Genomic DNA, 57,671 nt, shown 5'->3' on the forward strand with positions numbered 1-57,671 from the left:
ACTGATAGTAAGAGAATTCTTCGCCTTAAAGATGTACAAACTTTAACTGGTTTATCTAGGAAGTGATCGCTCTTTAAACGATCACCTTTGATGCGTAATTTAGTCAATTCACTGATTTTAAAGAGCCTAGGCATGGCTGTTTGCTTTGATAAACGGGTCAGTTTTATATAATATCTTTTACTTAATAATGGATTATAGCTACTTCACTAGTAAAGGAATTGTATGCCACTCCCTGACTACCAATCTTTCATGACCCCATTACTTGCATGCTTAGCCAATGGTAAAACCGTTAAACTGCGTGATATTGATGCCGATGTTTACTGTAAGCTTGGGCTTAGTGCCGAACAATTAAAGCTCCGCATACCGAGCGGCAAGCAAACCTATGCCTATCATCGTTTGGGGTGGGCTAAAACTTACTTAGTTCAAGCGGGTTTAATAGAGCAGCCTAAAAGGGCTTTTTGTAAAATCACTCAAAAAGGGTTAGCTGCAATAGAGTCAGGCGAGCCAATTAATAACCAATACTTAAGTAAGTTCGATGCTTTTCTCGATTTTAAAACACGCTCTAAAGACGCAAACGAGCCCGCACAAGTAAACACCACCAGTATAGTAAGTAATAACTCAGATAAAACCCCTGAAGAGCTTATAGAAGCTGCAGTCGATACCCTCAATACCAATCTAAGTGACGAAATACTTAAAGCAATATTAGTAGCATCCCCCGTGTTTTTTGAAAACCTAGTGGTCGATTTAATGCTCGCTATGGGTTACGGCGGTTCACGTAAAGATGCAGGCCAAGCTACTCAATACACGCAAGATGGTGGCATCGATGGGGTAATCAAAGAAGATAAACTTGGTCTTGAAATGATATACTTGCAAGCCAAACGTTATACCAATAAAACAGTTGGTCGGCCAGATATACAAGCCTTTGCAGGTGCGCTTGATATGCACCGTGCTAAAAAGGGCGTTTTCATTACCACCAGCAGCTTTAGTAAAGATGCCCTCGAATATGTAGGCATGATAGAAAAACGCATAGTGCTGGTGGATGGCGCGCAATTAACCGAACTCATGCTTACTCATAATTTAGGTGTAAGCACCAAACACGTATTTGAAGTAAAAGCGCTCGATAGCGATTACTTTATGGAAGATTAAAATGACAACTAATAACAACTTTTCTCAAACCGCTGCTTTTATCTGGTCAGTAGCTGATCTGCTTCGAGGTGACTTTAAACAGTCTCAATATGGCCGTGTTATTTTACCTTTTACTTTATTACGCCGCCTTGAGTGTGTGCTTGCACCAAGTAAAGATGCTGTAGTAGCCGAGTTTGAGCGGATTAAAGCGTTAAACCTGCCAGAAGATGCACAAGAAAAGCTGTTGATCAGAGCTACAAATGGCTTAACCTTTTTTAATACCTCGCCTATGGATTTAGGCAAAATGGGTCAGGGTGATATTAAAATCAACCTTGAAAGTTATATTCAATGCTTTTCAGCAGATGCCCGCGAGATATTTGAGCACTTTAAGTTTGATGAGTTTATAGGGTTATTAGATGACGCTAACTTACTTTTTAAAGTCGTTAAAAAATTCGCCACGACCGATTTAAGCCCACAAGCTATATCAAACCACGATATGGGTTTAGTGTTTGAAGAGCTAATACGTCGCTTTGCTGAAAGCTCTAACGAAACCGCAGGTGAGCACTTTACCCCACGTGATATTGTACGTTTAACTACCTCACTGGTATTTATGGAAGACGACGACGCCCTAACCAAAGAAGGGATTATTCGCACCATTTACGACCCAACAGCAGGCACAGGTGGCTTTTTATCATCAGGTATGGAGTACGCACATGAGCTTAACCCTAATGCGGTTATGCGAGCATTTGGCCAAGAGCTAAACCCAGAGTCTTACGCTATTTGTAAAGCCGATATGCTTATTAAAGGGCAAGACGTAAGCCGCATCAAACTAGGTAATACCTTATCGAATGATCAGCTAGCAGTAGATAAGTTTGATTACATGCTGTCTAACCCGCCATTCGGTGTAGATTGGAAAAAGATTGAAGGCGATATTAAAGACGAGCATACAATTAAGGGGTTTGATGGTCGCTTTGGTGCAGGCTTACCAAGAGTGTCAGATGGTTCACTGTTATTTTTAATGCACCTTATTAGTAAAATGCGTGATGCCTCTGCAGATGTTACTAACAGCGGCGGGCGTATTGGTATTATTTTAAATGGTTCACCTTTATTTACGGGCGGTGCAGGCAGTGGCGAAAGCGAAATTCGTCGTTATATTTTAGAGTCTGACTTACTTGAGGCAATTATAGCCTTACCTACTGATATGTTTTACAACACAGGTATTGCTACCTATGTATGGGTGCTATCTAATAAAAAAGCACAGCAGCAAAGCGCTGAGCGTAAAAACTCAGAACGTAAAAATAAAGTTCAGCTAATTAATGGCGCTAACCTATGCGGTAAAATGCGTAAATCTCTTGGTTCTAAACGAAACATTATGAGCGAAGACGATATTAAAGTAATCACTCGCAGCTTTGGTAACTTTGAACAAGTAGAAACAACAACACTTGAAGAGTTAGGCTTAACTAAACCAACCGAAGCTAAAAGTAGCCGAGGTCGCCAAGCGGCTAACCCTAAAGCCGATGTAGCAAAAACCTTTGCCAGTAAAATATTTAATACCTATGAGTTTGGTTATCGCCGTATCACCATAGAGCGCCCACTTAGGTTGTCAGCGCAAGTAACTGATGAAGCTATTGCATCCCTGCGTTTTGCACCTAAGCCTTACAATGCAGCCATGATGGCACTATATGAAAAGTTTGGCGCACAGTGGACTACTGACGACAAGTATGGTGATTTAAGCACTGTCGAAATTGAAGCCAGAGCCATTATTAAAGCCGACTTCCCCGAGCTTAAAGAAAAGCAAATTAAAGACGTGCTAGAGCCTAAGCTTTGGTTATTCCAAAAATCCCTCATGGAAAAAGCGCAGCAACTACAAACACAATTAGGCGACGAGGCTGGTGGCAAGCAGTTACAATCAGAGGACTTTAACCAGTTTGATATTACCTATACACAAGCGCTTAAAACGTCAGATATTAAGCTCGACACCAAAGAGAAAAAACAGCTGCTCGATGCCATTACTTTTAAAAACCCAGCGGCAGAATGCGTTGTTGATAAATTATTTAAAGATGAAGCAAACCCAATGTATGGAGCATTTGAATATCAAGGTAATGTTACAAAGTGGCAAGGTAAAGTAGTTACCTTTAAGCAAGATGGCGACCTACGCGACAACGAAAACGTACCGTTAAAAGAGGCCTATTTAAACGGCTCAGCTCAGCCAAGTATCAGCACAACCCAAATGGTTGAAAACTACTTTAACCGCGAGGTAGCACCCCATGTAAGTGATGCATGGATAAACGACACTAAGCGCGACGATAAAGACGGTGAACTAGGCATAGTTGGCTACGAAATCCCGTTTAACCGCCATTTTTATGAATACCAACCACCACGTGATTTAGCCGAGATTGACGAAGAACTTGATGCTGTGAGCCGTGACATAATGAAGTTGTTGCAAGAGGTACACTCGTAATGAGCGACAAACACCCAGCATTACTGCAAAGTGCAGAATACAAACAATGGCTAACAGAGCTTAAACAAAAAGTGGCATCAAGCCAGCAAAAAGCCGTTGTTAAAGTGAATACCGAGCTTTTAACTTTGTATTGGCAATTGGGCGAAGAAATAGTTACCCGCCAACAGCAAGCCGCGTGGGGCGATAAGTTATTAGCCCAACTCAGCCAAGATTTAATGGCCGAATTTCCACAAATGAAAGGCTTTTCACAGCGCAATCTAAAATACATTCGCCAGTGGTATCAATTTTTCTCCAGCGATGCAATTGGGCAACAGCTTGTTGCCCAATTAGTGCAAATCCCTTGGGGTCACAATATTCAAATTATCAGTAAGTGCAAAACCACTGACGAGGCGGCCTATTATGTTAGCAACACATTAGCGCATGGCTGGAGCCGTAATGTTTTGGTGCACCAAATTGAAAGTGGCTTGTGGCAACGCGACGGCCAAGCCTTGCACAACTTTGAGCAGCGTTTACCTGCCGCGCAATCTGAGCTGGCAATTCAAACCTTAAAAGACCCGTACATTTTTGACTTTTTAAGCCTCGCCAAAAATCATTCTGAGCGCGAATTAGAGCAAGGGCTGGTAAAACATATTACCCAATTTTTGCTCGAACTAGGCGCAGGCTTTGCCTATATCGGCAAGCAATATCCGTTGCAAGTGGGCGAGCGTGACTTTTATATCGACCTACTGTTTTATCATGTGCATTTACATTGCTATATAGTGATTGAATTAAAATTAGGCGACTTTGAGCCAGAGCACGCAGGCAAGCTTAATTTTTATATTAAAGCGGTTGATGAGCAGCTCGCCAAAGCAGGCGATGCGCCCACCATTGGCCTGTTACTGTGCAAAACGAAAGATAAGTTAGTGGCCGAATACGCCCTTAGCGGCATGGATAAACCTATGGGTATTGCCGAGTATCGCTTAACTCAACAACTCCCAGATTCATTGAAATACGAATTGCCCAGTGTCGAAGTGTTAGCACAATTAGGGAGCGATCATGAGTGAGTTAAAGGTTGGCAAATATCAGGCTTATCCTGAATATAAGGATTCAGGTATAGAATGGATAGGGGATGTTCCAATCCATTGGAAATCTGCATCATTATCTAAAATTTTTAGTATTAAAGCTGGTGGAGATGTTAAGAACGAATTTTTTTCTGAAGAAAAAACTGCAGAACACCCTTACCCAATCTATACCAATGCAAATGATGAAAAATCTATATATGGGTATACGAGTAAATGTAACTATCCCCCAAATACAATAACTGTTAGCGGTCGTGGAGAAGTGGGATTCGCCGTATATAGAGATCACGCTTATGATGCAATTATACGCTTACTTGTTTTGTCTCCAACAGGTGAAAGTCATGGTAAGTTTTTCGCATATTTTATCAATAAAGTTATAGATTTTAGAGTTGAAAGCTCTGCAATAGGCCAGCTTTCAACACAGCAGATAGCTCCTTATCAGGTAACATTCCCTTCTTTCGATGAACAACAAAACATCGCCAATTTCCTCGATCACGAAACCGCTAAAATCGACACCTTGATTGAAAAGCAGCAACAACTGATTAAGTTATTAAAAGAAAAGCGCCAAGCGGTGATCAGCCATGCAGTGACTAAAGGCATTCCTAATAAAGAGCACCCAAATACCCCGATGAAAGATTCGGGTGTCGAGTGGCTGGGTGAAGTGCCAGCGCATTGGATAGTGAGTAAAATAAAAAATTACGCGAAGATAGAAAGTGGGCATACGCCAAGCAAAACCAAAGAAGAATATTGGGTTGATTGCACCGTTCCTTGGGTTTCTCTCAATGATTCCAGACAACTAAAGGTCGTTGACTATATTGATAATACTGCATATCAAATAAGTGAATTAGGTATGGCCAATTCGTCTGCTCATTTGTTGCCAGCAAGAGCTGTCGTATTTACTCGGGATGCTTCAATTGGTCTTAGTGCGATAACAACTAAACCAATGGCAGTCTCTCAGCATTTGATTGCCTGGTTGTGTAATGAAAAGTATTTAATTCCTGAATATTTACTTTTGGTGTTTTATGCAATGGAGTCTGAGTTCAATAGATACACTTCTGGCGCAACCTTAAAAACTATCGGAATGGATAATGTGCGTAGCTTAACGGCTGCGTTTCCATCAGTTGAGGAGCAAAGCAAAATAATTAAATGGGTGTTCGGCTGCGTTCATAAAATTAAGAGTTCGACGGAGAAAGCTGAAGATGTAATTACTTTATTGAAAGAACGCCGTACCGCCCTTATTTCAGCTGCAGTCACAGGGAAAATCGACGTGCGTAATTGGGAGCAACCTAATGACTAATGATGTCACACCACCGCTTGGACAGTTTATTTTATTTGAAACAGATGAAGGGAAAACCAAGGTTGAATGTCGTTTTGAAACAGAAACGCTATGGTTAACCCAAGCTGATTTATGCCTGTTGTATGGCAAGTCCAAAGCAACGATAAGTGAACATATAACTAATATATTTAACGAGCAAGAACTGGATGAAAATACAGCTGTTCGGTTATTCCGAACAACTGCAGAAGATGGAAAAAACTACAATACTAAGCACTATAATTTGCCGTTAATTATTGCAGTAGGTTACCGTGTACGCTCTAAGCAAGGCATCAAGTTTCGCCAATGGGCAACAAGCACATTACAAGAGTACCTAATTAAAGGCTTTGTAATGGATGACGAGCGCCTTAAAAATCCAGATAACATGCAGTACTTTGATGAACTGTTAAATCGTATACGTGATATACGCTCATCAGAGAAAATATTCTGGCGCAAGGTATGCGACATATACGCCACCAGCATAGATTACGATGGCAAAGCACAAACCAGTGTCGATTTTTTTGCTAAAGTTCAAAACAAAATGCATTGGGCAGCTCATGGTAATACTGCGGCAGAGCTTGTTTTTAAACGTATTGATGCCGACAAACCTCATTTAGGCTTAACCAGCTTTGCAGGCACGGAGCCAACCCGCAAAGAGGTGGTTACAGGCAAAAACTATTTAAATGAGCAAGAGCTCGATACTTTAAACAGGCTGGTTAACTCCTACTTAGAATTTGCAGAGCTACAAGCTCGTAATGGCAAGTTAATGAAGATGGCAGATTGGGCAAGCAAGCTTGATGACTTTTTACGCTTAAGTGACTATGAAGTACTTAACCACGCTGGCAATATTTCACAAGCGCAGGCCACTGAAAAAGCAAAACAAGAATACGATAAGTACCGCAGAGTAATTGATGCACAGCCATCAAAGGTTGATTTAGATTTAGCTAATGCACTCAAGCAGCTGCAGGATAAACCGAATAGTTAACGTTAATTGATTTTAGGTTAAAAACCCAACACGTTAAATAAGTCACGTATAAGGAATAATAAAAGTGATAGATACAACGCAAGAGCGTATTTTTCAAGACGACATAATTAGCCAAATGGTAGCCAATGGTTGGGCTGAAGGCAAAGGTGCTAGCTACAATTGCGAAACCGCGTTGTATGAACAAGACGCACTGGCCTTTGTTAAAAACACCCAACCTAAAGAGTGGCAAAAGCTGTGTAAAGTGTTCCCAAATGACCCTGAACGCCACTTTTTAGAAGCGCTGGTAGTACAACTTAAAAAAGCCGATATAAACGCCACAGATAAAGCCTCACGCACGTATGGTGTATTAGGTGTACTGCGCCACGGTTTAAAAATTCGTAATGCGCGTTTTGATCTATGCCAATTTAAACCAGAGCACAACCTAAACCCCGAAACCTTAGCACGTTACGAGCAAAACACCTGCCGTATAGTGCAAGAATTGGTGTATAGCCCGTATGCCAATGCTGAGCACTTAGCAGCAACAGGCAGCAAAGCCAAGAGCTGGCGCATAGATTTAGTATTGTTTGTAAATGGCTTACCCGTATCAACCCTTGAGCTTAAATCAGAATTTAAGCAAGCGGTTGAAAATGCAATTAAGCAATACAAACAAACCCGCTTACCTAAAGACCCTACGACTAAAAAGCCAGAGCCACTACTTACGTTTAAGCGTGGTGCATTAGTACACTTTGCTGTAAGCCAGTATGAAGTATATATGACCACGAAGCTTGCAGGCGGCGACACCTTCTTTTTACCCTTTAACAAAGGCACAAGTGAAGGTGGTGCAGGTAATGATGTACCTGAAGATACTAGCCGTTATGCAACTGATTACTTGTGGAATGAAGTATTAGTGCCTAAAAATCTGCTTAATATTTTAGGCAGCTTTGTACACTTGCAAATAGAAGAGTTTGAAAATTGGGAAGGGCTAAAAGATAAAAAAGAAACGCTTATTTTCCCGCGCTATCACCAGTGGGATGTAGTAAGTAAGCTTATTAATGCGGCAATAGAAGAGGGCACAGGTAACAAGTACTTGGTTCAACATAGTGCGGGCTCAGGTAAATCAAACTCTATTGCTTGGACAGCCCACCAGCTTTCTACTCTGTATGACGAGCAAGGTAATAAGCAATTTCATTCAGTGATTGTTGTAACAGATAGAACAGTACTTGATGATCAGCTGCAAGATACTATTTATCAGTTTGAGCATGCAGATGGTGTGGTAGGGCGTATTAATAATAAAGAGGGTGACGGTTCTAAATCAGAAAAGCTCGCCAGTGCACTTGAAAACGCTCAGCCTATTATTATTGTAACCATTCAAACCTTCCCGTTTGTTTTACGCGCTATAGAGAACAGTACCAGCTTAAAAGAGCGCAGTTATGCAGTTATTGCCGATGAAGCCCATTCATCACAAAGCGGCTCTACAGCTCGCCAGTTAAAAGAAGTACTAATGACTGAAGAGACTGACGATGACATTGAGTTATCGTCAGAGGATATACTCGATGCAACCGTTGCAGCCCGCCGTGGTAGTGCAAACCTTAACTACTATGCATTTACTGCCACACCTAAAGCAAAAACAATAGAGCTGTTTGGTCGATTACCTGACCCAGAACTACCTCCATCAAAACAAAATAAGCCAGTGGCGTATCACATATATTCAATGCGCCAAGCAATAGAGGAAGGTTTTATATTAGATGTACTTAAAAATTACACTAACTATAAGGTGATGTACCAACTTGCTCAAAAAATAGAAGCGGCAGATGAAGAGGTTGATAGCAAAAAGGCAGCGGTAAAGCTTAACCAATGGGTGCGTCTACACGACCATAATATATCGCAAAAAGTTAAAGTGATTATTGAACACTTTAAAGATAACGTAATGGGTTTATTAGGCGGACAAGCTAAAGCAATGGTAGTAACTGGCTCACGTAAAGAGGCTGTACGTTATAAGCTAGCATTTGATAAATACGTGGCAGAGGCGCTTGCAGAGCAAAAAACAGGTTACTCGACAATACGCGCTATGGTGGCATTTTCAGGCGAAGTTGAGTTTACTAAAAGCGACCCTGACAGCGCTGCATTTTTAGATAAAAAGTTTACTGAAAAAAATATGAACCCTGATCTTAAAGGCCGCGATATGCGCAAAGCCTTTGATAGTGACGATTATCAAGTAATGCTGGTGGCTAATAAGTTTCAAACGGGGTTCGACCAACCAAAGCTATGCGCTATGTATGTAGATAAAAAGCTAGGTGGCGTTGAGTGTGTACAAACCCTGTCGCGATTAAATCGTACTTACCCAAGTAAAGCTGAAACTGGCACGTTTGTATTGGACTTCTTTAATGCCCCTGAAGACATACTAGAGGCATTTCAGCCTTACTACCAAACCGCAGAGCTTGCTGATGTTACTGACCCTCAGATTGTTTTTGATTTGTTTGAGAAGCTGCGTGCTAGCGGTATATTTTTGTGGTCTGAGGTTGAGCAATTTTGTGCAGCCTTCTTTACCAAGAACAAGTCAAACGTGGCTATCAGTAATATTATTCACCCCGCTAAAGAGCGTTGGCAAAAGCGTTATGCATCTGCAATTGAGGCGTATATAAAAGCGAAAGAAATGTTTGAACGCACCAAAAAGACTGAAGACGCTGTATTAATAGCTAACGCAGAAACAAGCTTTAAAGAGTGCAAACAAGAAAAAGACCGCCTAGAGATATTCAAAAAGGATTTAGGCAGCTTTACCCGCTTTTACGAGTTTATGTCACAGCTGGTGGAGTACGATGATAAAGAGCTTGAAAAGCTAAGCTTATTTGCTCGCCACTTGCGCCCACTGTTACGTGAAAAAGTAGTGACTGAAGATGAGCTTGATTTAGACAACGTAGTAATGAGCCATTACCGTCTATCAAAAATACGCCAGCAAGATATACAGCTAAAAGAAGACGAGCCTGATTACAAGCTAGAGCCAAGTAATGATGTGGGTAGTGCTAAAGCGAAGGATAAAAAAGAAGCGTTTTTATCACAAATAATCGACAAGCTTAATGAGGTTTTCATCACTGATAACCTAACTAATAAAGACATGCTTAACTATGCCTTTACAGTACGCGATAAACTAAGCGAAAACGCCTCTGTAATGAGCCAGATTGCAAACAACAGCCCAGAGCAAGCTATGCTAGGTGATTTCCCTCAAGCAATGGACGACGCCATTTTAGGAAGCAGTGACGCACATCAAGAACAAATGATGCAGCTACTGTCAGACCCCGCAAGAAACCAACACTTTCAGCGAGTGATATTTGACATGTTGAGTGGGTTAAATAGTAGAAAGTGATTTTCTGTATTTAGCTAAGAAAGCTGAATTATTTAAAGAAAGGTTTAATGCTAAAAATATTTTAGAACACTTCATTATCAAAGTACTTAACTGGATAAACCAATAGTGGGCTTTAGTCTAGAAATAAACTATACAACACAAACCCCGTATTGTATAAATGCTGTGCAACTAGATCAAACATGACTATTCAGAATAAGGGAATTAATTATGATTACATTGGAGCAAGTTATAATCAGTCGGGGCGATATTGAAAAAATTTATCGCGCAGAAAAAAAACTGACGCTTTGGCGAGGGCTTCATAACTCTGAGGTCGACAATAAGCTTAATCCTTTATACCCCGATTTTTACAGTAAGCAGCTGCCTAATGGCGATATTAGAGCACCTGATGTTACTATTATTAAAGAGGGAGTGAAGGAAGTAGTACTTTCAGAGGAAGGGGTAGGCACATCTCTGGTAGACAAAGAAGGTATTTTTGGCTACAAAAACTGGGAGTACTTTGTAATCCCTAAAGGAACCCATATTCCCTCAGAATTAATCATTACCAAAGATCATTATATGGCAAGGAAAAAGTGTTGGCATTACTCAATATCTCCGAACTTTGAAATGCCGTTAGATAGATTCATCGAAGCTCTTGATAAGTTGGCATATAACGCCGGAATTAAAATAAAAGGAGCAAAGCATGCCTAGCATTGAGACAAGAACTCTATCTGTCTGCATCCAAGCTTTACAGGCTGCAATTAAGCATAATGATTTTTTATCTCAATCTGAGACCGTAGATAAAGATGACTATGAAGAAAGTTCGTACATGTATGAATTGGAGTTAGTGAAATTAATAAAATTGTATAAAAAAGCAGAAGAAAATGGAGTTCCAATTCTACTAAAAGATCTGCTCAAACCTCCTTTCGAAGAACTTGGCTAAAAATGATAGGGTAAGCTCAGCATATTTTGTGGCTTACTCGCTCTTTCTAAATATGCTACCAATGATATAAATTGGCAACAGTAGCCATAATCGAGTGATAACTTGGTATTTAGTAGCAATAAAGCTATTTGTGGCAAAGTTAAAAACTTTTCTCTAACAATGCTTGGAAATGAGCGAGAAGCATTTTGCTACGGGGAATGGGACGCTTTAAGTGTAAAAAATGCACTTATTCAAACAACAATGCATGCAGAGTAAGATCATGAGATTTTAATAGTCATGAAAGTATACAGAATAAACAATAAGAATGACCAAGGGGACATATTAGATTTTGACCCTTATTCAATGTATCAATCATTAAAAGGCTATACAGACATTGCTGAGGCAGAGTTTATGGTTAAAATTTTTGATTTACATGCAAATAATGATTCTATTCTTAATATATGGCCAGATGTTATGCCTATTAAGCCGTTATCTATTGATTATGATAAAGTTGATATTTATATCCAAGGTGGCTTTTTATTATTATCTAAGGAAGCTTATGATTACCTATATCACTTTTTAGATGCATATGGCGAGTTCCTTAAAATAGACGTAAACGGCTCAGAAATGGTACTTTTTAACTTGCGTGTTTTTGCGCAAGAAGATCTTGATAAATGTATAGAGGACTACTCTAAAGGGTTGAGAAGTGGCTTTAAAAGCTTTGCATTTATTGATTCAGATATAGATAGTAAATTGCTATTTAAATCTAAGTTGTTAGATGGGATAGGGCTATTTTGTGGTGAAGAATTTAAGCAATTAGTTGAAGTGAAAAGTTTAAATGGTATTGAGTTTAATGAAATTAATTAGCTTAGTATTTCACTTAATTGTTTGAGCTCGATTTTGAGCATAATAATTATGATTGGCAGTAGTTTTATATTCTAAGTATGAGCTAGTTAGTTTTTCATATTTGAATACTTAGCTAAAAGAGCCGAAGTGTTCAGAGGACAATTTAAATCGAGAGTATTAATGAAAAGCATCAATTGGTTTACTGATGAACCTTCAGAGATAGGTCTTTATTTTGTGGCTGTAAAATATGGTGAAGGGGCTGGGACATTCGATTTTATAGAGTGGGATGGCAATAAATGGCTAACTAAATATGAAGGTAACGTTATTGCATACACTACACTGGAAGGTTTAATAAGAGATAGTAATATAGAATGGCCAGAAGAAACTAAAAAAGTAGAGCTGAAAAAAGACCCAAATATAGATGCTGATAATCTATGGGAAGACATGTAGGACAAAAAGTTATAAAAGTTTTATTAAACGAATTTAGCGTAAAGATTCGAATGTGATATTAGCTTTTAGTACCACAGTTAGTACCTGCCGTTGCAGTTGTCGATATTAAAGCTCTTTTAAAACAGCGCTTTACACTTCCTGTTAAGACTCCCCCAGTTCCACCAATAAAGGTTTTTAGACTCGTTATCTTAAAACCATAATAAACCCGTTTATTTGATAACTCAGATAAACGGGTTTTTTTATGAAAACGGTTTAAACTGTCGTTTTACTATACAAAACACACTTTTAGATGCTAGCTTAGAGTTGTTATAAAATATCAACTTCAGGTGAATAAGTATAAATAATGCCTAAATACACCCGCCTTTTACTCTTACCAATAAAATACTAACTTTAGTTGCCAAAATCACTGTACCACTACAGACTACTTTTACACGTGGCTCTAATAAGCCATTCCATTCTTATATTTAGTTATATGAAATTCTTCGCAATTTACCTTTTAATAAAATAATTAGCAGCGTTAAAAACGACATTAAAGTAATTAATAATACTAAGTTGAGTGTAAGGGTACTGTTGTTCTGTAAAGCAACAGGCAAAGGTTCTGCTTGTTGTGTGAGGTTTTGGCTTTTATCTTGATTTTGTCTTATGTAGCCCTGGCTTATCCAGTCAATCGCATTTATCCACTGGATTTGAGCGGGATCTGTTTTTTCAAATTGGCTCATGTACGGTGCATCATCATTTAAGTTTTTTGCTAAGCGTGTTAACTGCTGCCAAAACATAAACTGTGGGCCTAAATCGTCTATTTCTTGTAAATGCTGTTTTAGTTTGTCGCCACCCATTGCTTCAATATTTAATTGCCCAACGGTGTCTGCGTAGTTATTTATTGAATGTGAAAATAAAATAAAGTAATCGTTTATTTGCTGCTGATCTGTTTTTATTTTCTCGTCACTGTTGTTATTAACGGGTGCAATGCTTTGGTAGTTTAAGTATTGCTTATAACGGGTATAGCTAAAATTTTCGATTGTTTCATTTGAACTGTTTTTTGTAGCTAAGTTACTGGTAATAAGTTTTGAAGCGATGACTATAGAACTTATTACTAAAATAAAAAGTATGATGTAGTTAATATAAAGCGACGTTTTTAGTGTACGAGTAAGCCATTTGTTTTTAGTATTTGTTGCTGCAACCGTATTTGATATTGGCTCTTTAATTACTGAATTTGTTTGTTGATTATGTTGTTCACTATCTGTTTTTTCACGATTTAAATTGTCACTATCAACAGATGCTTTATGAAGAATGATTTGTTTACTGTCAGTGTTTTTTTCAGTTGGGATCACACTTGGGAATTGCGGTTCTACTTTAGTTATTAAACCGAAGGCTTTAAGTTTTGATTCTGTTTTTACAGCATCAATACTCGTTAAGTTTTTTACTAAAGCATAGGCTTTTCCATCAAATAACTTTATGACAATATAATGAGGAATACTCAAAAACTCACTGAGTTTGCTTTGAACATTTGATATGTCGGCATCATCATTTAGTTGCCCACTAAAAACTATTTTGAACGTTGTGCTCACGTTATTTCCCTGACGTGCCGGTCCCGTTTTACGGGATCTCGTTATTATTATTTAACTAAATAATTTAACAGATAAATAAAGGGGTTTCTACTACTCCCGCTAATCATTTTAGATAAAAAGCCTTAACATACTATAGTTAAGGCTTTTAACGTGTAGCTAATACTATTTTACTTATTGTTTGATAGGCAAAATTGATTCACTTTTATTTTTACTTGGCTTTTGTGTCGCTTTTTCTATTATATTTTCAAGAGGTTGATTACGTACACACATAAGTACTTCATTCATGGCCTGGCAAGTGCCTGTTGCTTTTTGATGATGTATTGAATATGTACAATCGTCGTTAAGTTTTTTGTCTGCACATGCTTCCCATGGGGCATTACTGCCGTGTCCTGCATGGCTTAATGCAAAAAATGAAGTGCTAATAAATATCCCAGCAAGAAGTGACTTTATAAAGTTAATTTTTTTCATTGTTATCGTGGTCCTGTTTCATCTTCGGTAAGTGCAATTTCACCTCTAAAGCAGCCAATAAACATGTTTTCTGATACGCTCGCTGCATGATAGTGATAACCACGTGTTTCATCTGTATGTCCACGGCACGAGTCTAAATCTGTAGGCTCTGTATTTGTATCATCTAGCATTCCAAATATGCCATATCCATCAAGTGCGTAGCCCATCATTGCAGAATGACCATCTGATTGAATTTGAGTTTGACTGCATCCGGCTTCGCCGTGATAGTGATAACCTTCATTTAAGTTTATATGACCCGCGCAATCGTCAAATGCTGCAATGGTATAAGCACTTAAAATAGCGTCAACGGGTGCTGGTGCTGCTAGTTCTACACCATTAAGTGCTAAACCAATATTAACTCGACCTACATTAATTGTTTGCGCTGCGGCAATCGGCGTTATAGGAATTAAAAATGATGCAGATATACCACCATTAACATAGTCTATTGAGCATTCAACACAGTGGTTTTGGTATTGCTCTTCTACGTCTGGTCTGGCGGCGCCTTCACATGATTCCTCTGTGTCGGTTATATTAACCAAACCAGTACTTTCGTCATATAACTTCCAATTACTGTCATTATATAGCGTAGGCAGGCTTAAAATAAAGTCACCAGTAATATCATAAACTTCACCGCTTCCGTCAAACCAAATACCAGCTTCATCAGCGGTTGAGGTAATATTTTTAGGGCAAAACGAACTAATTTCATAATTTGAAGGTGCTCCAGCAATATCAATTCGATAACAAGATGCTTCATCGCCATTACTTAATGTACATGTTTCGGTTGTGATTGATGAAACGAGTGCGCCTCTTTCAAAGTTAAATGGATCTACCTCTACAATGGTTTCGGTTGTTGTGTCTGAATCGCTTGAACTGTCATCAACAACAATGCTGTCTTCTTCTATTATTGTTTCTTCGCTGTCGCTATTACAGGCAACTAAACCTATTGTAATAAAGCATACTGTTAATGCTTTTAATAAGTGTGGTATTGGTTTAAGCATGGGGTAAATCCAAATAAATTAAGTTGAATGTATAATATTTGTTAAATGTGCAAACAAAGTGCAAGAATTAAGAAACATTACGCAGTGCAAAAGCGGTCGTTACCAATAAAAACAATAAGCTTAAAAAAATAGCGGTAGAGCGAGTTATTATTAATCTTCATTATTGTGGTTCTATTAAATTAGGGTTTAAACATGGATTTATTTACTAGTGATTTAATTTCGCCACTATTTGCCTTGCTCCTTATTATTCTCTCTGGCGTTACTTCTTTTATATCGGCTGCGTTTGGGGCTGGTGGTGGTTTGATGTTGTTGGTCGTTATGGCATCAGTAATGCCTATGTCGGTTGTTGTGCCTGTGCACGGTTTGGTGCAGTTAGGTTCAAATACAAACCGTTTATTATTGAGCTTTAAGCATATAGATAAAAGTATGTTTGTTTATTTTACATTTGGAGGTATAGCAGGTGCTTTATTATCAAGCCTTGTAATGACCGATATAAAGCTTGATGTAATGAAGTTGATTGTTGGTGTTTTTGTTATTTATTTACTCTGGGGTAAAAAACCTGTAATTAAAACCGACTCAATAATCTGGCGTTTTGGTGCAGGGTTAGTGACTACTTTTATTTGTATGTTTGCAGGAGCGAGTGGTCCGTTAGTTGGCAGTTGTTTGTATGTTAGTGACTATAGTAAGTTAAAATATACAGCAACATTTTCTAGTATTATGTCTGTTCAACATCTACTTAAAGCGATTATATATGGGGCGGTTGGTTTTAGTTTTTGGCAATGGTTACCTTTAATTAGTGCAATGGTTTTGAGTGGTGCAGTGGGGACGTGGTTAGGAATTAAGTTATTACACAGCATGCCTGCAGATAAATTTAAGCGTGTTTTTAAATTTATTTTGACACTACTCGCATTACAGTTAGCTTGGCAGGGTATTGGTGTAGTACTAAGTTAATGCAAAGCATTCCTTTGCATTAACTAGCAGTTTTATTTAGCTTCCATCAGCTTATTTAACGGCAGCTTTAACAGGCTTGTCGCCATCAAATAGTTCAAATATACGGCTGCTGTTTGGGCTGTTGGTTGCTATGTGCAGCAATCCATTTGCTACGTTTTCACGGCTTATTTTAGCTTTATCTCGATCTTTAGGGCGCTCTGTTGTTACTTCTAATGAAGCTTTGTCGTTAGTAAGTGTGCCTGGTCGAACAATTGTATAATTTAATCCACTATTAATTAAATGCTGATCAGCCATATGCTTGGCAACTAAGTAAGGCTTTAAATCGCCGGTAATTGAATCTGGATCGTCTGCACCAATAGAGCTCACCATAATAAAATGTTGAATGTTGTGCTCTTTTGCATAATTAGCGGCTTTTGTGGCAGCCCATAAATCAATTAAAACAGTTTTATCATCACCTGTGTTTCCACCAGAACCCGCTGCAAAAATAACTTGGTCACAGCCACTTAGCGCATTACTAAAATCACCTTCAAGGTCTTGCTCTACAATATTTAAAAAGGGGCTTTCTAAGTCACTTAACTTACTTTTATCACGTACAAGAGCAACTACATTCTGCTCGTTTTTAAGCAATAGTTCTGTTGTCATTTTACCAATTTGACCGCTTGCACCAATAATTAGAGTCTTGTTCATAATTAATTCCTTCTTAAAAGAGATTGAATATTAATGTTTCGTATAACAAGACTTTGGGGTGCTAATTTATTTTTAAAGGGTAAAAAATCTGTTTAGATAGATTAATTTAAAAAACACCTTATATAAAAATAGATACTTAACAGGGCATTAAAATAATTTTTTATTTACTATTTTTTAGAACTTTTTATTCAATCATAATACTAACTTCAGTCACATAATTGTGGTGGTACAAACTAATTTTTACTTTATGCTCTTTGTAGTTATAAAAAAGAGTGTGATGAGTGCTGTTACCTGTATTTTTTAAAGGCTCTCCTAACTTTTCTTTATAAAAGCCAGTAATAGTGTCAATTGAATCAGTTAAGTAACCAGTGCGGATCATTGGGTACTCATTGGTAACATCCATTGTTATTACAAATTCTTCAGGAAGCGGAATTTCGGTTACGTTTTGGCTTAGTGCATTGAACGATACAGTGGATAGTAATGTGATTAAAACAATTAAAATTTTCATGAGAGTCCTTTTTATAATAATTTCCTTTATTGATGCCTATTTTACTGGAATAAGCATTTATGTCATTTAAATTTTATTTCGCATTAAATCTCGTACTATAAAGCGTGCAGGGTGTATAGCTTGGCTTACCCGTTCGCTAAATGGGCGAGGCTCGTTATTCAAACTACTTATTAAGTGCTCACAGCTAAGTGGCGCGCTACATAATGCGCGTGCTCCAAAACCGGTAAAAATGTGTAGCCCTTGCTGTGGTTTATTTAGCGGTTGATATTGATAACGTTTACCTAAACGTAAATTAGCAAAAGCAGTTATATAATCACTCTGTTGCGCCCATTCTCCAGCCATTGGCAAGTGGTCAATAAAGCTGCAGCGTACAGCGGCCTTTGCCGACGTTATGTTACCTAAGCTGGTGGCAAACTCGCTTTGATCATAAAAGCTCAGAAGTTGTTCTTTGTTGGTGATGTTGTCTTGTTCGGTAACTTGTCGGCTTTTACTGTTTTTTTCAAATGTGGCACCCATACAGTGATGGTCTAAATAAGCTGGGGTAAAATAACCTTTATGGCAAAGCACTGTTTTTAGTTTGCGAGATTGCTCACTTGCTTGAACATGCGACACTTGACCTCGTACGCCTACAATGGGTAGTGATTTTGTTTGCTCAAATGCGTCACTGTGCTCGCCTGCACAAATAATTACATCACTAAAAGGACCTAGCCGTTCACCATTAGTTGATAAAAACCAGCCGTCATCGGTTTTTTCTAGCTGTTCAATATTACAATTAAACGAGCTTTTAAATGGCGTTAAGTTGTTTGCCGCATTTAGCATCGCATTTACTAATTGCGGTGGGTTTACCCAGCCACCTTGTTCAAAATAAACACCAGAGTAACCCGTATTTATACCTGCAATTTCGTCACCTTGTTGCGCGGTTACGTTTCGCATAAGCGATTTTGGCCATAATTGCTTTTGTGCTAAATTTTGATGTTTATCGGCTAGGGGTTGCTTAACTGCATGCTGCAATACGCCGCACCAATCGTAATCAAAGCTAAAACCAGTATTGAGTAAGTGGTTATAGAGCCTTTTAGCATATAAAAAACTGTGAGCAAATAATTCGCTGTGTGGCGAGTTTTTAGCTTGTAAATGTGGATATATAGCACCTTGTACGTTATGCGATGCGCCCATTGCTGGTTTTGAGTCTTGACAAAATAATTGGCTTTCGATCCCACGCTTTGCCAAGCTATATAAAATACAACTACTAGCAATGCCGCCGCCAATAACCGCTACACTTTTAAGTGAACTGTTGCCGTGGCTAAAGTAATCTGGAGCCGATTGTATATTATTGGCTTTATTAAGCGTACCTACTAATATTTCATTTTTTGTAGAAGCAAAATCTTTTACTTTTTGTATTGTAAAACCGGCTTTAACTAGTTCATTGTTAAGGCATTCAGTTGTTTCGTATGTGGCTATTGTTGCGCCCGTTTTTGTTATATCGGTAATGGCGTTAAATAAGCTCTGCTGATAGTGCTTTGGTATGGTGTTTGTAGATGAATTATTTAAAAACCAAGCATCAACAATACCTATTTTTGGATAACTCATTACTTTGATTAAATTGGTTATTTCTCCAAAGTATAAATCGAGTACAACAAGGCCATTATTAAATTCTAGGCGATGGCAGCCTTCTAAGTTAATAGGGTATTGCTCAATTAGTTGCTTACTTAAACTATTAATTGCTGGATGCATTTTTAATATTTTTGATAAGTCAGCTACAGTTAGCGCACAGGTGTCAAAAGAGATGAAATGTAGTCGCTTAACACCTTTATCTAATTGATTTTGAACTTGTTGCCGTGCAAGGTGGTCAGTAAAGCGTTGCCATACATTTAAAAAATTTAAACCGTTATTAAAACAGGTTTCGGCAACGACAAAATATGGTTGGTCATGATTTTGTAATCGTGTGTCTATATTGTTTTGCTCATACAATACATTATGAGATTTGACTAAGACGTCACTATCATAAAAAGAAGCAGAATCAAGATCATTAGTAACAGGTTTACTAAAGTGATTAGTGTGTGTTTGAGCGTTTTTGATCATGATTAATTAAATTTTACAAATAATATTTTTTAATTATTTTACGCGTTTTCTTTGAAATAGTCCGGCATTATTTATAAGCTAGCAGTTCAGAGTACAAGTGTACGCTAGAAAGCGGACCACTTAGGTGATTAAATTCGCGTAAAATAGAACACAATTTAGTATTAAGCTAAGGGAATTACCCATGAGAAGAGCTGTAATTACAGGTATTGGTGTTGTATCAAGCATTGGTAACAACAAAGAAGAAGTATTAGAATCGTTAAAAACTGGCAAAAGTGGTATCGCTTTTAACCAAGAATTTGCTGATTATAAGTTACGCAGTAACGTATCAGGAAAAATTGATATTGATGTTAAAGCGCATGTTGACCGTAAAGCAATGCGCTTTATGGGTGATGCTGCTGCCTATTCTTATATTTCAATGACGCAAGCAATTGAAGACTCAGGTTTGTCTGACGACCAAGTATCAAATGAGCGCACTGGTATTATTGTTGGTTCTGGCGGTGGTTCGTCTAAATGGCAAGTAGAAGCTGCAGATATTTTACGTGAAAAAGGCGTTAAACGCGTAGGTCCTTATATGGTACCGCGTACTATGGCAAGCACCACGTCTGCATGTTTAGCAACACCATTTAAAATTAAAGGCGTTAACTACTCAATTAGCTCTGCATGTGCTACATCGGCGCATTGTATTGGTAACGCGGTAGAGCAAATTCAACTTGGTAAACAAGACGTTGTATTTGCTGGTGGCGGTGAAGAACTACACTGGACACTTGCAATGGAATTTGACGCTATGGGCGCACTTTCTACTAAGTATAACGAAACACCAGAAAAAGCATCTCGTACGTATGATGCAAATCGCGACGGTTTTGTAATTTCTGGCGGTGGCGGTATTGTTGTGGTTGAAGAGCTTGAGCATGCACTTGCTCGTGGCGCTCACATCTACGGCGAAATTGTTGGTTACGGTGCAACATCTGATGGCTACGATATGGTTGCTCCATCAGGCGAAGGTGCAGCACGTTGTATGCGCCAAGCTATGAAAGATGTAGACAGCATTGATTACTTAAATACGCATGGCACATCAACACCTGTAGGCGATGTTAAAGAGTTAGGCGCGATTCAAGAAGTATTTGGTGGTAAGTCACCAATGATCAGTGCAACTAAAGCAATGACAGGGCATGCACTTGGTGCTGCTGGTGTTCACGAAGCTATTTTCTCATTATTGATGCTAGAGCACAGCTTTGTAGCACCTTCAATTAATATTGATGAGTTAGATGAACAAGCTGCTGGTCTTGATATTGTGACTGAACGTCGTGATGTTGAAATAAATACAGTTATGTCAAATAGCTTTGGCTTTGGTGGCACAAACGCCACTTTAGTTATGAGTAAATACAAAGCGTAATAAGTTTTTATAAACTAATTACTAAAATACCGCTCACTTGCTAAGTAAGCGGTATTTTTTTGCTTGGAATTTGTAAAGCCTCGTTGTTATGGTGTTTCAGGTTATTTAAGTTTTCTGGAAGGTAAAGGGTATATGCAGTTATTTACAGAACGATTAAGTATGCGTCAAATCAATGAAGTCGATTGGGCTATTTTTTTACAGCTCCATCGAGAGCCTAAAGTACTTTTACATTGTTTTGATGAGCCAAAGGAAGTATTTGTTAGGCAGCGGTTTGAGCAGCGTTTACCAGCATGGTATCCGAGTGAACAGCACCCGTTATGTTTAGCTGTTATAAATAATGAAACCGAGCAAGTAATTGGTGTTAGCGGTTTTACGTATGATGGAATTACAGCTGAGTTAGGGTATTTATTTTTACCCTCATATTTTGGTAAAGGTTATGCGACTGAGTCATTAAGAGCGGTTATAGAGTGGGCGTGGAAGCAATGCGGTATTACACAGTTTAAAGGGGTAGTTACTCGCGGTAATAAGGGCTCCGAAAATGTACTTAGCAAGTGCGGATTAACACTTACCGACACGCTATTTCAGGTGCATACAATTAATAATGAATTATATGACGACCTTATTTATACACTCAAGGTGTAATTTAATTGGGCTAGCGTACTAGCCCAAATAGTAATAGGCGTTTACAAGTGCTGTTCTATTGTTTTACGGTCTTTTTCTGGCATGTTTTCTACTACTAAATTGAACGAATTATCAATCATACGTTCAATTTCGCCTTGAGGAATTGAGCCATCTAAAATGACTGTGTTCCATAAACGTTTATTCATATGGTAGCCTGGAATCACCGCAGGAAAAGTATCGCGTAATGAAAGTGCTTCATCGGGATCGCACTTTAAATTAAGCCACCAAATAGTCTCTCCATCATCATTTGTTTCGCCATCATTGCCAATAGCAAGGGTAGCAAACATTTTATGATTCACTTTATAAACATCAACCTCTTGAGCAAACGGTTTAGTAACCTGAACAAGTGGTTTTTTAATTAAATACTCATGTACATTTATTTGGTCCATGATCCATTCCTTGAAGTCATACTCGGTTAAGCTACAATAGCAGTTTTTTACACATTTGATTATATGTATTTTAGTCTAAATTATAATTTTACAAGTTAATACAATGTATAACGAGGTTTGAAGTAACTTTTTTGTTGAACAAAGTCCAGTTCGTGGTATGTTTCTGGCAATCAAAAAAATAATAGGAATTTCCACATGCCAAAGGCGAGTGATGTTAAAAAGGGTACTGCCATTGATTTTAATGGTCGCGTGTTAGTTGTAAAGGATATCGTACGATCAGTACCGCAAGGTCGTGCTGGTGGTAGCTTGTACCGCATGCGTTTATACGATGTAGTAACAGGTGGTAAAGTAGACGAAACCTTTAAAGACAGTGACATGTTAACGCTTGCTGATTTAACGCGACGTGAAGTAATGCTTTCTTATGTTGATGGTGATGAATATGTGTTCATGGATAATGAAGATTACACACCATACAATCTAAATAAAGAAGCCATTAGCGAAGAAATTCAATTCGTTAATGAAGAAACGCAAGGTGTTCACGTTATTGTAATTGACGGCGCACCAGTTGGTCTTGACTTACCGTCAAGTGTTGAGCTTGTTGTTGAAGAAACAGACCCATCTATTAAAGGCGCGTCTGCAAGTGCTCGCTCAAAACCAGCACGTATGTCGACTGGTTTGAATATTTCGGTACCTGAGCATATTTCAACAGGCGATCGTATTCGTATTAATACGGTTGAGCATAAATTTATGGGTCGAGCTGAAAAGTAAACTAGTAAGCTATAAGGCCCCAATTTAAAAAGCCGAACTTATATAAATTCGGCTTTTTTGTATGTAAAAGTTTATTGTTTTAACTTATAAACTTGAGTTAAAAGGTCGTCTTAATTTATTGATGCTGCATTGTTAGTAATTCTAATTAAGCTTGGCGCTGCTTTACTTTGTTGCTGTTTTAAAAACTCAGTAAATTCTTTTTTAGATAACGGCTTGGAATAGTAATAGCCTTGCACGGTTTCGCAGTTAAGCTTTTTAAGTATTTCAATTTGGCTTGCTTGCTCAACGCCTTCAGCTACTACATGTAAATCAAGGTTATGTGCAATCGTGACAATTGAGTCAACCATATTACGACCGCGTTCATTTTTCATATCATCAATAAACGCTTTATCCACTTTTAGTGTGTTCAGTGGAAATTGTTTTAGATACGCCAAAGAGGAATAGCCAGTACCAAAATCGTCCATAGCAAGATGAATTCCTCGGGCACTTAACGAGCGCATAATTGCAATGGCTTCTTTAGGGTCATCCATTACAGTGCCTTCGGTTATTTCAAGTTCTAAAAAGTACGAAGGTAACTCATTTTTTTGTAAAATAACGTCAATACGAGAAGTTAAATCCGGTAGGCTAAATTGTTTTGCGGATAAATTAACGGCTACTCTGCCACTAAATAAACCGCTATCAAGCCACTCTTTAACGTCTCTACATGCTTTATTTAATACCACTTCACCTATCTCGATTATTTGTCCGGTTTCCTCTGCTATGGGAATAAATACACCTGGACTTATAATGTCTTTTTTAGGGGTGATAAAGCGTACTAATGCCTCCATACCCGTTAATTTACCGGTTCGAATATTCATTTTAGGTTGATAATAAACTTCAAAATGATCTCGTTTTAAACCAAAGCGCATTAAGTTTTCTATTTGTAGGCGCTTAACCGCTTGGCGATTCATTGTATCGTTAAAGAATAAGTAGCTATTACCTTTCTTTTTAGCATGATACATAGCAGTGTCAGCGTTTTTTAAAAGTAGCTCTGGGGTATTACCATCTTCGGGGAACAGTACAATACCAACACTTGAGGTAATTGCGAGTTCGTGACCAGCCATTTTAAACGGTGTAGCAATAGCCGCTAAAAATTGTTTCGCCATACGTGTTATCACGTGTATGTCGTTGGTGTCAGACATCACCAAAGCAAACTCATCGCCCCCTAAACGATAAAACATATCATTCTCACGGGTTAGCTTATTTAAGCGCATAGCGAGCTTGGCAAGTAAGCTATCGCCTAACTGGTGCCCTAAAGAATCGTTTATTTTTTTAAAATTATCTAGGTCGAACACTAACAACGCATGGTGGGAGTTAAGCTTAACGAGTTTATGTAAATCAGTAAAAAATAAATTACGATTAGGTAAGCTAGTTGTACGATCGCGGTTAGACAGATTGTGTAATTGCGACTCTGCTTTTTTACGCTCGGTTAAATCTGAGTAAACAATAACGTAGTTAGTAATTTGGTTTTGATCGTTTTTAATTTCATCAATAGATATTTCAATAGGTAACAACACTCGTTCGCTATTACGCAGTTTAACTTCTTGTTGAATATGGTCGGTTTGTTTAACTATTTCTATAATATTATTTACGTAACTCTGATCGTAACCAGGAAGGTTAAAATCTTTATTAAGGTATTGCTCACGCACGCCGCCAAACAATGTTAAAAAGCTTGGGTTTATATCTATTAATTTAAAGTTTTTATCATAAATGGCTAAGGCATCAGTAAGGGATTCGACACATTTAGCAAATAAATTTAGGCGCTCTTCTGTCGACTTTAATTGTGATATATCGCGTACAGTGCCAGTCATTCGAAGTGGTGATAAGTTGGCATCTTTTTCAATTATTTTTCCGCGGTCGAGTACCCAATGCCAACGCCCAAATGTGTCTTTAATTCGATAAGTTGCTTCAAAAAAAACGGTTTGCTCGGCAAAATGCTTTTTAAGTAAGTGCTCAACATTCATTAAATCATGAGGGTGAATAAGGCTTTTATTAGGTGGAAAACCAATTAGAGTAGTAGAATTCATCATGTATTTATCATTAATACGAATGACTTCACCTGTTTTTATATTCCAATCCCAAAGGGTATCGCCGCTGCCTTCAACGGTGCTTTTTAAGCGTTTTTCAGACAAGCTTAACTGACGACGAGAGCGCCTCAGTTTATGGATCACAAATAGCAGGTAGGGCAAAGCAAGTGCAATTACTGCACTTGCTAGTATTAGTATTGTATCGGAGTCGTAATTAAATGATAACTCAAAAGCATAAAGCTTAAATGAGCAAGCAAGTAATATAAGTGACAAGCTTATTTTTATTATTATTTTTATCATTTTTTATTACTTCAAATTTACAAATGATAATTTAAAACAAGGCTGATCAAGAGTCAAAGAGAATGCGAATAAATCTGCGTGTTTTGTTGTTTATTAACCTTAACTGAACTTAATAGCTCATATCTTGACCGGTTCTCATCAAAAAGGTTGAGTGCATACTTTTTTAGATCTTGGAGCGTTAACTCATTTAATGCATTAAGTAACCTTTGCTGCATATTAAATTCATGATCTCTATTACCTATAGCAAGCCATAAACGTTGAGAGCGCAGACGTAAGTTTTTATCTTTTTCGGCTATATGTGTAGTTAACCCATGTTTTTGTTGTTGCCAATTTTCTTCATCAAGCTTATCTATATTATTTAAATATTGATTAATAAAGCTGTTATGCCTGTGTATTAGTGTTTTAGCATCAAACTTAGGTGATTGTATGTAAAAGGCAATACCCGCTCGAGTATTAAAAGGGGCATATCCGGCACCCACTAAATAGCCTAGCTGCTGAGTTGTTCGCAGTTCGTTAAAGTAGTCTTGGTTCATTAAATGATTAAGCGCCATCATTTTTACTTTTTCGGTTACGTCTCCTGTTTTTGCTTGGTAATAAATAACCATGGCATGATCGCTACAAGGAAGCTCTAACTCATAACGTGTTACTTTATTTATTTCAAAGAGGGGGCGTCTTAAATCATCAATTGTTGTCGCATTTTTTAAATGGCTCGCTACTTTTTTCTGAAACTCAAGCGCGTCATTTTGTTGCCAATTACCATGTAAAAACGATTCGACATGCAGCGCTTTAAAAAAGTCGCGTCTAAATTCGTTAAATTGCTGAAAGCTTGTATTTTTTAATGCAGATGCAAGTTCCCCTGGTTGCGGGTTCCAAGGCATAACTTTGGCACTTAAAATACTAAAGAGCTCACTAACAGGTTTATTTTGATTACTGTTACGCCAATGCCTTACTAGTTGCTTTTTATATTCTGCAAAACGTTTGGCACAAATTTCGACATTGAAAAGCGCATCGATGAGTTGATCTACTAACTCAAGCTGGCTAGAAGATAGCCCAGCAGTATGCAGCGTTAATCCGCCTTGGTGTGAGGTTAAGTGATAACTTAAGCCAGCAAGCTCTGCAGGATAAAATTGCTCACCAACACTATCCATAAATAAATCTGTAAATAAACGTGTTAATGCCATGTGCTTTACATCTTTTACTGCAAAGTCTGAGTCCATTGCTAAGTAAAAATGACCTTTTGCTACTCTAAATGTGTTGTCTTGTTTAAACCAAAACTCAAAGCCAGGTTCATTTACTAATAGCTCAGGTTTTGTTTGTGGTTTTTCAACATCGAATAACACCACTTTTTTTGTTAAATAAGGGTTTGCTGTAGGCAGTAGCATTTCATTAAGCGGTTTATTTATATCACTTAGTGCATCAAGCCAGTGAGGCGACACTTTTTCTACTTTATAGGGCGTGTTGTACCATGCTGTTTTATGCTCTGGTTCTACATCTGGGTGTATTAACACAATGCGCATATTGTTTGGTGTTAACCATTGCATCGCCATTTCGTGGGTCGCTTTTTTAAAGCCTTCCATTAAATAGTCGCCTTGCACGTAGTTAATTTCATCGTAATGCTGCATGTTTACACTTAAATTACTAACCCAATCAATAAGGCGTGACTTTTCTTGATTGTCGAAAGCAATTTGTAATAGATTTTTTTTATCTTGATACAGGCGTGGTAATTGCTCGGTGTTATCGTTAATTAAACAAATATACTCAAATACCATTTCAATAATATCTTCAAAGTACTCAATACCTTCGTCGGTAAGCGCCATACTTATATTAAAGTCTTTAAAGTTACTGCCATTAATACCGCCACCGGCAGAAAGCGCGTTTATCCAACCTTGCTCTTTTAAAATAGAATAAAGTGAACCAGCACCTTCATAACCTAATAAATGAGCAATAAAACTTACTGTTTTATGGCGATAAAAATCATCAATATTTGGCATTGCAAAGCTAACGATAAGCTTTTGCATATGTTTATGTGGCTCAATATGGAGTATTTTTCCAATATCTTGTTTGCGATATAGTGGCTCATTAATTTCTGGTTTTTTAAGGTTTTTACTGCCATTAATCTCGTTAAAGTATGTGTTAGTCCAGCTTTGTAATGTATCAAGCTCTTCGTTTGCACAAATAACTAGGGTCATCCATTGGGCTTGATAAAAAGTATTAAAAAAATCACGTAACTCATCACTTATGCAGCGCTCTCTATCTGCGAGAGTTTGTAAGTTACCCACCGAAAATTTAGCAAAAGGGTGAGCTGGATTAACGGTTTCTTTGTGAGCTTGGTAGATGCGGCGACCGTCGTCTTTAATTTTGAGCTTAAATTCAGCTTCAATCGCATTGCGTTCTTTTTCTGTTTCGGCTGGATTTAAAAGTGGTGCTATAAAAAAACGGCTAAATTGCGTTAGCGCTTCTTCAAACTCTTGATTATTTATATCAAAAAAGTAGCAGGTATGCTCTGTACCAGTCCACGCATTTGTATTACCGCCGGCTTGAGATACAAAATTATTAAAGCTACCAGAGTCTGGAAATTGGTCAGTGCCTAAAAAAAGCATATGCTCTAAAAAATGAGCTAAGCCTTGTCTATCAATAGGGTCGTCAAAATGACCAGCATTAACAGCCATAGATGCAGCTGCTTTTGTTGAATCTTTATCTTGCACTAATAGTACTTTTAGACCATTGTCCAGTGTGAGGGCGCGGTATGCTCTGTTATCGTTACGACTGATATTCAAATGATGCTCCTGAAACTAAACGTTTACTTGTTAACAACAAATGATAGCTTCAGGATAGCGAAAGAGTGCTAAAAGATTACCTGAATATCATGAAAGAACTATTTAGAAATAAATAGGTTTATGTTGTTAATATAGCGGACAAATGGGCAGACTGGCTACTGTTTTATATTCTTTAATCGGTTGATTTTTTATGAAAACAATCCTAATAATGCGCCACGGCGAAGCAACACCTATGCAGGCTGACGATGCAGCTAGAAATTTAACTCAAGTAGGGCATGTAGAAGCTGAAAAAATGGGCATATGGCTTAGCAAAAATCATTCACCCGATGCTTTGTTAGTTAGTCCTTACATTCGTGCACAACAAACTGCACAGGGTGTAGCAAAAAATAATATCTTCAAATTTAGTGAAACCACCAACGATATAGTACCCGAAGGCAAACCACACATTGCTGCCGACTATCTAGAAACTTTAATAGCTTTACACCCAGAATGTGATTCTTGGCTTGTAGTAGCGCATATGCCTATTGTTAGCTATTTGGTTGATCAGTTAAGTCCGGGAAATATGCCTATTTTTAACACTGGTGCAATCGCAGTAATTAATTACGATGAGAAAACTCAGCGTAGTCAATATATGAGCATAAACGCTCCTGAAAATGTATAACCCTAAATAATATAGAGTAAAGAGCATGACAATCGAACGGCTTCAAACCGGTGCGCGCATGAGTCGCATTGTAAAACACAATGGTACAGTTTATCTATGCGGACAAGTATGTGCTGATGCTGAGCAAAACATTAAAGAGCAAACCCAAACTATGCTCGACAAGGTAGAAGTACTACTTAATGAAGCCGGCAGTTCAAAAGAGCATATGCTAAGTGCTACTATTTACGTTAAAAGTATGGATTATTTTGCTGATATGAACGCAGTATGGGATGCGTGGGTACCCGAAGGGTATGCTCCTGCTCGTGCTTGCGTAGAAGCAAAAATGGCTCGAGATGCTTTACTTGTTGAAATTTCAGTAGTCGCAGCTTTAAAAGCACAATAGAGCTTTAATGACTCGTCCTCCCGTTGTACTTATTACTGGCTCTAGCCGAGGTATTGGCGCGGCTACGGCACTATATTTTGCTAAGCAGGGTTATGACGTTTGCATTAACTATAAGTCTGATTTAGCAAGTGCGCAGTTAGTTGCAAGTAAAGTAAAAAGCCTTGGTGTTAGAGCTCAAGTTATAAAAGCAGATGTATCGAAAGAGGCGGATGTTTTAGCTTTATTTTCTCAGATAGATAAAGAGTTTGGTCAACTTGATGTATTAGTAAATAACGCCGGTATTTTAAAACCACAAATGCCTTTGTTAGATATGAATGCTGAGCGAATAAACGAAGTTTTGACAACAAACATTACCAGTGCTTTTTTGTGTAGCCGTGAGGCGGTAAAGCGCATGGGAAATGGCGGCAGTATTGTTAATGTATCCTCTGCGGCTGCTAAAACGGGATCTCCTAATGAATACATAGACTATGCTGCTTCAAAGGGGGCTATAGATACGTTGACTGTTGGTTTAGCAAAAGAAGTTGCAAGTAAAGGTATTCGTGTTAATTCAGTCAGACCAGGGCTTATTTACACTGATATGCATAGCGATGGTGGCGATAAAAATCGTGTAGATCGGCTTAAAAACAAACTACCACTTGGCAGAGGGGATAAGCCTGAAGAAGTTGCTGCTGCAATTTACTTTTTAGCTTCCAGTGATGCTGCTTTTACAACGGGTAGTTTTATTGATGTAGCTGGTGGTTTGTAAGTGTCGCCTATTTTGCTGAGTAAGTAAGAGGCACTGCATATGACTGTTAAGCTTTTAGGATAAATACCCTTAGTCTCAGCTATGGATTACAAGTTGTCAGTGTTCTTAATTCACTGTTTTTTTGGTTAAAAACGTGGCATGTTCTAAAGCCATCTTCAATAGTTATATGCAATGTAGAACCATTCCCCTTATCTGGGGCTTTCCCACCATCGTGAGGACCTTTTGATATAGAGCAATTGCCCTGATCCCAAAAAATAGCAAGTGAGTTATCATCTGAATTTCGGATTAACTGTTGCCAAAAATTAATACTACCTTGTTCTTGAGGGAAAATGGCATGTTCACTGACTATACATTCCGCGTAGCTACTAAGTGATAATAAGCTTAATGAGCATACAATGACTTTAATTAATTTTATATTCGTCGTTTTCATATTTTCACCTTTTTTGTTGTACCAAGTTACTTATTGATAATAGCAGCAAAATAATTTTAGGTATGAAAATGGTCATATGATTCTTTTTACAATAAGTTATGTAGTGCATTGCAGAGATGTTGAATAGAAATATTAAAAGTCGATTTCACTCCAGAGATCAACTTTAAGATTGGATTGTATATAAATGAAAAGGGTTAAAAAACCATATAATAATGAAGATACTATTAACTAAACTTAGCATAATCACTATTACAGTTTCCTATGGCGGAGCTAGACTGTAACTTTTCACTGGCAGACTTTACTTGCATTCTATCTTCTGCCGCTAAGCTAATGACAGTATTACATAATTGACAACAAAACTTATCTCCAGCACATAAGGCTTCAATACTAATAATAATTTTGATTTTTGCTTTCCTAAGTAAATTTTTTCCACCATGTTTTTCTATAAAGTAGTAGAACTCATTTGCCGTGAATGGCTCGACTAATTCAGATAAGAAAAAGGGTAGTCTAGCAAGTACTTCAACTTTGTATTCCTCATAGAAGATATATAACTCATTCATATGATTTATTTTATTTGTATAAATGACGCCAAAAATTTCGTAATGCATTCTTTGCGACTCCAATCGAAGTTTTGTATAAGTGTTGGTATTTATAGTCTTTAGAAGTTGATAAGTGCATAGCAACAACTATATTAAATGTAGTTGCTTTTGTTTATGTTGTGGGTACTTTGTGGTGAGGCTTGGGTAATGAAAAGCGTTGTTACATTGCTATACTGGTTAAAGTTAGAGATGTGTAATTATGGTCAAGTTACCCAAATTAATTTAAAAAGAGGAAAAGCGCACAGTTTTAATTTTGGCTACAATAATATAGCCAGCCAAAATGTAAAACTAATAACACTTAAAATAGTAGACAACACCACAGCGCCAGCAAGTGTGGCTTCGTGTTGCTTTATTTGACTCGCAATGAGGTAGGCATTTACACCAACAGGGGATGCGCTTAAAAGTACTAATACATTAAGTATTTGCGTGTCTAGTTTAAATACATAAGTACCTATCAATAGCACTAATGCCGGTAATAGAGTTATTTTTAAAACGGATGCAATTAGGGCTGGTTGCCAATTTGCGGCTATTTTATAAAAAGCTAAATTTGCACCAAGCACAAATAATGCACATGCAATTGCTGGTTTAGCTAATAGCTCCAAACTATTTGCTAAGTCGGTAAACAGTGTTACTCCCAATATGTTTAATATAAGCCCACAACCAATACTTAGTACAATAGGGTTTAATACCATACTCTTACCAAAGTGTGACCATGAAAACTTATCGCTACTGCCTTTAGCTCCTATTAAAAAAGTAAGCGCAAACAATAATGTACTATGAAAAGTGATGATCATAAACGCAATTGCAATCATCTCTTTCCCCAATGACGCAATAACAATAGGAATGCCTACAAGCACCATGTTGGAATAGCTAGAAGCAAGACCAAACACACCGTGTTGTTGATAATTTTTTAAGTGCTTTTTATTTAAATAAAAGCGGTCGATTAAAATACCTAAGCCAAACACAGTCAGTACGGGTATGTAAAAGCTTAAAAATGCAAAAAGGCTAATGCTCTCCTGTAAATTAATTTGCGACATATTTAACAATAAAAAAGCCGGTAAACTAATATAAAAAGTAAATTTACTAAGCCCTGCAATATGTTGCTTTTCAAAAAAGTTTAATCGGCAGCAAGCATACCCTAGCGCAACAATGAATATGAGCGGAAAAATAATCGAAAAAATGTGCACGTAGTTACATCCTAGTAATAGATTAATTTAGCGTCTAAACTCATCGCTTTGCGGCAAATTGATTAGTATGAGCACTGCGCCTCTTCCACCATATTCAAGTGGGGCCTGATGCATAGCTATAACGTCTGGGTGCTGCACTAAATACTGGGGGACTTTGTGTTTTAGTACGCCACCACCAATACCATGTATAACGCACGCGCAATAATAATGCTGTTTTTTACATTCGTGAATTAGGCCAGCAAGTTCATCTTTAGCTAATTCTTTATTTAAGCCATGCAAATCAAGCGTTAAGTCGGGTGCAAAGTCGCCACGGCGAAGCTGTTTAGCTAAAAAGCTGTCTTGCCCAGGTTTTACATATTTTACTGTTCCGTGGGTATCTATATCGGGAATATAAACGTCTGAGAAAAAAAATTCAGACTGTGCCTGCTTTTTTTGCTGGGCAAATTGCTTAGCTTGTGACACCTTAGGTTTTGTATCAAAACGATGAGTATCTTGTTTGAATACTTTAGCGCCTGTGATCGTTTGACGAAATAAGCTTATATCGTCATTGCTTAGGGACGAATGTAGTGGAATGTCTTTTTTCATAACTTTTACCTAAACAAAAAAACGTAAAAACGCAGCGCAAAAGGCGGTACAATACTTAAATGAGGGGCAATTGTAATTTGCCCAGCGCAGATAGGCAATGCAATCGTCTCAAAGACTCAAAACAGTCAGTAAGCTACTACAGGTAAAAATATATGAACGATTTACAAATAGAAGAAGCAACATTAGAAGAAGCCGTTGCAGAACTGTCAACTTTACATGACTGGTTACGTTGGACTACAAGCCAATTTGCAAGTAGTGGTATATTTTTTGGACACGGTACAGATAACGCTTGGGATGAAGCTGTAAGTTTGCTACTTCCTGCGCTTAGTTTACCTGTTGATGCACCAAAAGAATTAATGCATGCGCGTTTAACAAGCACAGAAAAAAACCTGTTATCAGGTCTTATTGCAGAACGCATTAACGATTGCACGCCAGTACCTTACTTAACAAACATAGCGTGGTTTGCTGGTATGCCGTTTTATGTTGATGAGCGCGTACTTATTCCACGTTCTCCGTTTGCTGAACTCATAAGCAACCGTTTTACTCCGTGGTTAGATGCGCCTGAGTCGGTTAACCGTATTTTAGATTTATGTACTGGCTCTGGTTGTATTGCAATAGCGCTTGCACAAGCATTTGAGCAGGCACAAGTTGATGCGGTAGATATATCGTATGAAGCACTTGAAGTAGCTGACATAAATATTAGCGATTACATGTTAAGTGACCGCGTGCTACCAATTCAGTCTGATGTATTTAGTGGTGTACCAGGTCAGAAATACGACTTAATAGTAGCAAACCCACCGTATGTTGATGCAGAAGATATGGCCGACTTACCTCGCGAATTTCATCATGAACCAGAGCTTGGGCTTGCATCAGGTCACGATGGATTAGATGTAACACGTACAATATTAAGCGAAGCAAGTGAGCATCTAACTGATAACGGTTTGTTATTTGTAGAAGTAGGGAACTCTATGGTACATATGGATGCACTGTATCCGGGTGCGCCGTTTGAATGGGTTGAGTTTGAACAAGGCGGCTTAGGTGTATTTGTAATTAGCAAAAAGCAGTTAGATGAGTATTTTACAAAATAAGTAAAAATAATGAATAGCCAAGCCATGTGCTTGGCTATTGGTAGTCATTAGGAATGAGGAAAGTTAATGGCAGGTAATAGCATTGGACAGTTATTTAAAGTGTCCACCTTTGGTGAGAGCCACGGCGTTGCATTAGGCGGCGTTGTTGATGGTACTCCCGCAGGTCTTGAGATCACAGAGGCCGACTTACAAATAGATTTAGACCGTCGTAAACCAGGCCAAAGCCGTTACACAACGCAGCGCCGTGAAGACGATCAAATAAAAATTCTTTCAGGCGTTTTTGAAGGTAAAACCACAGGCACAAGCATCGGTTTACTTATCGAAAATACCGATCAACGCTCAAAAGACTACGGAAAAATTAAAGATGTATTTCGCCCTGGTCATGGCGATTACACGTATTGGCATAAATACGGTCTGCGTGATTATCGTGGTGGCGGTCGTTCGTCTGCACGCGAAACAGCTATTCGTGTAGCGGCAGGCTCTATCGCTAAAAAATACTTAAAGCAATTTCATGGTATTGAAGTTAAAGCATGTTTAAGCCAACTTGGTCCTATTAAGGCTGAGACATTTGACTGGAACGAAGTTGAAAATAACTTATTCTTTTTCCCTGATGCAAGCAAGCTAGAAGCACTTGACGAATACATGCGTGACCTTAAAAAACAAGGTGACTCAGTAGGCGCTAAAGTAAAAGTAGTGGCAAGCAATGTACCAGTAGGATTAGGGGAGCCAGTATTTGATAGGCTCGATGCTGAGCTTGCACATTCATTAATGAGTATTAACGCAGTTAAAGGCGTTGAAATTGGTGACGGCTTTGATGTTATTGAGCAAAAAGGGTCAGAACATCGCGACGAATTAACCCCTGAAGGCTTTACATCAAACCATGCTGGTGGCGTACTTGCCGGTATTTCTACTGGGCAAGATATTATTGCTTCAATAGCGCTTAAGCCAACGTCGAGTATTACTATTCCAGGTAAAAGTATTAATACTGAAAACGAAGCAGTAGAGATGATCACCAAAGGACGTCACGATCCGTGTGTTGGTATTCGTGCCGTGCCTATTGCTGAGGCAATGATGGCCATTACACTGATGGATCATTTACTGCGTCAACGCGGTCAAAATCCACATGTAAACCACGAACATGGTCCAATTAACGGCTCAGTTTAAAACGTTAATATGATATAAAATAAGCGCCGAAAGGCGCTTTTTTTTATATCAAAGTACCATTAAATTATAGAGTTAAAGCGAAAATATAAGAGACGTTATATTTAAAATCAGACAACAATATCTTGGTAAACATTTAACTATTCTGTTTTTATTAGGCAATAAATATGATTTCTCAATTTGAAAGACAGTTAATAAATAATGCTCAGTATGAAGTTGATCTAAAAATAAGCGTAAATATAGTGAGCAATTCAAAAAATCCATTTTTTTTACTGGAATATGCTCAAGCTTATAATTGGGACAACGGCTTAGAGGTAATAAATGCAGTTGCAGATAACGAGAACTGTGACTTTGGTGTTGCGTTATCACTTTTTTGGTTAGCCGATGCAATGTGTTATTTAACAAAAGATATTAAAAGAAACGAATATAACGAAGAGTGGTCTGACTTTTGTGAAAAGATGATAAGTAGAATTAGTACTGGCTGGTATAAGTTGAATTTAATACGTTTTGAACCACCTTTAGGAAAAGTAGAAAAATACACGTTAATAAAACAGGGTGTTTCAGAAATCTTTATCAATAAAGTAATACCTAAAGATGAAATAATATAAGGCTATTCAAGGTAATAGTATAAGTGAATTACAACAAGAATATTATATCCCATTTTGCTAATTGATCACGCTAGCATTAACACTTCAGGGCTAGTTCAAGTTTAGTTTATATAATCTTTTATGGAGGTTATTAACTATGACGAATACGACACAAGCAAAAAATGTAAAACGCTCCCAGCAAAAAATACACGCAGCAATAACGCGACTTGAACGTTTTAGTAAAATTACCGACAGCAGCATTGGCATTCCTTTTACTAAATTTAATATAGGGATTGATGCTGTTATTGGACTTGTTCCTGTGATTGGCGATGCCGCTGGGCTTATATTATCAAGCTATGTATTGCTAGAAGCGCAGCGTATGGGGATGAGTAAACGCATAAAACTAAAAATTATAATTAATATGCTGATAGATTTTTTTGTAGGATCAATCCCCCTGTTTGGCGATATATTTGATGCGTTTTTTAAAGCAAATACGCGTAACACTCAATTGTTAAAAAATGCTTTAATTAAACAGGGTAAGCTTTAAGTTTTACTTAAAAAGTAAACTGTTCAGCTATTTTTTTTACTGTATTTTGGTTTATAGGATTGTGTGCATGGTTGGCATGTAACAAAACAATATCAATAACCGGTAAAGCGGGAAGGGTAATGTCATTAATAATACATAACGAATCGGCTTTACTTACCTGAGCAATGGCGCCTATGGCTAAGTGACTTTTCACTAAAGATTCAAGTGAACTTAAGCTTGCGCAGCAACCTATTATTTTGAATTGTCGCTCCGTTTTTAGTAGCCCCTCAATTGCTGCCTGATGAAACTTACAATCGCGCATAAAAATGGCGAGGGGCAAGGTCATATTTGAGTCATAAATAAATTGCTCGCTCTTAACCCACACACCCGTACTTGAATACAAAAAGTACCCTTCCTCAGAGCTTGGTGAGCGGGTGGCAATTATTATATCTAACAAGCCTTGATCGAGCTGATTTTTTAACTCTGTGGTTGAAGCACAACTGATTTGTAAATCTAGTTGGTTAATATGCTGATGGAGCAAACTAACAACTTTTGGCAATATTGAACTGGCGTAGTCATCAGGGCAACCTAAACGGATACGAACTTGTACTGTGCTTGTTTTTAATTGTTTATATGCTTCATCGTGTAGTGCTATTAATTGTTTAGCGTAACTTGCTAGTTGAATACCTGCGTTAGAAAGTACAAGTTGTCGACCTTGTTTACTAAATAATGAATTACCAATATCACGCTCTAGCTTTTTCATTTGCATACTGACCGCTGATTGCGTACGGCACACTTGTTGTGCGGCACGAGTAAAGCTACCTGTATCTACAAATGCTAAAAATGTGCGAAGTGAATCGATATCCATCTTAATTCCTAATATTTTAATACATCAATTTAATTGATATGTGGTATGACAAATTTTGGCGAGTATTCACCTAAGTCGTAACGTATATTGACTTAACTTAATCATTTAGGAAGTCACAATGCAATTATTTATTGGTAATAAAAATTACTCGACATGGTCACTTAGAGCATGGTATTTAATGAGTAAATTCAGTGTTGTATTTAGTGAGGTGCAATTAGTACTGGATACACCTGATTTTTATAATGAATTACAAAAGCGGCTTTCAGTGCAAAAAGTACCAGTGCTTATTGATGGTGATTTAGTTGTTTGGGATTCATTAGCTATTTGTGAATACATAAACGATGCTTATTTGTTGGGGGCAGGGTGGCCAACAAATATAACTCATCGAGCTAAAGCACGTAGTCTAAGTGCTGAGATGCATTCAGGGTTTTTGGCACTACGTAACGAAATGCCAATGAATATTCGCGCCACACGTGTAATTACACTTTCTGATGCTGCTAAAAAAGACATTGCCCGTATTGACGAAATATTTAACCAACAACAAATTACTTATCCTGATAGATGGTTATTTGGTGAATTTAGTATTGTTGATGCTATGTATGCACCAATTATTTTGCGACTAAAAACTTACCAAATTAGTTTATCTGAACAAGCTAATCGCTACTGTGAGCAGGTTATGGGCTGCCCAGAGCTACAAAACTGGGTTAAACAAGCATTAGCCGAAACCGATATTGTAGAATGTGATGAAGCAGGCACGCCTGCATAACTATTGCTTTTATATGATTTACTTTTTAGTATTAAAACCATAACTTTAAAGTAGGCGAGCTGATGTACCTTAACCATCCAAGGTATGGCGATAAACCAATAATTACCAATACACCTTCGACTGTTGAAGCAATTGAGAGTGCGCACTGGCGTTACGCAAACCTTAAGTATTTTTCTAATACGGTAATATTGGCTGATATAAAAAAGCAAAATTATGCCATTTATCCTCGAACACTCTATGTAGATATTGAGGAGCAGTGCGAGACTTGCTCTAAGGCATTTATTTTCTTTGCTCAAGAGCAGCAATATTGGTTTGAGGTACTTGGCTTTTGGGTGGATTCGCATTGTACTCATTGCTTTGAATGCCGTAGGCATGCGCGATATATACGAACTATTCGTAAACGTTACGATATATTAGCTAGCTTAGCCAATAAAACCTCAAGTGAAAAAACACAGCATAAAGAACTTGGTAATACTCTTTACTGTTTAGGTATTATTAAAAACATCAATAAAGTGAATGGTTAACCGTTTATTTTTTACTATCTCGCCTTATTTTTACTTTAGCTGTAAAAGCCCGTACAATTCGTCTCGTTTTTAATGCGCAAAATAGCGCTGTAACCGAGACTAATTAGCCTAATTTTATGCATCAAATAGCTGATCTAATTTCAATTTTTGAACGCACTTTTTATCAAAGTTATAATACCCGATTGATAAAAGGCGATTGCGAGCCTATTTATATTCCAGCTAATAATACAGCCTCTTTTCATCAGGTTGTATTCGCTCATGGTTTTTACGCGAGTGCATTGCATGAAATTGCGCATTGGCTAGTAGCAGGCGATGCACGTCGTTTACAAGAAGACTACGGTTATTGGTACTGCCCCGATGGTCGTGATGAAAAAAAGCAGACTGAATTTGAAAACGTTGAAGTAAAGCCTCAAGCTATAGAGTGGTTATTAAGTACCGCAGCAGGGTTTAATTTTAACGTGTCGGTGGATAACTTAAACGGCGAGCAAACATGTCGGTTTGATTTTCAACAACGAGTGCATGCGCGTGTATTATCGCTTATCGAAAATGGCTTTAACCCTCGGACAGAATTACTTTTAAAAGCACTATCCCATTTTTATAACACACCGTGGCCAATAACCGCGCAACAGTTTAATTGGCAACACCCGAAGGAGCTTTGTGATGGCGTTTAAATTAGGTTTAATTGTAAACCCTGTAGCGGGTTTAGGTGGAACAGTTGCTTTAAAAGGCAGTGATGGCGCGCAAACTGCTGCCAAAGCAATAGAATTAGGCGCAGAGCCAAAGGCAAATAGCCGTACAAAAGCAGCGCTTGAAGTGCTATTACCTTATAAAGAACGCTTAATTATTTACACTGTTAACGGCGACATGGGTGAGAAAACAGCAAAGGCATTGGGCTTTAATGTTGAGGTTATATACAACACTGCTGCTATAACAACCCCAGATGATACTGAGAATGCGGTAAAAATACTTAAAGACTCTGGCGTTGATTTGGTTTTATTTGCCGGTGGCGATGGTACAGCACGTAATATTTGCCATGCAATAGAGGATACCGTTCCGGTACTTGGTATTCCTGCAGGCTGTAAAATTCATTCTGGTGTATACGCCATTACACCAAAAGCAGCAGGGCGCGTAGTTGAAATGCTGGTTAAAGGTGAGTTAGTTACCTTAGCTGATGCAGATGTAATGGATATAGATGAAGATGCCTTTAGGCAAGGTACGGTAAAAGCAAAACGTTATGGCGAAATGCAAACACCCAGCGAAGTACGTTATATGCAAGCTGTTAAAAATGGCGGTAAAGAAACCGACGAATTAGTACTAGCTGATATTGCTGCGCATGTTGTATCGCAAATGGATGAAGACACATTTTATATTATGGGTAGCGGCTCAACCGTTGAAGCTATAATGGAAGAAATGGGACTTGAGAATACATTGCTTGGCGTTGATTTAATAAAAGATCAAACCATAGTTGCCCAAGATTTAATGGCTAAGCAATTACTTGAGCTTACTCATGAGCAAAATACTAAATTGGTAATTACCCTAATTGGCGGGCAAGGACATATATTTGGTCGTGGTAATCAGCAATTAAGCCCCGCGCTTATACGTGCAATTGGCAAAGAAAATATTATTGTAGTAGCAACAAAAACAAAGCTACAAGCGCTTAATGGTCGCCCCCTTATTTGTGATACTGGCGACAGCGAATTAGATGATGAATTAACGGGTTATATTAAAGTAACCACCGGATATAACGACCATATTATGTATGCAGTAGGGCATCAAAACCTTGAAAATACAGGTGCTCTGCAAAACCAGGAGATTAATAAATGAGTTTAGTGAACTATATCGATGCAGCCCAGCAGTACTTCGATGATTTAGTAATAAAAGCAACTGACGATGAGTTATTTGCAGGTGGCTATTTACGAGGTCATTTCGATCTTGCAGTAGGTTATGCCGAAGTAGAAAAGCTGACAATCAGTATAGATGAGCTAAACGATACCGTAGAGCAAAGCTTAGTTAAAGCATATCGTAATGGTGAGCTTAACGAAGAAGACAAAGCATTAGTTGTGCGTCTATGGGAAGAAGTTAAAGCACTCGCTTAACAGCTCTTTTAGCACAATATAAAAACACGACTTGCTTAGCGCAATCGTGTTTTTTTGCTTTTGGGCATAAGCTCTGTCGAGTAAGCTAGTTTATTTATACGAATGTAATTAGATATTTTACACGGTTTTAGAAAAATACTAATCTGCATAAGTATTTGAACAATTTAGTGAGTTAATCCATCCCATAATGCCGTTAATTTTTTAGAACAACTATATATAAATTTTTCCTAATTACAGTGCCGTCTTCTTGTTGTTAAATAGACCCCATATAAGCAGATTGGTATATATCGAGTAGGGCGTTTTATGAGTAAGAATTATAGTGCTCTTTAGAATACTCTATAAATTGCTAGCTAAAATTCAGGCACAAAAAAACCTTGCTCACTTACGTGGCAAGGTTTTTATTAAAGAAGCGTTGCTTATTTCGGCGTTGTAAAGCTTACTGGGCGACGTTCTTTGCGAGGACCAGTACGCTTATCACCGCGTTGGCTGTCATCTTTGTCTTTACTAAAGCTACGCTTTTTGTCAGCCGGTGGGCGTTCAGAGCGTTCTGCACGTGGTTCTGCAGGACCTTGATCTTGTGTAATTGTTAAACCCATAGGGCGTTTACAAATAAACACTTTTTGGAAATGATCAAGTACATCTTTAGGCATGTTTTGCGGTAACTGAACCGTACTGTGATTGTCGTGTAAACGAATATCACCAATAAACTTGCTTGAGATGTCAGCTTCGTTAGCAATAGCGCCAACAATGTTCTTAACTTGAACACCGTGTTCACGACCTACTTCGATACGGTAAGTATCCATAGGACCTGCATCACGACTGTTACGTTCGCGAGGTTTACGCTCAGCGCGTTCACCACCACGTTCGCCGCCACGTTCGTTACGACGACCACGGTCACCACCGCGATCATTGCGGTCGTTACTACGTGGATTGCGATCGTTACGTTCGTTACGCTCACGAGGTTGAATCTTAACTTCTTCAACTTTAATAGGAGACTGTTGCTGTGCTAAACACAGTAACGCACCAGCTAAGCTTTCAAGTGGAAGGTCAAGTTTTTCAGCCATGTTAGTAGCTACGTCATTGAAGAACGTGATGTCTTTGTTTTCAAGCGCAATAGTTAATTTTGCTTGTAACGCTTCAATACGTTTTTCTTCAACGATTTTTGCAGTTGGTAATTCAACTTGTGCAATTTCAGACTTCGTATGACGAATGATATTTTTAAGTAAATAACGTTCGTTATGTTTTACGAATAAAATTGCTTTACCAGTACGACCAGCACGACCTGTACGGCCGATACGGTGAACGTAGGCTTCAGAATCTTGTGGGATATCGTAGTTGATAACTAAGCTTAAGCGGTCAACATCTAGACCACGAGCAGCAACGTCTGTTGCAATAACAACATTTAGCATGCCGCTTTTTAAGCGTTCTACAGTGCGTTCACGTGCTTGCTGGTTCATGTCACCGTTAAGTGGAGCAGCAGAGAAACCTTCGCGCTCTAATAACTCAGCAAGTTGTACTGTATCGTTACGTGTACGTACGAAAACAATAGCACCTTCATACTGTTCAGCTTCTAAGAAGCGAACAATCGCTTTATTCTTGTGTACGCTTGCATTCCAAAACACTTGCTCAACAGATGATACTGTAGAGTTACGTGCTGAAATATGAACCTGTTCAGGATTGTTCATATAACGGCTACTGATGTTTTGAATTTGCTTAGGCATAGTCGCAGAGAAAAGACATGTTTGCTTTTCGCGCGGTGTTTTTTCCATGATGCTTTCTACATCATCGATAAAGCCCATACGTAACATTTCATCGGCTTCATCAAGTACAAGTGCTTGTAAAGCATCAAACTTGATAGTGCCACGGTTAATGTGATCGATTAATCGACCTGGAGTTGCAACAATAACCTGTGCGCCACGACGAAGTGCGCTTAACTGGATGCTGTAGCTCTGGCCACCATATAGTGCCAATACTTCAACACCACGAATGTGTTTAGAAAATTGTTCGAATGCCTCAGCAACTTGGATCGCAAGCTCGCGTGTAGGTGCAAGTACAAGGATCTGCGGCTGTTTTACAGACGGGTCAATATTATTTAACAATGGCAGTGCAAATGCTGCGGTTTTACCTGTACCCGTTTGAGCTAGTCCCAGTACGTCCTTTCTTTCTAGCAATAACGGTATACATTGAGCTTGGATTTCAGATGGTGTCTTGTAACCCAACTCTTCAACTGCCTTCAAAATTGCAGGAGAAAGATTTAGAGATTCAAACGTGACTGGTTCTGACATTAATACGCCTCAACGAATTTAAAGAGGCGCGCATTATATAGGATTCGCGAGGCAAATGCTTGTATAAATTACAACTAATTTCTATGTGGTTGATGTTGGTCGAAATTTAACCAGTTCAATTCTAGGGTAATTAAACTGGTTAACATTTTTGATACAGAGCTTATTAAGGCTTATTTATAGAGCCCTAGGTTTTCTTTTGCGTAAGCTTCAAATTCTGTAAATCCACCAATATGATCTTGGTCAATAAAAATTTGCGGAACTGTAGGGCAAGGTTTACCAGCTGACTTTTCAAGGTCAACTTTACTGATGCCTTCTTTAATTATATCTACGTAACGAAATTTAAAGTCATCACGTTCATTTGATAATTGTTCTGCTACGTCTTTAGCACGTACACAAAATGGGCAGCCTTCACGACCAAAAATTACTGTTAACATAATGCTCTCCTTTATTTGATTAATATCAGTTTAAATGATTAAAAAATATTTTAAAGTGTAAAAAATCGATTGCACTGTTCTAATAAAGCATTTGTACGAAGAGTAACACTAATCCGCTTTGCATTGTGATTTGCAAAATGCGAATTAAATAATCGATTTTTAAAAGTTAATTTATAACATATTGAATGTAATGAAATAAAACGTTTTTAAATTTATGGCATATAACTTGTAAATATTTGGCTATACATTGGTTTTTAGGATACCAAATGAATACTCATAGCCATGTTTTAGAATCTATCCAAGGGATAGTCGGTAAGTATTGCAAAAAACATAACAGCCATTTGGCTATTACATTAATTAATAAACTGCAATGTAGTTATGTGTGCATTCAAATAAAACCAGAACAGTTAATTACTGAAATTGAAACGTTTATTATCCCAGCTCTAAAATCTACACAACACTGCTTTGTGCTAATAGTTGAAGCAACCTTAAAAGGTATTAGCATTCATTATAAAGTGGACGACAAAGATCAGATAAATACGTTGGACATTAATGGTCATATCTCAACAAAAGAGCCTATTAAATTATTGCTTAGTGATGATCAAAATATTGATGTTTTAACTGGTAGTGAAGCTTTATTTAAAAGTTGTTTAAGAATATCGTCAGAAATAAATGGACGTTATGGTTTGCAATTTAAATTGTTTGATAGTGTTGCGCGAGGAAGCGTACAACTTGAGGACTTACGTTACTTAAATGAGGATGCATTACTAGAAAAGTTTCATGGTTCTAGCTTAGAAACACATCTTAAGCTTTGTTCTATTGAGCAATTAAGTAATTTTAACAAAGAAGATAGGTTATCGAAGAAGGTTATAGCGTGGCCGTTTTTTGACACCGATTTAATGACGGTTTTAAGTACGGTGCGCTTTCAAACCCGTTTATCAATTTTAGTTGCTGATGATAGTTTACCTAGCCAAATAGCGACTAAGGTTATGCTAGAAATGCTTGGCTGTTCAGTAACATGCGCTGAAAATGGCGAAAGCGCTTTAATTCTCGCTCAGAATGAATCATTTGATTTATTGTTATTGGATGAACGTATGCCTGGTATGTACGGCAGTGATGTTGCTCAGCAACTTACTAAGCAAAACTCGCCAAACAACACCACACCTAAAGTTATTTTAACGGGGCTTACATGTGATGAACAAATTGCTGAGCTATTTGACAAAGGTATTACTCATTATTTGCAAAAACCTGTTACTAAAGCCGTTCTCGAAAAATTTATTAAACCTTGGCAAGCTGCGTAATTAATTTTAATAAAAGCATACCCAGGTGACATTTTAGGTATTGGGGTATTGATTTTTAAGAATTTGATTACATTCGTAATTATTTAGCGTTGACGCAATATCTACAAACTAACGAGAAGGTCAAAAATCGATAAAGTCCTTGTATTGTTTATACCCTTACATTTTCACCCATAGCGGGTAATAAAAAACTAATTACCCATAAAAAATTGTACCGACCACATTTGGTACTTTTTTACGCCTGTTATTGGGGGATTATTTTGCTTGAAAACTAAACTTAAAATATCAAAGGCAATTATTTATAAGTAATTATTTTTGTAAAGAGGCCTTTGAAAATAGCAGTGTTCATAAAGGCATTAGTCGGAATAATTAAAGATGGAAATGTTAATGAATGACGAATTACAAGTTCAATATACGTTAGTTGAGCAACTATCAAATAAAAATCGTCATCAAGCAAAAATTTTATCATTGCTTGATGAATGTATTTTTGAGTGCGATAAAAGTTTTTTATTAACTTATATAAACGAAGCTTGGCAAACTAGGTTAGGTTATTCAAGTGAGTCATTAATAGGAAAATCGCTTACTAATTTGATAGCTGGCAGAGATGTATTGCATTTAACTATGTATGGCTGTGGGTTAATTGAAGGTGCTGCAACTTGTAGTATTGAACTGCAAGTAAAAAATAGTGATGGTTTAGCTAACTGGTTTGAACTTAAACTTGCTTACGATAATGATGGTCGTTTTGTAGGGTCGTTGCACGACGTACAGCGCCACAAAGACTTTCAATTACGATCAACACAGCAACAGGAACATGCCAAGCGGTTGTCGTTAGTGGCGAGTCATACTAATAATTTGGTTATTATTACAGATAAGTTTGGTTTTATAGAGTGGGTTAATAATAGTTTTGAAACACTTACGGGTTATGAATGTAAGGAGGTTATAGGGCAAATCCCTGGTAAGCTTCTACAAGGTCAAAAAACGTGTGAAAGTACATGTAAAGTAATGTCTGAGGCCGTGAGAAATGGTCAACCTTTTCAAGTAGAAACAATTAACTACGGTAAAAGTGGTGAACCATACTGGGTTGCTATTGATGCTAACCCCGTTAAAGATGAGTTTGGTGAAGTTAAGCATTTTATTGCAATACAAACAAATATTACACAGCGGGTGCAAGCTGAACAAGCAATGGCTGAAATAGAATATAACTACCATTCGGTCGTTGATAATATTCCAGACATTGTATTGAGATTAGATACGCAAGGTAACTTGCTCTTTATAAATAAAGCGTGGCAGCGTTTATTTAATAGCGAAGCTCACAAAAATATTGGCTTGCCCATTATAAAATTTATTGCTCAAGATGATATTGAAAAAGTAAATGGTGCCCTATTAAATTATGAGCAGGGACAGCGCAACATTTGTCGTTTTGATATACGATTAATTAATTTTAAAGGTGAAAGTAACTGGGTCGAAATGACGCTAACCCCAATTGTAAGTTCTTACGATAAGAGTTTGTCGTCTATTGCTGCGACTTTGGTTGATATTCAAGAGCGAATTGAAGCAGAGCATGCACTACTAGAAGCTAAACATCAGGCTATAATGCTTGCCGAGTCTAAAAGTCGTTTTATGGCGAATATAAGTCATGAAATACGCACGCCTTTAAATGCAGTTATTGGCTCTGCAGATATTTTACATCATACCGGTTTAACTTCTGAACAAATGCGTTATACACAAATGATAAAAACGAGTTCAGATGCTTTGTTAAGTGTTTTAGATGATGTACTTACATATTCTCGTTTTGAAGCTCAAGCTATATCTCTCGATAATAGACCTTTTAGTATTGATACCTGCATTGAAGAAGCTATAGATATAGTTACAGGAATTGCACTGCAAAAAGGTCTGGAAGTTATTTTTGATTTATATCCAGATGTACCAGCAGAGGTTGTTGGAGACCATGCTCGAATAAGACAAATTGCAATAAACTTATTAGCAAATGCAATTAAATTCACTGAGCAAGGCACAATCACTATTACTGTTAAATGCATAAAAATTATAAATGATGATCTCACTCTGGAGCTTTGTTTTAAAGATACAGGTATTGGTATTGCAAAAAATAAACTAGAAAGTATGTTTAAGCCATTTATTCAATCAGATAACTCAATCACCCGCGAACATGGTGGTAGCGGTTTAGGGCTTGCCATTTGTAAACAAATTTGTGATGTAGTTGGTGGTGATATTAAAGTTGAGTCTGAGCTTAAAAAGGGAAGTGAGTTTATTATTAACTACCCTTTAAAAATAGATACTACTAATTCAATACAGCGAGAGGGATTTGCTGCACGCAGTAAAAAACCTAAAGTATGGATTTTAGGAAGTAATAAAGTATTGCAAAAAGCCATTAAGCATATGCTTTTACGCCACTCTGTAACTTTTGAATGTTATGAGGAGCTTCCTCATACGCCAATAACTGATACGCCTGATGCCATTGTTGTGACCGACCCTAAAATGGTTCCTTTAGTACGTAAAGGATTAGATTCATTCCTCTTACCAAATAGACCTTGTTTACTTGTTATAGACTTACTTGGTAAAAGCTTATTACCAGAGAGCACTAACGATAATGAATTGAGACTCAATGGTCCTTTTAAAGTATCTCATATACTTCGAGGGATTCACTTATTAGAGGAACAGTTATTTCATTTAGACATAATATTTACCAATCGCGATCAAGAGGCATCGTTAAATCATTCCCAAGACTTAGAGCAATTAACGGGAATTACAGTATTGGTTGTTGAAGACAACACTAATAACCAAATAGTAATAAAACAGTTTTTAGAACAAAAGGGATGTAATGTTGAGATTGCAAGTGATGGGCAAGAGGCGATTAGTAAAGCACAAAACCCAAAAATTGATTTAATTTTTATGGATATACAAATGCCCATTTTAGATGGTATTTCAGCGACGAAGGCTATTAGGGCGTTAGATGTTACTACCCCCATTATTGCGCTAACAGCGAATGCGATTCATGGAGATAGGGAACGATTTATAAAAGCAGGGATGAATGATTATTTAGCTAAACCAATTGTTAGAGAAATACTTTATACCATGCTTGAAAAGTATGCTCCTGAGCACGCGCGTGATGCACTATATTTAAAACACACGCGTTTAGCTGAGATTTGGGAGATGATTAACTAGGAATAATTTAACTAATGTAGTAGGTATTTATATTTAATTAGTTAAAAAGTTTGGTTAATGTGAAATTTAGGCTAGTATTTTAAGCGTAGCTTAGTTTTTTTGTTTGATATTTAAAGGTTGTTTTATTGTGCTTCTCAAACTGATTTGCATTTTGCAATTCAAAATAAAAATATGCGGCTATTTAATGGTGATTTAATTTATAGATTATTTTTGTTTTTTTAAGGCACTGATTTTTAGTTCTATTTTAAATTTTTTTTAGTTTTGTGTGATTGGCACATCTTTCGCATTTACTAACTATAAGATAGAGGGAATCATCTGAAAAATTCATCGATGAATTAAATTTAGAGAATTCCCACATTTATTTAAAAGGTAGACATGATGCAAACAAATACTAAAAGTTCACAACCAAAGCAAAGCAATTGGGTATTAACGCCTGAAATTATGATTTTATCTATCGCACTTGTGGCCGTTTTGATTATTGGCATTACAGCTTTGCGAGATACGAATGTAGCGCAACCTGTGATTAATATGCAGCCTGTTACTTTTTTGCAAGATGATACTGATAATACGCAAATAGCCAATAATACATTCGATTCTCAAAATACTAGCTATGCACAAAATGAAACAGTAAGAACTAATGATAAACATAGTAATATTCGCTCAAACTAATATGATTTAATGCTGGTAATGCAACATTGCCAGCTTTTTCGCTAACTCTTCTTTTAATGCCTCTTTTTTAATCCTCAAAATACTTCACAGCTTAAATAATATTTATTTGGTGTTAACTTAAGTAATTGACTAGTCTTAAATTGATCAAAATATGACTTGCAAAGTGAATTGCAAAATGAAAATACTGAAAATAATTATTAACGTTCAAAAATAAACCATTAAGTCATTGAATTTATTTGGTTTATATTTATTTCTTTGCGGGTGTCTTGGTCTGTAAATTGCTATTAGTTAGATAGGTACTAAGAATAAATTAAATTGGAGCAGACAATGAATGCATTTAAAACTTTAGATTCAGAAAACCCAGTTGATCTTGCAAGGTGGCATGAGCTAGAGCGTATTATGTCTGATGCAATGAAAAATGATTATTTTAAAATGGTATATCAACCACTCTTATCTTTAGGAACAGGGCAGCTGGTTGGTTTTGAATCGTTAATCAGGTGTCAGTCGCCACGTTTTGGTATTGTAGGACCTGACGAGTTCATACCACATGTTGAGCAATCCGGCATGATATTAGAGCTTGGAGATTGGATTTTTGAGCAAAGCCTTTCTGACTTAAAGCAGATGCTTAATTTTGGTATGACTGGTATTACAGTGTCGTTAAATATTTCACCTGTTCAGATATTAAATGGCAATATTTTTTCTAGAGTAATGTATTTACTTGATAAACATCAAATTCCACCAAGTGCAATTAAAATAGAATTGACCGAAACAGCATTAATCCACAGCCCTGAAAAAATAGAGAAGGTATTCGAAAACTTTCACAAAGAAGGGGTTAAAGTATGGCTTGATGATTTTGGTACCGGGTATGCGTCTTTGGGTTTGTTGCGCCAATTTAATATAGACGGTTTAAAAATTGACCGCAGTTTTGTGAATGGTATAGCGACTAATAACGAAGACTTTACTTTGTGTAGTGCCATTATCGCGATGGCACAGAGGTTAGGTTTAGAAACTGTTGCAGAAGGAATAGAAGAAAATGAACAGCTGCAAATTTTAGAGCAACTTGGGTGTGATATAGCACAAGGCTATTTAATTGATAAGCCGCAGAGTTTAGCGAGAAACGTCGCTAAATGGGCAAAGTAGTATTAAATCTATTTTTCATATTGATTTGCAAAATGCAAAAAACGAATTACTCTCAATGTATACACTATTTTTCAGTTTTTATTATTTCACAAGAAACCGTTTTTAACTTTAGTTTAAAACAATAAAAACGCTGAAGGTTATATATGCCAGTACCTGAGCAATTTATCGATAAAAGTATCACCGATCCACAAATTTTAGCGCAATTAGAAAAGGATGTTGGATTAGAAACACTGATTAAATTAATAAACTTATTTATTGATGAGTTAGGTGTTATGACAACTGAGTTAAGTAATGCGATAGAAAAAAGCGATGTATTAAAAGTTAAAGATATAATGCACATTCTTAAAAATTCAGCGGCATTATACGGAGCAACTCCTCTAGCTACTTTAGCTGGTCAACTTCATGATTTCCCTCCAATAGTAGAACAAGAAAATTTAAACCTAGCTATAATTATTAAGCACAATATAAATAAAACTCGTCATGCCTACCAAGTCATGGTTCAAAGTATAGCCATATAGGAGAAGGCAATGAGCAGTAAACAGGACAAAGGGTTGGTTTATATTGTAGAAGATAGCATCGCTAGTGGAGCGCTATATGCAAGCCAACTAGAGCAAGTTGGGTATGAGTGTAAGCATTTTGCTGATGGTTACTCTGCATTGGTTGGGATTAAAGAACAAATGCCTCTTGTTATTGTACAGGATGTTTGTTTACCCGATATAAGTGGGCTTGAAGTTCTTCAGTTTGTTAATAAACAAGATAATCCAGCAAATGTAGTAATGATTACTTCAAATAGCTCTATTGATGTAGCTGTTGAAGCAATGCGTTTGGGTGGCTTTGATTTTTTAGAAAAACCGTTTACAGGTCAGCGATTGATCAGTGCAGTTGAAAGTGCACTAACGCCTAAAAAGCAAGTGAAGATAGTACCTGAAGTTAAAAACAATAATAAAAATGAAGACTTCGTTGGTGAGTCGCTAGCAATGCAAACAGTATTTAGATTACTCGACAGTGCTGCTCGTAGTAAAGCATGTGTGTTTATTACTGGCGAAAGTGGCACAGGTAAAGAAGTATGTGCACAAACCCTTCATGATTCGAGCCCTCGCAGCCAAGGTCCTTTTATTGCAATAAACTGCGCCGCTATACCAACCGAATTATTTGAGTCTGAATTTTTTGGGCATGTTAAAGGGGCATTTAGTGGCGCTTTAAGCGATCGTAAGGGCGCAGTTGAGGTTGCTAATGGTGGAACGTTATTTTTAGATGAATTGTGTGAAATGGAGCTTAACTTACAGGCTAAGTTATTACGCTTTTTGCAAACTGGTATATTTAGTAAAGTGGGTAGTAGTGAAGTATTGCATAGTAATGTTCGTCTAGTGTGCGCTACAAACAGAAATCCTGTTGTAGAAGTCGCAGAAGGGCGTTTTAGGGAAGACTTATACTATCGGCTAAATGTTATTCCTGTAAAGCTCCCTCCGCTGCGTGAGAGAGGTAACGATATATTGTTATTGGCTGAGTATATCCTTAAACAAAAAAGTGAGAGCAATGCAAAAAATTTCAATGCATTTGCTGATGATGTAAAACAGCTTTTTTGCAATTATGATTGGCCTGGTAATATTCGTGAATTACAAAATGTTATTGAAAATACGGTTGTAATAAATGATGGAGAAATTGTTGAGTTAGATATGCTACCAAGCTCCTTTGGTTTAGGATCAGCAAAGCCCGCAAGTAGCACTTCGTCAGTATCACATATTATTGCCAATACACTTGGCTCGCCTATGGTTGCCCATGATATAGAACCACTTTGGCAAGTTGAAAAAAGAGCTATAGAGTCAGCAATTAGAGTTTGCGAGGATAATATACCTCTTGCTGCGGCTTATTTAGGTGTAAGTGCTTCTACAATTTACAGAAAAATTAAAGGTTGGTCGTAAGTCATAATAATCAAAATTATTAATATAATTATATTACTCGATTACAATTTAGATGGTTGAAAATTAGTTACATGCCCAAAGCTCTACTTAGTAAACGATTTATAACATTTCTTAAGGAGAATATTATGAGTAATAACACATTAAAACCCGCATCTAAATTGTCTGAACTGATTGTAAGTAATACAGAGCGAGAACAGGTTGATATTACACAGCGTATTACAGATGCTCCATGGAAAATGATAGTAGTTTATCGTGGTCAGCATTGTCCTATGTGTACCAAACAGTTAAACGCACTGGCTAAAATGACTCAAGATTTTAAAGATATTGGTGTAGAAGTAGTTGCTGTAAGTGGTGATAGCCATGCTCAGTTAGAAGCACACTATGAAAAACTAGACGTTAATTTTCCTCTTTATTATAACTTAACGCTTGAGCAAATGACTGAGCTAGGTTTATACATTAGTGAACCTAGAAGTACTACAGAGACAGATCATCCATTTGCAGAACCTGCAATTATTGTTTTAAACGAGCAGAACCAAGTTCAAGTTTTAGATAAATCAAATAGCCCGTTTTCGCGTCCTGATATGCAGCAGTTACTGTCTGGTATTCAATATACGCGTGAAAATGATTATCCTATTAGAGGAACATTTTCTTAAGTAGTTAGGTACTAATTTAGGCGCGTTTAACAACGCGCTTGATTTTATATTTAATTATTTTTAATAAATTTACTTGAAAATAATTTTACCGTCCATATATAGTTAAGTAGGACGCCTGATGGGTCCTAAATTAAACTTAAACAATTGAAATTTATATTATTAATTAAAATTTGCTTGAGCTTGTTCAATAGAAAAGCACATGCAAAATATCGCTTAAATATGAGGATATTATTATGCGTACAGTAGACTTATCACCACTTTATCGTTCATTTATCGGCTTCGAACATTTAGCATCACTTATGGATGCGGCAGCTAGTACAGACAAGCAGCCAAGCTTCCCTCCATACAATATAGAAGCGCTTGATAAAGACAAATACAGAATCACTATGGCCGTAGCAGGTTTTAGCGATAGTGAATTGACCATTGAGTCAGAAAACAACACATTAAAAGTTGCAGGTATTAAAGCCAATAAAGATGAAACTAACCAACGTAAGTTTATTCATCAAGGTATAGCAGAGCGTAACTTTGAACGTAAATTCCAGCTTGGAGATCATGTAAAAGTACTTAGTGCAGATTTAGCTAATGGCTTATTGAGCATAGAGTTACAGCGTGAGATTCCTGAAGCACTTAAACCACGAAAAATTGAAATTGGTAGTGGTAACTTGCTCGAAGGTAAGTAAACCTATTTAACATTAGTTCCCCCCTGATTATTTAGCCGCCTCAACTGAGGCGGTTTTTTGTTTAAAGCGCTTCTAAATTATTAAGATAGTAGGTTGCTTGTTGTAGTGTTTGTTCTTGAAGCGTTTTATCTTGTTTATCCCAGTTTTTATAGACCATACCAATACGCGGGTTTTTTTCTAACCTGTCTCTGTGTCTATCCATAAAATGCCAATACAAGCTATTGAGCGGGCATGCTTTATCACCTACCTTTTGTTTAACATCGTATTGGCAACTTTTGCAATAGTCACTCATTTTATTAATGTAGTTCCCGCTTGCTGCATAGGGCTTTGTTGCAATGATCCCATCATCGGCAAACTGGCTCATTCCTCGAGTATTAGGCATTTCGACCCATTCTATGGCATCTATATAAACACCTAGGTACCAGTTATCTACTTCATCAGGATTAATTCCTGTGAGCATACAAAAGTTCCCAATAACCATTAGGCGCTGAATATGATGAGCATAAGCGGTTTCAAGGCTTTGTTTGAGTGAATGACTTAGGCAATTCATTTTTGTAGAGCCATTCCAAAAATAAGATGGCAATTTATTTTTGGCTTGTAGTTGGTTTTTTGTTGCGTAGTCGGGCATGTTAGTCCAATAAATAGCGCGTACATACTCTCTCCAGCCCAATATTTGTCTTGTAAACCCTTCTACTTGCGAGAGTGATATCTCATCAGGTCTTTGCTCATATTCATTTATTACACGTTTAATTACATATAATGGGTGGAGTATTTTTGCATTTAGAGCAAACGATAAACGGCTATGATACAAGCTGGTATTGTTTTCACTTTGATCTGTCATTGCATCTTGAAAATGACCAAATCGACTAAGCAAGTGCTCACAAAAGTATTCGAGAGATTCAATGGCTTGTTTACGCGTTGTAGCCCACTCTAATGTATGCTCATTTAGTTGATCAAAATAAGCGACTTTGTGTTTATTTAAACGTGAAACGATACTACTTACATCATTGTTGAATAGCTTTGGTCGTGGGATATTTGCTAAGTCGTTTTTAGAAAATTTATTACGATTATTACTATCAAAATTCCACTTTCCGCCAGTTGGCTTTGCATCGTCAATTAATATATTAAATTGCTTACGCATAGCGCGATAAAAGTGCTCCATTGTTACATGCTTATTTTTTTTGAAGCGTGTATTTATATCACCAAACGGTAATAAAAAATGTTCTGTGTCTGTAGCAGTTACATTCAATGAACTATTATTTTGAAATAAGGTTAATTGTGATTTAAGTCTAAACTCATCTGGGTATTGGTACTCAATAGTATCGCATTGATATTTATCGGCAATTCGCTTAAGTAATTCAACTAAGTTTTGATCATCACAAGTATCATCTAATGTTAAATGTAAAATATTAAAACCAGCACTTTTTAATGCGACTGAAAAATTCTCCATTGCGTTAAAAAAAGCACATAATTTTTGAATATGATGCTTAACGTAATCAGTTTCTTGTTTAAGCTCTGCAATAAGATATAAGGTTTCACTGTCTTTTTGTTTAAACCACGAGTGAGATGGATTTAGTTGATCGCCTAAAATGAGCCTAAGCGTTTTATAGTGTTTCATGACAAAGCCAAACAAATACCATACGAGCTAATTTAAGTAGACGATCGTTTTATTATTTAATAATTGGAGTTATAAATATGAGTACATTAACAAGGCTTTTTATTTTATTAATGGGTATAAGCCCTATGGTTTGTTTTAGTGCCACTACTGCAATTTATAAATGTGAAACAAGTAATGGGGTTGAATTTAGCCAACAACCATGCGCAGATAATCCTCAACTATTGCATTTAAATGTACAAAACCCGAACGATAAAAAACAAAATGATCTTAAACCAAGTAATACCAGTTCGATAAACAATATTGATTCTGATATAGATTCCTATATAAAAATAACCGCATTAAAAAAACAAATTATTGAGCATCAAGATAAAATTAAAACTTATAAAATTGAAATGCAAAAGCAGGTTAGCGTTTTGAATAAAAAGTCGGATTCACAAAAAGATAATTTAGCTGGAGCTAAGCGAAGTGTCGCGATTGCGGAGCAAATAATGGCAACTATATCGCGTTTTGACGTGCTTATTAAAAATGAACAAGTAAGCATAGATATACTTAACCAACAACTCAGACGACTTAGTTCTACTAAGCAAAATGATACTTACAGTAATGAAAATAAAAAAATAGATACTTTTATCCGCAAACAACAGATAGAGCGTGAAGTTAGAGAATCTAACAATAAAATAATAACGTTTAGTAATGAACTCAAAGAAGAAACATTGAAGTTAGAAAGTAGGCTAAGTAATGGAACAAACTACGAAAAGGATGCCGAATTTGATAATGCGTTATCAAAACGAATGAGTGCATTAAACACTCAATATAATTTATTAATAGAAGTTGAGCATAAAAAGCTTAATCGTCTAAATGATGAAATAAGCTTTTTACCATAAAGTTACGTTTCGCTATTTGTTTTCTTTTCTATTTGTTGCTTAAGAGAAACAACATTAGAAACATTAAAGAGGATATTATTTGCAAAGTTTGTAAAAAACCTTAAAACTTTCTGCCATGCTAATTGACTTTCTACACTAAAAAGTCGCCCTAAATGCTCTTCCAAAGTCGAATAAAAAGCATCACATAAGATTTTGATATCAACTTGTTGAATATGACCGTTTTTTAAAAAAGCTATATGATGTGATAAAAACGGAGCAACAGATGATGGGTTATCTAGATTTTTAATTATGCGCTCTAACACACAGTAAAGCGTATAACTTCTTTCGTTAAATTGTGCAGCTGTTAAGTAACCCATGGTGATATCAGACTCAACTAACTTACCATGAAAACGTGCCGTAAAAGCATGGAAGTTTGGTTTTATAATAGTAAGGCTTTTTAACAGTACTGGTTGATGTGTATTCATTAAATGCCTCGTTGCATTAAGTATAATTTTTATTATTGTATTAGTGATTGATTCTTATTATAGTCAGGAACTCAGATATCGCACGCTTTTTTGATATTAAAGTATTGGTTTGTTGTTAAGCTTATGATTTAACCTCGCTTTTGTTGTTGTAAATAAAATTATTTTTTTGTGAAATAATAATACCTTGAGTTTTTCTGGAATTATTTTTTAAAATTCTATTCAACATTTTAATTACATATGTTGAGTTTGCCTATTTTAAAGATTCGAGTTTTTATAAAGTTATTAGTTATTATGGTTGCTAATTATCCCGCGCATCCTTATAATAGCTGCCATTGTTTAGCATGTTGTAAAACAGCTAACAGCGATATTAATTAAATTTGATATCTATTGGCGCGGGATGGAGCAGTCTGGTAGCTCGTCGGGCTCATAACCCGAAGGTCGTCGGTTCAAATCCGGCTCCCGCAACCAATTCTAATAAGTGTAAGCTTATTAATTTATATCGCGCATTCTAAGTAATGCGCGTTTTGCGTTTAAGCTAGTGTAGTTTAATTTGGTCAGATTGCTGACTCGCAACCAAGCTCGGCCCTAGGCCACACAGTTTTATGCTTTTTGGTGTGACGCCCCGCTTGGTTCGGGGCGTTGTTGTATCTGCACCTTACGGTTTGATGGCAATTGTCATTAAATTAAATTTAAACTCAGTATTTTAGGGCTATAAGCCCTTTTTTTGTTTGTATGGAGGATTTTCGTGACAAAACTTGAACAAGATTTAGTAACCATGTTGTCGCCAGCGGTAGAAATGTTAGGCTTTGAATTACATGGTCTTGAATTTGTGCAAGCGGGTCGCCATTCTACCTTAAGAGTATACATTGCTCATGAGGATGGGATCTCAGTTGATAACTGTGCGGATGCAAGTCGCCAAATTAGTGCGATTTTAGACGTCGAAGACCCGATTACAAATGAATATGATTTGGAAGTATCGTCTCCTGGTGTTGATCGTCTATTATTCAAACAAGATCACTACGAGCAGGCGCAGGGAGAGGAAGTACGCGTGCGTACTAAACTTCCACAAGATGGTCGTCGTAATTTTAAAGGCGATTTAGTAACAGTTAGCAGCGATATGATCACACTATCTAGCGATGGTGCAGAGCATCTAATCATGCTTAGTAACATCGAACGTGCGAATTTAATCGCGAAGTTTTAAATTCGAGCGCGAAGGAATAGGGCAAGCGAGGCATTACCCATGGCAAAAGAGATATTATTGGTTGCTGAAGCCGTTTCCAATGAGAAAGCGGTTCCAAAAGAAAAGATTTTTGAAGCTCTAGAGTTCGCATTAGCGACAGCGACAAAGAAAAAACACGATGGCGAAATTGAAGTGCGTGTAGCAATTGACCGTAAAACGGGTGATTACGATACGTTCCGTCGTTGGCAGATTGCAGCAGTCTTAGAAGATGGTTCTTTAGAGAACCCTTACAGCGAAATTACCTTAGAAGCAGCGCAGGTTGAAGAACCTGATTTGCAAATGGGTGATTACGTTGAAGAGCAAATTGACTCAATTAAATTTGACCGTATTACAACACAAATGGCTAAGCAAGTTATCGTACAAAAAGTACGTGAAGCTGAGCGTGCTTTAGTTGTTGATGCGTACAAAGATCAAGTAGGCGAGTTAGTAACAGGTGTTGTTAAAAAAGCAACGCGTGACTCTATTGTTCTTGATTTAGGCAATAACGCAGAAGCCGTTATCTACCGTGATGATATGCTTCCACGTGAAAACTTCCGTCCGGGTGACCGTATCCGTGGTCTTTTATACGAAGTTAAGCCTGAAGCACGCGGTGCACAATTGTTTGTTACGCGTTCTAAACCAGAAATGCTGATGGAATTATTCCGCATTGAGGTGCCAGAAATTGGCGAAGAAATGATAGAATTACGTGCAGCGGCACGCGATCCTGGCTCTCGAGCTAAAATCGCCGTGAAATCTAACGACAAACGCATTGATCCAATTGGTGCATGTGTTGGTATGCGTGGTGCTCGTGTTCAAGCTGTATCGTCTGAGTTAGGTGGTGAGCGTGTTGATATCGTACTTTATGACGAT

At 37.3% G+C, this 57,671-nt stretch carries 55 protein-coding genes and 1 tRNA gene (1 of these 56 cut by a window edge); 38 read left to right on the forward strand and 18 right to left on the reverse strand.

The genetic code is table 11. The features are described 5' to 3' along the window. The first annotated feature begins 222 nt into the window (after positions 1-222). The 10 genes from GQR56_RS10205 (at position 223) to GQR56_RS10250 (ending at position 12,475) form a co-directional block, all read left to right on the forward strand. A complete protein-coding gene (locus GQR56_RS10205) occupies positions 223-1,146 on the forward strand; it encodes a restriction endonuclease (RefSeq protein ID WP_166110999.1) in 924 nt (307 codons plus the stop codon). 1 nt (position 1,147) lies between these two features. Further along, the gene (locus GQR56_RS10210) at positions 1,148-3,586 is read left to right on the forward strand and encodes a class I SAM-dependent DNA methyltransferase (RefSeq protein WP_166111002.1); all 2,439 of its coding nucleotides are present in this window, start codon (positions 1,148-1,150) and stop codon (positions 3,584-3,586) included. Further along, the gene (locus GQR56_RS10215) at positions 3,586-4,629 is read left to right on the forward strand and encodes a PDDEXK nuclease domain-containing protein (RefSeq protein ID WP_166111005.1); all 1,044 of its coding nucleotides are present in this window, start codon (positions 3,586-3,588) and stop codon (positions 4,627-4,629) included. The genes GQR56_RS10210 and GQR56_RS10215 overlap by 1 nt, the downstream gene beginning before the upstream one ends. Continuing rightward, positions 4,622-5,941 carry a restriction endonuclease subunit S gene (locus GQR56_RS10220; protein WP_166111008.1) on the forward strand — a complete coding sequence of 440 codons (1,320 nt, stop codon included), beginning with the start codon at positions 4,622-4,624 and terminating at the stop codon, positions 5,939-5,941. The genes GQR56_RS10215 and GQR56_RS10220 overlap by 8 nt, the downstream gene beginning before the upstream one ends. Continuing rightward, the gene (locus GQR56_RS10225) at positions 5,934-6,941 is read left to right on the forward strand and encodes a virulence RhuM family protein (protein WP_166111011.1); all 1,008 of its coding nucleotides are present in this window, start codon (positions 5,934-5,936) and stop codon (positions 6,939-6,941) included. Before GQR56_RS10220 ends, GQR56_RS10225 begins: the two co-directional genes overlap by 8 nt. 64 nt (positions 6,942-7,005) lie before the next feature. Beyond that, entirely contained in the window at positions 7,006-10,281 is a 3,276-nt protein-coding gene (locus GQR56_RS10230; protein WP_166111014.1) for a DEAD/DEAH box helicase family protein, read from the forward strand. A gap of 207 nt (positions 10,282-10,488) precedes the next feature. Continuing rightward, entirely contained in the window at positions 10,489-10,968 is a 480-nt protein-coding gene (locus GQR56_RS10235) for a hypothetical protein (protein ID WP_166111017.1), read from the forward strand. After that, positions 10,961-11,200: a hypothetical protein gene (locus tag GQR56_RS10240; protein WP_166111020.1), complete on the forward strand. Its 240-nt coding sequence runs from the start codon at positions 10,961-10,963 to the stop codon at positions 11,198-11,200. The genes GQR56_RS10235 and GQR56_RS10240 overlap by 8 nt, the downstream gene beginning before the upstream one ends. Positions 11,201-11,476: 276 nt before the next feature. Continuing rightward, positions 11,477-12,046: a hypothetical protein gene (locus GQR56_RS10245; RefSeq protein WP_166111023.1), complete on the forward strand. Its 570-nt coding sequence runs from the start codon at positions 11,477-11,479 to the stop codon at positions 12,044-12,046. 159 nt (positions 12,047-12,205) lie between these two features. Further along, the gene (locus GQR56_RS10250) at positions 12,206-12,475 is read left to right on the forward strand and encodes a hypothetical protein (protein ID WP_166111026.1); all 270 of its coding nucleotides are present in this window, start codon (positions 12,206-12,208) and stop codon (positions 12,473-12,475) included. A gap of 464 nt (positions 12,476-12,939) precedes the next feature. Here GQR56_RS10250 and GQR56_RS10255 read toward each other — a convergent pair whose 3' ends face one another. The 3 genes from GQR56_RS10255 to GQR56_RS10265 form a co-directional block, all read right to left on the reverse strand. After that, positions 12,940-14,043, reverse strand: coding sequence for a hypothetical protein (locus GQR56_RS10255; RefSeq protein WP_206018147.1), 1,104 nt, complete (start codon positions 14,041-14,043; stop codon positions 12,940-12,942). Positions 14,044-14,214: 171 nt separating this feature from the next. Then, positions 14,215-14,511, reverse strand: a complete 297-nt coding sequence (locus tag GQR56_RS10260; RefSeq protein ID WP_166111029.1) for a hypothetical protein — start codon at positions 14,509-14,511, stop codon at positions 14,215-14,217. Positions 14,512-14,513: 2 nt separating this feature from the next. After that, positions 14,514-15,548 carry a YHYH protein gene (locus tag GQR56_RS10265; protein WP_166111032.1) on the reverse strand — a complete coding sequence of 345 codons (1,035 nt, stop codon included), beginning with the start codon at positions 15,546-15,548 and terminating at the stop codon, positions 14,514-14,516. A gap of 192 nt (positions 15,549-15,740) precedes the next feature. Here GQR56_RS10265 and GQR56_RS10270 point away from each other — a divergent pair, with 192 nt between their 5' ends. Next, positions 15,741-16,499 (forward strand): sulfite exporter TauE/SafE family protein, encoded by a 759-nt coding sequence (locus GQR56_RS10270; protein ID WP_166111035.1) that lies wholly within the window; start codon positions 15,741-15,743, stop codon positions 16,497-16,499. Positions 16,500-16,550: 51 nt separating this feature from the next. Here the strand turns inward: GQR56_RS10270 and GQR56_RS10275 are convergent, their stop codons facing one another. The 3 genes from GQR56_RS10275 to mnmC form a co-directional block, all read right to left on the reverse strand. After that, complete coding sequence (locus GQR56_RS10275; RefSeq protein WP_166111038.1) at positions 16,551-17,186, reverse strand: SDR family oxidoreductase; 636 nt, start codon at positions 17,184-17,186, stop codon at positions 16,551-16,553. A 184-nt stretch (positions 17,187-17,370) separates the two neighbouring features. After that, positions 17,371-17,694 carry a hypothetical protein gene (locus GQR56_RS10280; protein WP_166111041.1) on the reverse strand — a complete coding sequence of 108 codons (324 nt, stop codon included), beginning with the start codon at positions 17,692-17,694 and terminating at the stop codon, positions 17,371-17,373. Positions 17,695-17,760: 66 nt separating this feature from the next. Continuing rightward, positions 17,761-19,773 carry an FAD-dependent 5-carboxymethylaminomethyl-2-thiouridine(34) oxidoreductase MnmC gene (mnmC, locus tag GQR56_RS10285; protein ID WP_166111043.1) on the reverse strand — a complete coding sequence of 671 codons (2,013 nt, stop codon included), beginning with the start codon at positions 19,771-19,773 and terminating at the stop codon, positions 17,761-17,763. 181 nt (positions 19,774-19,954) lie between these two features. Here mnmC and fabB point away from each other — a divergent pair, with 181 nt between their 5' ends. Beyond that, positions 19,955-21,166, forward strand: a complete 1,212-nt coding sequence (fabB, locus tag GQR56_RS10290; protein WP_024610177.1) for a beta-ketoacyl-ACP synthase I — start codon at positions 19,955-19,957, stop codon at positions 21,164-21,166. 132 nt (positions 21,167-21,298) lie between these two features. Next, positions 21,299-21,808 carry a GNAT family N-acetyltransferase gene (locus GQR56_RS10295; protein ID WP_024610176.1) on the forward strand — a complete coding sequence of 170 codons (510 nt, stop codon included), beginning with the start codon at positions 21,299-21,301 and terminating at the stop codon, positions 21,806-21,808. A gap of 41 nt (positions 21,809-21,849) precedes the next feature. On the opposite strand, the gene GQR56_RS10300 is transcribed toward GQR56_RS10295, so the two are convergent. Beyond that, positions 21,850-22,236, reverse strand: coding sequence for an MmcQ/YjbR family DNA-binding protein (locus GQR56_RS10300; RefSeq protein ID WP_024610175.1), 387 nt, complete (start codon positions 22,234-22,236; stop codon positions 21,850-21,852). A gap of 195 nt (positions 22,237-22,431) precedes the next feature. Here GQR56_RS10300 and yeiP point away from each other — a divergent pair, with 195 nt between their 5' ends. Further along, entirely contained in the window at positions 22,432-23,004 is a 573-nt protein-coding gene (gene yeiP, locus GQR56_RS10305; protein WP_008168547.1) for an elongation factor P-like protein YeiP, read from the forward strand. A 110-nt stretch (positions 23,005-23,114) separates the two neighbouring features. On the opposite strand, the gene GQR56_RS10310 is transcribed toward yeiP, so the two are convergent. After that, positions 23,115-25,370, reverse strand: a complete 2,256-nt coding sequence (locus tag GQR56_RS10310; protein WP_166111046.1) for an EAL domain-containing protein — start codon at positions 25,368-25,370, stop codon at positions 23,115-23,117. A gap of 53 nt (positions 25,371-25,423) precedes the next feature. Next, the gene (locus GQR56_RS10315) at positions 25,424-28,147 is read right to left on the reverse strand and encodes an insulinase family protein (RefSeq protein ID WP_166111049.1); all 2,724 of its coding nucleotides are present in this window, start codon (positions 28,145-28,147) and stop codon (positions 25,424-25,426) included. A 190-nt stretch (positions 28,148-28,337) separates the two neighbouring features. On the opposite strand from GQR56_RS10315, the gene sixA reads away from it, so the two are divergent. From sixA to GQR56_RS10330, 3 genes are read left to right on the forward strand one after another with little or no spacing between them, the layout of a single operon-like run. Next, a complete protein-coding gene (gene sixA / locus GQR56_RS10320; RefSeq protein WP_166111052.1) occupies positions 28,338-28,808 on the forward strand; it encodes a phosphohistidine phosphatase SixA in 471 nt (156 codons plus the stop codon). 25 nt (positions 28,809-28,833) lie between these two features. Then, on the forward strand, positions 28,834-29,190 hold the full coding sequence (locus GQR56_RS10325; protein ID WP_166111055.1) for a RidA family protein: 357 nt from the start codon (positions 28,834-28,836) through the stop codon (positions 29,188-29,190). 7 nt (positions 29,191-29,197) lie between these two features. After that, entirely contained in the window at positions 29,198-29,935 is a 738-nt protein-coding gene (locus tag GQR56_RS10330) for an SDR family oxidoreductase (protein ID WP_166111060.1), read from the forward strand. A 79-nt stretch (positions 29,936-30,014) separates the two neighbouring features. Here the strand turns inward: GQR56_RS10330 and GQR56_RS10335 are convergent, their stop codons facing one another. The 4 genes from GQR56_RS10335 to smrB all read right to left on the reverse strand — a co-directional run bounded on the left by GQR56_RS10335 (position 30,015) and on the right by smrB (position 32,736). Next, complete coding sequence (locus tag GQR56_RS10335; protein ID WP_166111063.1) at positions 30,015-30,365, reverse strand: hypothetical protein; 351 nt, start codon at positions 30,363-30,365, stop codon at positions 30,015-30,017. A 224-nt stretch (positions 30,366-30,589) separates the two neighbouring features. Next, complete coding sequence (locus tag GQR56_RS10340; RefSeq protein ID WP_166111066.1) at positions 30,590-30,973, reverse strand: hypothetical protein; 384 nt, start codon at positions 30,971-30,973, stop codon at positions 30,590-30,592. A 248-nt stretch (positions 30,974-31,221) separates the two neighbouring features. Further along, positions 31,222-32,151, reverse strand: coding sequence for an AEC family transporter (locus tag GQR56_RS10345; RefSeq protein WP_166111069.1), 930 nt, complete (start codon positions 32,149-32,151; stop codon positions 31,222-31,224). A 27-nt stretch (positions 32,152-32,178) separates the two neighbouring features. Next, positions 32,179-32,736 carry an endonuclease SmrB gene (smrB, locus tag GQR56_RS10350; protein ID WP_024610156.1) on the reverse strand — a complete coding sequence of 186 codons (558 nt, stop codon included), beginning with the start codon at positions 32,734-32,736 and terminating at the stop codon, positions 32,179-32,181. A 152-nt stretch (positions 32,737-32,888) separates the two neighbouring features. Here smrB and prmB point away from each other — a divergent pair, with 152 nt between their 5' ends. The 4 genes from prmB to GQR56_RS10370 all read left to right on the forward strand — a co-directional run bounded on the left by prmB (position 32,889) and on the right by GQR56_RS10370 (position 36,119). Further along, positions 32,889-33,824 carry a 50S ribosomal protein L3 N(5)-glutamine methyltransferase gene (gene prmB, locus GQR56_RS10355; RefSeq protein WP_024610155.1) on the forward strand — a complete coding sequence of 312 codons (936 nt, stop codon included), beginning with the start codon at positions 32,889-32,891 and terminating at the stop codon, positions 33,822-33,824. A 66-nt stretch (positions 33,825-33,890) separates the two neighbouring features. Then, positions 33,891-34,988, forward strand: a complete 1,098-nt coding sequence (aroC, locus tag GQR56_RS10360; protein ID WP_024610154.1) for a chorismate synthase — start codon at positions 33,891-33,893, stop codon at positions 34,986-34,988. A 164-nt stretch (positions 34,989-35,152) separates the two neighbouring features. Beyond that, on the forward strand, positions 35,153-35,593 hold the full coding sequence (locus GQR56_RS10365; protein WP_024610153.1) for a DUF4274 domain-containing protein: 441 nt from the start codon (positions 35,153-35,155) through the stop codon (positions 35,591-35,593). A 136-nt stretch (positions 35,594-35,729) separates the two neighbouring features. Beyond that, on the forward strand, positions 35,730-36,119 hold the full coding sequence (locus GQR56_RS10370) for a DUF4112 domain-containing protein (RefSeq protein ID WP_024610152.1): 390 nt from the start codon (positions 35,730-35,732) through the stop codon (positions 36,117-36,119). A gap of 7 nt (positions 36,120-36,126) precedes the next feature. On the opposite strand, the gene GQR56_RS10375 is transcribed toward GQR56_RS10370, so the two are convergent. Then, positions 36,127-36,966, reverse strand: coding sequence for a LysR family transcriptional regulator (locus tag GQR56_RS10375; protein WP_029880374.1), 840 nt, complete (start codon positions 36,964-36,966; stop codon positions 36,127-36,129). A gap of 118 nt (positions 36,967-37,084) precedes the next feature. Between GQR56_RS10375 and GQR56_RS10380 the strand changes: the two genes are divergently transcribed. From GQR56_RS10380 to GQR56_RS10400, 5 genes are all read left to right on the forward strand, one after another. Further along, positions 37,085-37,732, forward strand: a complete 648-nt coding sequence (locus GQR56_RS10380; RefSeq protein WP_166111072.1) for a glutathione S-transferase family protein — start codon at positions 37,085-37,087, stop codon at positions 37,730-37,732. A 62-nt stretch (positions 37,733-37,794) separates the two neighbouring features. Beyond that, complete coding sequence (locus tag GQR56_RS10385; protein ID WP_166111075.1) at positions 37,795-38,256, forward strand: zinc-ribbon domain containing protein; 462 nt, start codon at positions 37,795-37,797, stop codon at positions 38,254-38,256. A gap of 116 nt (positions 38,257-38,372) precedes the next feature. Then, positions 38,373-38,927, forward strand: coding sequence for an elongation factor P hydroxylase (locus GQR56_RS10390; protein WP_024610150.1), 555 nt, complete (start codon positions 38,373-38,375; stop codon positions 38,925-38,927). Next, positions 38,917-40,080 carry an ATP-NAD kinase family protein gene (locus GQR56_RS10395; RefSeq protein ID WP_166111078.1) on the forward strand — a complete coding sequence of 388 codons (1,164 nt, stop codon included), beginning with the start codon at positions 38,917-38,919 and terminating at the stop codon, positions 40,078-40,080. The genes GQR56_RS10390 and GQR56_RS10395 overlap by 11 nt, the downstream gene beginning before the upstream one ends. After that, entirely contained in the window at positions 40,077-40,352 is a 276-nt protein-coding gene (locus tag GQR56_RS10400; RefSeq protein WP_024610148.1) for a YfcL family protein, read from the forward strand. The genes GQR56_RS10395 and GQR56_RS10400 overlap by 4 nt, the downstream gene beginning before the upstream one ends. Positions 40,353-40,768: 416 nt before the next feature. Here the strand turns inward: GQR56_RS10400 and GQR56_RS10405 are convergent, their stop codons facing one another. Together GQR56_RS10405 and GQR56_RS10410 are read right to left on the reverse strand one after the other, a co-directional pair. Next, on the reverse strand, positions 40,769-42,637 hold the full coding sequence (locus GQR56_RS10405) for a DEAD/DEAH box helicase (RefSeq protein WP_166111081.1): 1,869 nt from the start codon (positions 42,635-42,637) through the stop codon (positions 40,769-40,771). A gap of 170 nt (positions 42,638-42,807) precedes the next feature. Next, complete coding sequence (locus GQR56_RS10410; protein ID WP_024610146.1) at positions 42,808-43,071, reverse strand: GrxA family glutaredoxin; 264 nt, start codon at positions 43,069-43,071, stop codon at positions 42,808-42,810. 266 nt (positions 43,072-43,337) lie between these two features. Here GQR56_RS10410 and GQR56_RS10415 point away from each other — a divergent pair, with 266 nt between their 5' ends. The 8 genes from GQR56_RS10415 (at position 43,338) to GQR56_RS10450 (ending at position 52,616) form a co-directional block, all read left to right on the forward strand. Beyond that, a complete protein-coding gene (locus tag GQR56_RS10415; protein WP_166111083.1) occupies positions 43,338-44,372 on the forward strand; it encodes a response regulator in 1,035 nt (344 codons plus the stop codon). Between the two features lie 384 nt (positions 44,373-44,756). Beyond that, positions 44,757-47,552: a PAS domain S-box protein gene (locus GQR56_RS10420; RefSeq protein ID WP_240920925.1), complete on the forward strand. Its 2,796-nt coding sequence runs from the start codon at positions 44,757-44,759 to the stop codon at positions 47,550-47,552. A gap of 375 nt (positions 47,553-47,927) precedes the next feature. Then, positions 47,928-48,221 carry a hypothetical protein gene (locus GQR56_RS10425; protein ID WP_231613152.1) on the forward strand — a complete coding sequence of 98 codons (294 nt, stop codon included), beginning with the start codon at positions 47,928-47,930 and terminating at the stop codon, positions 48,219-48,221. Positions 48,222-48,548: 327 nt separating this feature from the next. After that, complete coding sequence (locus tag GQR56_RS10430; protein WP_231613153.1) at positions 48,549-49,361, forward strand: EAL domain-containing protein; 813 nt, start codon at positions 48,549-48,551, stop codon at positions 49,359-49,361. A gap of 143 nt (positions 49,362-49,504) precedes the next feature. After that, positions 49,505-49,879: an Hpt domain-containing protein gene (locus GQR56_RS10435; protein ID WP_166111086.1), complete on the forward strand. Its 375-nt coding sequence runs from the start codon at positions 49,505-49,507 to the stop codon at positions 49,877-49,879. 9 nt (positions 49,880-49,888) lie between these two features. Continuing rightward, complete coding sequence (locus GQR56_RS10440) at positions 49,889-51,283, forward strand: sigma-54 dependent transcriptional regulator (protein ID WP_166111089.1); 1,395 nt, start codon at positions 49,889-49,891, stop codon at positions 51,281-51,283. A gap of 125 nt (positions 51,284-51,408) precedes the next feature. Then, positions 51,409-51,936, forward strand: a complete 528-nt coding sequence (locus GQR56_RS10445) for a redoxin domain-containing protein (RefSeq protein WP_166111092.1) — start codon at positions 51,409-51,411, stop codon at positions 51,934-51,936. A gap of 233 nt (positions 51,937-52,169) precedes the next feature. After that, positions 52,170-52,616: an Hsp20 family protein gene (locus GQR56_RS10450; protein ID WP_166111095.1), complete on the forward strand. Its 447-nt coding sequence runs from the start codon at positions 52,170-52,172 to the stop codon at positions 52,614-52,616. A 61-nt stretch (positions 52,617-52,677) separates the two neighbouring features. On the opposite strand, the gene GQR56_RS10455 is transcribed toward GQR56_RS10450, so the two are convergent. Then, positions 52,678-54,234: a cryptochrome/photolyase family protein gene (locus GQR56_RS10455; RefSeq protein WP_166111097.1), complete on the reverse strand. Its 1,557-nt coding sequence runs from the start codon at positions 54,232-54,234 to the stop codon at positions 52,678-52,680. Positions 54,235-54,311: 77 nt separating this feature from the next. Between GQR56_RS10455 and GQR56_RS10460 the strand changes: the two genes are divergently transcribed. Next, positions 54,312-55,118, forward strand: a complete 807-nt coding sequence (locus GQR56_RS10460; protein ID WP_024610136.1) for a hypothetical protein — start codon at positions 54,312-54,314, stop codon at positions 55,116-55,118. A 2-nt stretch (positions 55,119-55,120) separates the two neighbouring features. Here the strand turns inward: GQR56_RS10460 and GQR56_RS10465 are convergent, their stop codons facing one another. Next, positions 55,121-55,582 carry a globin gene (locus tag GQR56_RS10465; protein WP_024610135.1) on the reverse strand — a complete coding sequence of 154 codons (462 nt, stop codon included), beginning with the start codon at positions 55,580-55,582 and terminating at the stop codon, positions 55,121-55,123. A gap of 391 nt (positions 55,583-55,973) precedes the next feature. Between GQR56_RS10465 and GQR56_RS10470 the strand changes: the two genes are divergently transcribed. The 3 genes from GQR56_RS10470 to nusA form a co-directional block, all read left to right on the forward strand. Beyond that, a tRNA-Met gene (locus tag GQR56_RS10470) sits at positions 55,974-56,050 on the forward strand. A gap of 277 nt (positions 56,051-56,327) precedes the next feature. Next, on the forward strand, positions 56,328-56,783 hold the full coding sequence (gene rimP / locus GQR56_RS10475) for a ribosome maturation factor RimP (RefSeq protein WP_024610134.1): 456 nt from the start codon (positions 56,328-56,330) through the stop codon (positions 56,781-56,783). A 39-nt stretch (positions 56,784-56,822) separates the two neighbouring features. Further along, positions 56,823-57,671 carry the 5' portion of a transcription termination factor NusA gene (nusA, locus tag GQR56_RS10480; RefSeq protein ID WP_024610133.1) on the forward strand. The gene runs 651 nt beyond the window's last position, so only the first 849 of its 1,500 coding nucleotides appear in the window; it begins with the start codon at positions 56,823-56,825; the stop codon falls past the right edge of the window.

Source organism: Pseudoalteromonas sp. Z9A5, assembly GCF_011378875.1.
Lineage (GTDB): Bacteria > Pseudomonadota > Gammaproteobacteria > Enterobacterales > Alteromonadaceae > Pseudoalteromonas.

What these genes read in the sequence shown, in the direction of transcription:
- GQR56_RS10205 (WP_166110999.1), top strand. Translation starts at nt 223, where the DNA reads ATGCCACTCCCTGACTACCAATCTTTCATGACCCCATTACTTGCATGC.
- GQR56_RS10210 (WP_166111002.1), top strand. Translation starts at nt 1,148, where the DNA reads ATGACAACTAATAACAACTTTTCTCAAACCGCTGCTTTTATCTGGTCA.
- GQR56_RS10215 (WP_166111005.1), top strand. Translation starts at nt 3,586, where the DNA reads ATGAGCGACAAACACCCAGCATTACTGCAAAGTGCAGAATACAAACAA.
- GQR56_RS10220 (WP_166111008.1), top strand. Translation starts at nt 4,622, where the DNA reads ATGAGTGAGTTAAAGGTTGGCAAATATCAGGCTTATCCTGAATATAAG.
- GQR56_RS10225 (WP_166111011.1), top strand. Translation starts at nt 5,934, where the DNA reads ATGACTAATGATGTCACACCACCGCTTGGACAGTTTATTTTATTTGAA.
- GQR56_RS10235 (WP_166111017.1), top strand. Translation starts at nt 10,489, where the DNA reads ATGATTACATTGGAGCAAGTTATAATCAGTCGGGGCGATATTGAAAAA.
- GQR56_RS10240 (WP_166111020.1), top strand. Translation starts at nt 10,961, where the DNA reads ATGCCTAGCATTGAGACAAGAACTCTATCTGTCTGCATCCAAGCTTTA.
- GQR56_RS10245 (WP_166111023.1), top strand. Translation starts at nt 11,477, where the DNA reads ATGAAAGTATACAGAATAAACAATAAGAATGACCAAGGGGACATATTA.
- GQR56_RS10250 (WP_166111026.1), top strand. Translation starts at nt 12,206, where the DNA reads ATGAAAAGCATCAATTGGTTTACTGATGAACCTTCAGAGATAGGTCTT.
- GQR56_RS10260 (WP_166111029.1), bottom strand. Translation starts at nt 14,511, where the DNA reads ATGAAAAAAATTAACTTTATAAAGTCACTTCTTGCTGGGATATTTATT.
- GQR56_RS10265 (WP_166111032.1), bottom strand. Translation starts at nt 15,548, where the DNA reads ATGCTTAAACCAATACCACACTTATTAAAAGCATTAACAGTATGCTTT.
- GQR56_RS10270 (WP_166111035.1), top strand. Translation starts at nt 15,741, where the DNA reads ATGGATTTATTTACTAGTGATTTAATTTCGCCACTATTTGCCTTGCTC.
- GQR56_RS10275 (WP_166111038.1), bottom strand. Translation starts at nt 17,186, where the DNA reads ATGAACAAGACTCTAATTATTGGTGCAAGCGGTCAAATTGGTAAAATG.
- GQR56_RS10280 (WP_166111041.1), bottom strand. Translation starts at nt 17,694, where the DNA reads ATGAAAATTTTAATTGTTTTAATCACATTACTATCCACTGTATCGTTC.
- mnmC (WP_166111043.1), bottom strand. Translation starts at nt 19,773, where the DNA reads ATGATCAAAAACGCTCAAACACACACTAATCACTTTAGTAAACCTGTT.
- fabB (WP_024610177.1), top strand. Translation starts at nt 19,955, where the DNA reads ATGAGAAGAGCTGTAATTACAGGTATTGGTGTTGTATCAAGCATTGGT.
- GQR56_RS10295 (WP_024610176.1), top strand. Translation starts at nt 21,299, where the DNA reads ATGCAGTTATTTACAGAACGATTAAGTATGCGTCAAATCAATGAAGTC.
- GQR56_RS10300 (WP_024610175.1), bottom strand. Translation starts at nt 22,236, where the DNA reads ATGGACCAAATAAATGTACATGAGTATTTAATTAAAAAACCACTTGTT.
- yeiP (WP_008168547.1), top strand. Translation starts at nt 22,432, where the DNA reads ATGCCAAAGGCGAGTGATGTTAAAAAGGGTACTGCCATTGATTTTAAT.
- GQR56_RS10310 (WP_166111046.1), bottom strand. Translation starts at nt 25,370, where the DNA reads ATGATAAAAATAATAATAAAAATAAGCTTGTCACTTATATTACTTGCT.
- sixA (WP_166111052.1), top strand. Translation starts at nt 28,338, where the DNA reads ATGAAAACAATCCTAATAATGCGCCACGGCGAAGCAACACCTATGCAG.
- GQR56_RS10325 (WP_166111055.1), top strand. Translation starts at nt 28,834, where the DNA reads ATGACAATCGAACGGCTTCAAACCGGTGCGCGCATGAGTCGCATTGTA.
- GQR56_RS10330 (WP_166111060.1), top strand. Translation starts at nt 29,198, where the DNA reads ATGACTCGTCCTCCCGTTGTACTTATTACTGGCTCTAGCCGAGGTATT.
- GQR56_RS10335 (WP_166111063.1), bottom strand. Translation starts at nt 30,365, where the DNA reads ATGAAAACGACGAATATAAAATTAATTAAAGTCATTGTATGCTCATTA.
- GQR56_RS10340 (WP_166111066.1), bottom strand. Translation starts at nt 30,973, where the DNA reads ATGCATTACGAAATTTTTGGCGTCATTTATACAAATAAAATAAATCAT.
- smrB (WP_024610156.1), bottom strand. Translation starts at nt 32,736, where the DNA reads ATGAAAAAAGACATTCCACTACATTCGTCCCTAAGCAATGACGATATA.
- prmB (WP_024610155.1), top strand. Translation starts at nt 32,889, where the DNA reads ATGAACGATTTACAAATAGAAGAAGCAACATTAGAAGAAGCCGTTGCA.
- aroC (WP_024610154.1), top strand. Translation starts at nt 33,891, where the DNA reads ATGGCAGGTAATAGCATTGGACAGTTATTTAAAGTGTCCACCTTTGGT.
- GQR56_RS10365 (WP_024610153.1), top strand. Translation starts at nt 35,153, where the DNA reads ATGATTTCTCAATTTGAAAGACAGTTAATAAATAATGCTCAGTATGAA.
- GQR56_RS10370 (WP_024610152.1), top strand. Translation starts at nt 35,730, where the DNA reads ATGACGAATACGACACAAGCAAAAAATGTAAAACGCTCCCAGCAAAAA.
- GQR56_RS10375 (WP_029880374.1), bottom strand. Translation starts at nt 36,966, where the DNA reads ATGGATATCGATTCACTTCGCACATTTTTAGCATTTGTAGATACAGGT.
- GQR56_RS10380 (WP_166111072.1), top strand. Translation starts at nt 37,085, where the DNA reads ATGCAATTATTTATTGGTAATAAAAATTACTCGACATGGTCACTTAGA.
- GQR56_RS10385 (WP_166111075.1), top strand. Translation starts at nt 37,795, where the DNA reads ATGTACCTTAACCATCCAAGGTATGGCGATAAACCAATAATTACCAAT.
- GQR56_RS10390 (WP_024610150.1), top strand. Translation starts at nt 38,373, where the DNA reads ATGCATCAAATAGCTGATCTAATTTCAATTTTTGAACGCACTTTTTAT.
- GQR56_RS10395 (WP_166111078.1), top strand. Translation starts at nt 38,917, where the DNA reads ATGGCGTTTAAATTAGGTTTAATTGTAAACCCTGTAGCGGGTTTAGGT.
- GQR56_RS10400 (WP_024610148.1), top strand. Translation starts at nt 40,077, where the DNA reads ATGAGTTTAGTGAACTATATCGATGCAGCCCAGCAGTACTTCGATGAT.
- GQR56_RS10405 (WP_166111081.1), bottom strand. Translation starts at nt 42,637, where the DNA reads ATGTCAGAACCAGTCACGTTTGAATCTCTAAATCTTTCTCCTGCAATT.
- GQR56_RS10410 (WP_024610146.1), bottom strand. Translation starts at nt 43,071, where the DNA reads ATGTTAACAGTAATTTTTGGTCGTGAAGGCTGCCCATTTTGTGTACGT.
- GQR56_RS10415 (WP_166111083.1), top strand. Translation starts at nt 43,338, where the DNA reads ATGAATACTCATAGCCATGTTTTAGAATCTATCCAAGGGATAGTCGGT.
- GQR56_RS10420 (WP_240920925.1), top strand. Translation starts at nt 44,757, where the DNA reads ATGAATGACGAATTACAAGTTCAATATACGTTAGTTGAGCAACTATCA.
- GQR56_RS10425 (WP_231613152.1), top strand. Translation starts at nt 47,928, where the DNA reads ATGATGCAAACAAATACTAAAAGTTCACAACCAAAGCAAAGCAATTGG.
- GQR56_RS10430 (WP_231613153.1), top strand. Translation starts at nt 48,549, where the DNA reads ATGAATGCATTTAAAACTTTAGATTCAGAAAACCCAGTTGATCTTGCA.
- GQR56_RS10435 (WP_166111086.1), top strand. Translation starts at nt 49,505, where the DNA reads ATGCCAGTACCTGAGCAATTTATCGATAAAAGTATCACCGATCCACAA.
- GQR56_RS10440 (WP_166111089.1), top strand. Translation starts at nt 49,889, where the DNA reads ATGAGCAGTAAACAGGACAAAGGGTTGGTTTATATTGTAGAAGATAGC.
- GQR56_RS10445 (WP_166111092.1), top strand. Translation starts at nt 51,409, where the DNA reads ATGAGTAATAACACATTAAAACCCGCATCTAAATTGTCTGAACTGATT.
- GQR56_RS10450 (WP_166111095.1), top strand. Translation starts at nt 52,170, where the DNA reads ATGCGTACAGTAGACTTATCACCACTTTATCGTTCATTTATCGGCTTC.
- GQR56_RS10455 (WP_166111097.1), bottom strand. Translation starts at nt 54,234, where the DNA reads ATGAAACACTATAAAACGCTTAGGCTCATTTTAGGCGATCAACTAAAT.
- GQR56_RS10460 (WP_024610136.1), top strand. Translation starts at nt 54,312, where the DNA reads ATGAGTACATTAACAAGGCTTTTTATTTTATTAATGGGTATAAGCCCT.
- GQR56_RS10465 (WP_024610135.1), bottom strand. Translation starts at nt 55,582, where the DNA reads ATGAATACACATCAACCAGTACTGTTAAAAAGCCTTACTATTATAAAA.